Origin of the sequence: Nocardioides potassii (assembly GCF_021648885.1) — a bacterium.
GTDB lineage: Bacteria > Actinomycetota > Actinomycetes > Propionibacteriales > Nocardioidaceae > Nocardioides > Nocardioides potassii.
This window is the reverse complement of the sequence record NZ_JAKJHZ010000003.1, coordinates 339,957-397,627: the sequence shown is the minus strand read 5'-3', so window position 1 is coordinate 397,627 and position 57,671 is coordinate 339,957. Positions and strand designations below refer to the sequence as shown.

Annotated in this window: 51 protein-coding genes (2 of these 51 cut by a window edge); 22 read left to right on the top strand and 29 right to left on the bottom strand. The window is 72.1% G+C overall.

Annotation, left to right across the window (positions count from 1 at the left end; translation table 11 throughout):
• Both L2K70_RS03285 and L2K70_RS03280 read right to left on the bottom strand, forming a co-directional pair.
• Positions 1-218, bottom strand: the beginning of a protein-coding gene (locus tag L2K70_RS03285; protein ID WP_236398932.1) for a putative endonuclease domain-containing protein. The gene continues 772 nt to the left of window position 1, outside the view; only the first 218 of its 990 coding nucleotides appear in the window; its start codon is at positions 216-218; its stop codon lies off the left edge, out of view.
• 155 nt (positions 219-373) lie between these two features.
• The gene (locus L2K70_RS03280) at positions 374-1,237 is read right to left on the bottom strand and encodes a MerR family transcriptional regulator (protein ID WP_236398928.1); all 864 of its coding nucleotides are present in this window, start codon (positions 1,235-1,237) and stop codon (positions 374-376) included.
• Between the two features lie 102 nt (positions 1,238-1,339).
• Here L2K70_RS03280 and L2K70_RS03275 point away from each other — a divergent pair, with 102 nt between their 5' ends.
• Positions 1,340-1,570 (top strand): hypothetical protein, encoded by a 231-nt coding sequence (locus tag L2K70_RS03275; protein ID WP_236398925.1) that lies wholly within the window; start codon positions 1,340-1,342, stop codon positions 1,568-1,570.
• Between the two features lie 59 nt (positions 1,571-1,629).
• On the opposite strand, the gene L2K70_RS03270 is transcribed toward L2K70_RS03275, so the two are convergent.
• Positions 1,630-2,496, bottom strand: a complete 867-nt coding sequence (locus tag L2K70_RS03270; RefSeq protein ID WP_236398922.1) for a MerR family transcriptional regulator — start codon at positions 2,494-2,496, stop codon at positions 1,630-1,632.
• Between the two features lie 127 nt (positions 2,497-2,623).
• Between L2K70_RS03270 and L2K70_RS03265 the strand changes: the two genes are divergently transcribed.
• Entirely contained in the window at positions 2,624-3,319 is a 696-nt protein-coding gene (locus tag L2K70_RS03265; protein WP_236398920.1) for a spermidine synthase, read from the top strand.
• Positions 3,320-3,326: 7 nt separating this feature from the next.
• On the opposite strand, the gene L2K70_RS03260 is transcribed toward L2K70_RS03265, so the two are convergent.
• Positions 3,327-5,228: a penicillin-binding transpeptidase domain-containing protein gene (locus L2K70_RS03260; protein ID WP_236398917.1), complete on the bottom strand. Its 1,902-nt coding sequence runs from the start codon at positions 5,226-5,228 to the stop codon at positions 3,327-3,329.
• A 55-nt stretch (positions 5,229-5,283) separates the two neighbouring features.
• Here L2K70_RS03260 and L2K70_RS03255 point away from each other — a divergent pair, with 55 nt between their 5' ends.
• Positions 5,284-6,666 (top strand): class II fumarate hydratase, encoded by a 1,383-nt coding sequence (locus tag L2K70_RS03255; protein WP_236398912.1) that lies wholly within the window; start codon positions 5,284-5,286, stop codon positions 6,664-6,666.
• Positions 6,667-6,717: 51 nt separating this feature from the next.
• Positions 6,718-7,332 (top strand): GNAT family N-acetyltransferase, encoded by a 615-nt coding sequence (locus L2K70_RS03250; RefSeq protein ID WP_236398909.1) that lies wholly within the window; start codon positions 6,718-6,720, stop codon positions 7,330-7,332.
• Positions 7,333-7,544: 212 nt separating this feature from the next.
• Here L2K70_RS03250 and L2K70_RS03245 read toward each other — a convergent pair whose 3' ends face one another.
• From L2K70_RS03245 to L2K70_RS03235, 3 genes are all read right to left on the bottom strand, one after another.
• Positions 7,545-8,216 (bottom strand): aggregation-promoting factor C-terminal-like domain-containing protein, encoded by a 672-nt coding sequence (locus L2K70_RS03245; RefSeq protein ID WP_236398905.1) that lies wholly within the window; start codon positions 8,214-8,216, stop codon positions 7,545-7,547.
• Positions 8,217-8,599: 383 nt separating this feature from the next.
• Complete coding sequence (gene phoH2, locus L2K70_RS03240) at positions 8,600-9,931, bottom strand: RNA 5'-3' helicase PhoH2 (RefSeq protein WP_236398902.1); 1,332 nt, start codon at positions 9,929-9,931, stop codon at positions 8,600-8,602.
• Between the two features lie 219 nt (positions 9,932-10,150).
• On the bottom strand, positions 10,151-10,990 hold the full coding sequence (locus L2K70_RS03235) for an isoprenyl transferase (RefSeq protein ID WP_372477464.1): 840 nt from the start codon (positions 10,988-10,990) through the stop codon (positions 10,151-10,153).
• Between the two features lie 50 nt (positions 10,991-11,040).
• Between L2K70_RS03235 and trhA the strand changes: the two genes are divergently transcribed.
• Positions 11,041-11,775 carry a PAQR family membrane homeostasis protein TrhA gene (gene trhA / locus L2K70_RS03230; RefSeq protein WP_236398897.1) on the top strand — a complete coding sequence of 245 codons (735 nt, stop codon included), beginning with the start codon at positions 11,041-11,043 and terminating at the stop codon, positions 11,773-11,775.
• Between the two features lie 198 nt (positions 11,776-11,973).
• Positions 11,974-12,351: a hypothetical protein gene (locus L2K70_RS03225; protein WP_236398894.1), complete on the top strand. Its 378-nt coding sequence runs from the start codon at positions 11,974-11,976 to the stop codon at positions 12,349-12,351.
• A gap of 3 nt (positions 12,352-12,354) precedes the next feature.
• On the opposite strand, the gene L2K70_RS03220 is transcribed toward L2K70_RS03225, so the two are convergent.
• Positions 12,355-13,284: a DUF1353 domain-containing protein gene (locus L2K70_RS03220; RefSeq protein ID WP_236398891.1), complete on the bottom strand. Its 930-nt coding sequence runs from the start codon at positions 13,282-13,284 to the stop codon at positions 12,355-12,357.
• Between the two features lie 96 nt (positions 13,285-13,380).
• A complete protein-coding gene (locus tag L2K70_RS21515) occupies positions 13,381-14,700 on the bottom strand; it encodes an FAD-binding protein (protein WP_236398888.1) in 1,320 nt (439 codons plus the stop codon).
• Between the two features lie 99 nt (positions 14,701-14,799).
• On the opposite strand from L2K70_RS21515, the gene L2K70_RS03210 reads away from it, so the two are divergent.
• Together L2K70_RS03210 and L2K70_RS03205 are read left to right on the top strand one after the other, a co-directional pair.
• The gene (locus L2K70_RS03210) at positions 14,800-15,795 is read left to right on the top strand and encodes a YihY/virulence factor BrkB family protein (protein ID WP_236398886.1); all 996 of its coding nucleotides are present in this window, start codon (positions 14,800-14,802) and stop codon (positions 15,793-15,795) included.
• A 114-nt stretch (positions 15,796-15,909) separates the two neighbouring features.
• A complete protein-coding gene (locus L2K70_RS03205) occupies positions 15,910-20,730 on the top strand; it encodes an Ig-like domain repeat protein (protein WP_236398883.1) in 4,821 nt (1,606 codons plus the stop codon).
• Here L2K70_RS03205 and L2K70_RS03200 read toward each other — a convergent pair.
• The 4 genes from L2K70_RS03200 to L2K70_RS03185 all read right to left on the bottom strand — a co-directional run bounded on the left by L2K70_RS03200 (position 20,714) and on the right by L2K70_RS03185 (position 23,198).
• Entirely contained in the window at positions 20,714-21,370 is a 657-nt protein-coding gene (locus L2K70_RS03200; protein WP_236398881.1) for an HAD family hydrolase, read from the bottom strand. The genes L2K70_RS03205 and L2K70_RS03200 overlap by 17 nt on opposite strands.
• Complete coding sequence (locus L2K70_RS03195) at positions 21,367-21,837, bottom strand: PTS sugar transporter subunit IIA (protein ID WP_236398879.1); 471 nt, start codon at positions 21,835-21,837, stop codon at positions 21,367-21,369. Before L2K70_RS03195 ends, L2K70_RS03200 begins: the two co-directional genes overlap by 4 nt.
• A complete protein-coding gene (locus L2K70_RS03190) occupies positions 21,834-22,073 on the bottom strand; it encodes a PTS sugar transporter subunit IIB (protein ID WP_236398877.1) in 240 nt (79 codons plus the stop codon). Before L2K70_RS03190 ends, L2K70_RS03195 begins: the two co-directional genes overlap by 4 nt.
• Before the next feature lie 69 nt (positions 22,074-22,142).
• A complete protein-coding gene (locus L2K70_RS03185; protein ID WP_236398875.1) occupies positions 22,143-23,198 on the bottom strand; it encodes an SIS domain-containing protein in 1,056 nt (351 codons plus the stop codon).
• Between the two features lie 96 nt (positions 23,199-23,294).
• On the opposite strand from L2K70_RS03185, the gene L2K70_RS03180 reads away from it, so the two are divergent.
• From L2K70_RS03180 to nagA, 3 genes are read left to right on the top strand one after another with little or no spacing between them, the layout of a single operon-like run.
• Positions 23,295-24,077: a GntR family transcriptional regulator gene (locus L2K70_RS03180; RefSeq protein ID WP_236398872.1), complete on the top strand. Its 783-nt coding sequence runs from the start codon at positions 23,295-23,297 to the stop codon at positions 24,075-24,077.
• Positions 24,074-25,333, top strand: a complete 1,260-nt coding sequence (locus L2K70_RS03175; RefSeq protein ID WP_308195720.1) for a PTS transporter subunit EIIC — start codon at positions 24,074-24,076, stop codon at positions 25,331-25,333. Before L2K70_RS03180 ends, L2K70_RS03175 begins: the two co-directional genes overlap by 4 nt.
• Positions 25,330-26,469: an N-acetylglucosamine-6-phosphate deacetylase gene (gene nagA / locus L2K70_RS03170; protein ID WP_236398869.1), complete on the top strand. Its 1,140-nt coding sequence runs from the start codon at positions 25,330-25,332 to the stop codon at positions 26,467-26,469. Before L2K70_RS03175 ends, nagA begins: the two co-directional genes overlap by 4 nt.
• A 3-nt stretch (positions 26,470-26,472) precedes the next feature.
• Here the strand turns inward: nagA and L2K70_RS03165 are convergent, their stop codons facing one another.
• From L2K70_RS03165 to L2K70_RS03155, 3 genes are read right to left on the bottom strand one after another with little or no spacing between them, the layout of a single operon-like run.
• Entirely contained in the window at positions 26,473-27,402 is a 930-nt protein-coding gene (locus L2K70_RS03165) for a carbohydrate ABC transporter permease (protein ID WP_236398866.1), read from the bottom strand.
• Complete coding sequence (locus tag L2K70_RS03160; protein ID WP_236398863.1) at positions 27,399-28,334, bottom strand: carbohydrate ABC transporter permease; 936 nt, start codon at positions 28,332-28,334, stop codon at positions 27,399-27,401. Before L2K70_RS03160 ends, L2K70_RS03165 begins: the two co-directional genes overlap by 4 nt.
• 3 nt (positions 28,335-28,337) lie before the next feature.
• The gene (locus L2K70_RS03155) at positions 28,338-29,669 is read right to left on the bottom strand and encodes an ABC transporter substrate-binding protein (protein WP_236398860.1); all 1,332 of its coding nucleotides are present in this window, start codon (positions 29,667-29,669) and stop codon (positions 28,338-28,340) included.
• A 167-nt stretch (positions 29,670-29,836) separates the two neighbouring features.
• Here L2K70_RS03155 and L2K70_RS03150 point away from each other — a divergent pair, with 167 nt between their 5' ends.
• Genes L2K70_RS03150 through L2K70_RS03135 form a run of 4 tightly spaced genes read left to right on the top strand, consistent with a single transcriptional unit; the run spans position 29,837 to position 35,432 of the window.
• Positions 29,837-31,858: a beta-galactosidase gene (locus L2K70_RS03150; protein ID WP_236398856.1), complete on the top strand. Its 2,022-nt coding sequence runs from the start codon at positions 29,837-29,839 to the stop codon at positions 31,856-31,858.
• Positions 31,858-32,661, top strand: coding sequence for a DeoR/GlpR family DNA-binding transcription regulator (locus tag L2K70_RS03145; RefSeq protein ID WP_236398854.1), 804 nt, complete (start codon positions 31,858-31,860; stop codon positions 32,659-32,661). The genes L2K70_RS03150 and L2K70_RS03145 overlap by 1 nt, the downstream gene beginning before the upstream one ends.
• Positions 32,658-34,793, top strand: a complete 2,136-nt coding sequence (locus L2K70_RS03140) for an alpha-galactosidase (protein WP_236398851.1) — start codon at positions 32,658-32,660, stop codon at positions 34,791-34,793. Before L2K70_RS03145 ends, L2K70_RS03140 begins: the two co-directional genes overlap by 4 nt.
• 9 nt (positions 34,794-34,802) lie before the next feature.
• Entirely contained in the window at positions 34,803-35,432 is a 630-nt protein-coding gene (locus L2K70_RS03135) for a class I SAM-dependent methyltransferase (RefSeq protein WP_236398848.1), read from the top strand.
• 21 nt (positions 35,433-35,453) lie between these two features.
• Here L2K70_RS03135 and L2K70_RS03130 read toward each other — a convergent pair whose 3' ends face one another.
• Entirely contained in the window at positions 35,454-40,274 is a 4,821-nt protein-coding gene (locus L2K70_RS03130; RefSeq protein ID WP_236398846.1) for a 3-keto-alpha-glucoside-1,2-lyase-like domain-containing protein, read from the bottom strand.
• A 129-nt stretch (positions 40,275-40,403) separates the two neighbouring features.
• Here L2K70_RS03130 and L2K70_RS03125 point away from each other — a divergent pair, with 129 nt between their 5' ends.
• Positions 40,404-42,551, top strand: a complete 2,148-nt coding sequence (locus L2K70_RS03125) for an MMPL family transporter (RefSeq protein WP_236398843.1) — start codon at positions 40,404-40,406, stop codon at positions 42,549-42,551.
• A gap of 8 nt (positions 42,552-42,559) precedes the next feature.
• Here the strand turns inward: L2K70_RS03125 and L2K70_RS03120 are convergent, their stop codons facing one another.
• Entirely contained in the window at positions 42,560-42,808 is a 249-nt protein-coding gene (locus tag L2K70_RS03120) for a hypothetical protein (protein WP_236398841.1), read from the bottom strand.
• A 23-nt stretch (positions 42,809-42,831) separates the two neighbouring features.
• Positions 42,832-43,731: a mycothiol conjugate amidase Mca gene (gene mca, locus L2K70_RS03115; RefSeq protein ID WP_236398838.1), complete on the bottom strand. Its 900-nt coding sequence runs from the start codon at positions 43,729-43,731 to the stop codon at positions 42,832-42,834.
• A gap of 38 nt (positions 43,732-43,769) precedes the next feature.
• On the opposite strand from mca, the gene L2K70_RS03110 reads away from it, so the two are divergent.
• Both L2K70_RS03110 and greA read left to right on the top strand, forming a co-directional pair.
• Positions 43,770-44,159: a DUF4307 domain-containing protein gene (locus L2K70_RS03110; RefSeq protein ID WP_236398835.1), complete on the top strand. Its 390-nt coding sequence runs from the start codon at positions 43,770-43,772 to the stop codon at positions 44,157-44,159.
• A gap of 234 nt (positions 44,160-44,393) precedes the next feature.
• On the top strand, positions 44,394-44,885 hold the full coding sequence (gene greA, locus L2K70_RS03105; protein ID WP_236398831.1) for a transcription elongation factor GreA: 492 nt from the start codon (positions 44,394-44,396) through the stop codon (positions 44,883-44,885).
• Between the two features lie 125 nt (positions 44,886-45,010).
• Here greA and ilvA read toward each other — a convergent pair whose 3' ends face one another.
• The 6 genes from ilvA to L2K70_RS03075 form a co-directional block, all read right to left on the bottom strand.
• Positions 45,011-46,219: a threonine ammonia-lyase gene (gene ilvA, locus L2K70_RS03100; RefSeq protein ID WP_236398828.1), complete on the bottom strand. Its 1,209-nt coding sequence runs from the start codon at positions 46,217-46,219 to the stop codon at positions 45,011-45,013.
• Positions 46,216-47,583 (bottom strand): AI-2E family transporter, encoded by a 1,368-nt coding sequence (locus tag L2K70_RS03095; RefSeq protein WP_236398825.1) that lies wholly within the window; start codon positions 47,581-47,583, stop codon positions 46,216-46,218. The genes ilvA and L2K70_RS03095 overlap by 4 nt, the downstream gene beginning before the upstream one ends.
• A 10-nt stretch (positions 47,584-47,593) precedes the next feature.
• On the bottom strand, positions 47,594-48,994 hold the full coding sequence (locus tag L2K70_RS03090) for a glutamate mutase L (protein ID WP_236398821.1): 1,401 nt from the start codon (positions 48,992-48,994) through the stop codon (positions 47,594-47,596).
• Positions 48,991-49,308 (bottom strand): DUF202 domain-containing protein, encoded by a 318-nt coding sequence (locus L2K70_RS21510; protein ID WP_236398818.1) that lies wholly within the window; start codon positions 49,306-49,308, stop codon positions 48,991-48,993. Before L2K70_RS21510 ends, L2K70_RS03090 begins: the two co-directional genes overlap by 4 nt.
• 1 nt (position 49,309) lies before the next feature.
• Positions 49,310-50,470: a cystathionine gamma-synthase gene (locus L2K70_RS03080; RefSeq protein ID WP_236398815.1), complete on the bottom strand. Its 1,161-nt coding sequence runs from the start codon at positions 50,468-50,470 to the stop codon at positions 49,310-49,312.
• 88 nt (positions 50,471-50,558) lie between these two features.
• Positions 50,559-51,218 (bottom strand): hypothetical protein, encoded by a 660-nt coding sequence (locus L2K70_RS03075; protein WP_236398814.1) that lies wholly within the window; start codon positions 51,216-51,218, stop codon positions 50,559-50,561.
• A gap of 153 nt (positions 51,219-51,371) precedes the next feature.
• Here L2K70_RS03075 and msrA point away from each other — a divergent pair, with 153 nt between their 5' ends.
• A complete protein-coding gene (gene msrA / locus L2K70_RS03070) occupies positions 51,372-52,022 on the top strand; it encodes a peptide-methionine (S)-S-oxide reductase MsrA (RefSeq protein ID WP_236398811.1) in 651 nt (216 codons plus the stop codon).
• Between the two features lie 75 nt (positions 52,023-52,097).
• Positions 52,098-52,451: a YciI family protein gene (locus L2K70_RS03065; RefSeq protein ID WP_236398808.1), complete on the top strand. Its 354-nt coding sequence runs from the start codon at positions 52,098-52,100 to the stop codon at positions 52,449-52,451.
• Between the two features lie 53 nt (positions 52,452-52,504).
• Here L2K70_RS03065 and L2K70_RS03060 read toward each other — a convergent pair whose 3' ends face one another.
• Positions 52,505-53,047 (bottom strand): hypothetical protein, encoded by a 543-nt coding sequence (locus L2K70_RS03060; RefSeq protein ID WP_236398805.1) that lies wholly within the window; start codon positions 53,045-53,047, stop codon positions 52,505-52,507.
• 155 nt (positions 53,048-53,202) lie between these two features.
• On the opposite strand from L2K70_RS03060, the gene L2K70_RS03055 reads away from it, so the two are divergent.
• Complete coding sequence (locus L2K70_RS03055) at positions 53,203-53,934, top strand: CDP-alcohol phosphatidyltransferase family protein (protein ID WP_236398803.1); 732 nt, start codon at positions 53,203-53,205, stop codon at positions 53,932-53,934.
• Positions 53,935-53,938: 4 nt separating this feature from the next.
• Here L2K70_RS03055 and L2K70_RS03050 read toward each other — a convergent pair whose 3' ends face one another.
• The gene (locus L2K70_RS03050; protein ID WP_236398800.1) at positions 53,939-54,223 is read right to left on the bottom strand and encodes a DUF1905 domain-containing protein; all 285 of its coding nucleotides are present in this window, start codon (positions 54,221-54,223) and stop codon (positions 53,939-53,941) included.
• A 178-nt stretch (positions 54,224-54,401) separates the two neighbouring features.
• Positions 54,402-55,883: a S8 family serine peptidase gene (locus L2K70_RS03045; RefSeq protein ID WP_236398797.1), complete on the bottom strand. Its 1,482-nt coding sequence runs from the start codon at positions 55,881-55,883 to the stop codon at positions 54,402-54,404.
• 135 nt (positions 55,884-56,018) lie between these two features.
• On the opposite strand from L2K70_RS03045, the gene L2K70_RS03040 reads away from it, so the two are divergent.
• Positions 56,019-57,362: an ABC1 kinase family protein gene (locus tag L2K70_RS03040; RefSeq protein WP_236398794.1), complete on the top strand. Its 1,344-nt coding sequence runs from the start codon at positions 56,019-56,021 to the stop codon at positions 57,360-57,362.
• Positions 57,363-57,445: 83 nt separating this feature from the next.
• On the opposite strand, the gene L2K70_RS03035 is transcribed toward L2K70_RS03040, so the two are convergent.
• Positions 57,446-57,671, bottom strand: the end of a protein-coding gene (locus L2K70_RS03035) for an MFS transporter (protein WP_236398791.1). The gene runs 947 nt beyond the window's last position; the window shows 226 of its 1,173 coding nt (coding positions 948-1,173); its start codon lies off the right edge, out of view; the stop codon is at positions 57,446-57,448.

Sequence of the window (57,671 nt, the reverse complement as noted above, 5' to 3'; positions counted from 1 at the left end):
AGGCCGCTGAGCGGCCCAGTGGTCACGGCCACCACCTGCGTGTGGACTCGCTGCCACCGGCGGGCCGCCAGCTGCGCTCGTACCTGCGACCGCGTCACGCCGCAGGAGCGCAGCTGCCCCAGGCTGATCACCCCGCCCTGGGCGGTCGCCACCTCGGTGGCCACTGAGATCCGCTTCGCGCGCAGGGCAGGAGCGTCAAGACGTGGGGCGTCATCCATCCACGCACCGTCGCCCCTCGTGATGCGCCGCCGCCATCCTCTCGAGCGGATCTGTGGATCGTTCACACCACCCCTCTCAGGACGTGTTGCGATGCGGTCGCCAGAACGGCCGGATCGTCACACGTCCAGCGGGCAGACGCGGCAGGGGCGGTGGGTCAGGCGCTGAGGCGGTCGGCGAGGTCGGCGGCGGCCCGACCGGCGGTGTGGCCGAGCGGCTCGGCGCCCTCGACGCGGTGCTGGTGGGCGCCGCCGAGCAGGACCGGGGCGATGGGGGCGATGGCCTGGACGGCCTCGCGGACGGCCGGGAGGTCCTCGACCGTCGGCACACCGAGGACGACGGCGTCGGGGCGGACGGCGCGCACGGTGTCGATCCAGGCCTCGACCGGGAGGTCGGCGCCGAGGTAGGTGACCGCGACGCCGCGGCTGCGGAGCACCATCGAGAAGGCCATCACGCCGAGCTCGTGGCGCGACCCGCGCGCCAGGCCGACCATCGCGGTCGGCGCGTCACCGGCGGGGTGCGGGAGCTGGTAGAACTCCTGGGCCAGGCGACGCAGCACGGCGGCGCTGACGAAGTGCTCGCCGGCGATGCTGACCTCCCCGCGCTGCCAGGCCTCGCCGAGCCGCACGAGGGAGGGCATCAGCCACTCGTCGACGACGACCGCGAGGTCGTCCTGGGCGAACGCCTTGTCGATCAGGCTCTCCAGCCGTACGACGTCGAAGTCCCGCGCGCACGCCACGAGCTCGTCGAGGTGCGACAGCGGCGAGCCCTCCTCGGTGTCGACCGTGATCGATACGGCGGCCGTCGGCTCCTCGAGCACCTTCTTCGCCGCGATCCGTGGGGCCCACCCGGCATCGACCAGGTCGCGCATCACTGACAGGCGGCGGACCGCCTCGTCGTCGTAGAGCCGGTAGTTGCCCTCGGAGCGCACCGGCTCGACGACGCCGTAGCGCTGCTCCCACTTGCGCAGCGTCTCGCGGGGGATGCCTGTGAGCTGTGCGGTGCGGCCGGCGGTGTACACACCCGAGAGGGTAGCACCAGAGTGGACAAACCATGGACAAGCGCCTACGTTCCTCTTGTCCACAACAGTGGACAGACTGTGGACAGCAAGCCGGGAGGGCCCGTGAGCGAGATGTACGACGTGGAAGACCCGGGTCCGGGCATGTGGCTGCAGGTGGTGGGGATCTCGGCCATCGTCGCCGCCGCACTGGCGACCGTCCTGTTCACGACACCGACCATGCCCGAGCCGCCCTCGACCGACAGCACGTGCCAGCTGGACCTGGTCCGTCAGCAGTGGACGGGCAGCTCCTGCGAGGACGTCGAGGCGGAGTCCGCCGGTCTCACCACGCGCTGAGCGCGGCTCAGCGGACCCGGGCCTCGAGCACCCGACCGTCGGCGGCGTGCCGGACCGTCTCAGCCGGCCGGCGCGAGCCGGTCGGCGAGGGCGGTCGCGGCCGCACCAGCCAGGTGCCCGAGGCGTTCGGGTCCGACGACCTGGTCCTGGTGCGCACCACCCAGGAAGACCGTCGTCATCGGCATCAGGGCCTCCACCACCTCACGGACGGCCGGGAGGTCCTCGACCGTCGGCGCGGCCAGCACGACGGCCGCGGGAGCGACGAGCCGGACCGTGCCCACCCACGCCTCGAGCGGGAGGTCGCCGCCGAGGTAGGTGACGGGTACGCCGCGCGAGCGCAGCACGAGGGAGAACGCCAGCACGCCGAGCTCGTGGCGCGACCCGCGCGCCAGCCCCGCCACCACGCGTGGACCGCGGGGTGCCACGGGCAGCGCCTGGAAGGCCTGGGCCAGTCGCCGGTGGACCGCGCTGGAGACGAAGTGCTCACCGGCGACGGACACCTCGCCGCGCTGCCACGCCTTGCCGAGCTCCACCATGGACGGCATCAGCCACTCGTCGACGACCCTGGCATGGTCACCGTCGTCGAAGACGTCGGCGAGCAGCCACTCCAGGCCCGGCACGTCGAAGTCGATCGCGCACTGCACCAACTGCCGGGCACGGGGGTCCGGGGTCTGCGGCTCGGGTCGGGCGACCTCGGCCTCCGCGGCCGAGGCGTCGTCCACGACGTGCGCCGCGGCCTCGTGGGCGGACCACCCGGCGTCGACCAGCGTGCGCATCACGCTGAGCCGGCGGACGGCCTCGTCGTCGTAGAGCCGGTAGTTGCCGGCCGATCGCTGCGGCACGACCACGCCGTAGCGCTGCTCCCACTTGCGCAGGGTGGTGCTGGACACGCCCGTGAGCTCCGCGGCCCGCCCGACTGTGTACACGTGTACAAGGTACGTCCACGTCGTGCCGCTGGGCAGCCTTTCCGCGACGCCCACGACCCCTTCGGGTGGGCTGGGCTCGTCACACCTTCGACGGTGGGAGCCCGCGACGGTGGGGCAGGATGGACGGGTGAGCATCGACAGCGGGCCCCGGAGCACCGTCGAGATCGCCCGTGCCGAGACCGAGCGGGGCGAGCTCGTGCTGCGGCGGCGTCGGTCCGACAACGCACCCGACGTGCTCGAGCTGCGGGTCAACGGCGTCTTCGTGATGGACACGCTGGAGACCACCAGCGAGATCGAGCTCGCCGCCCAGGCCCTCGACCTCGTCGACGCACCGGCTGCCGTGCTGATCGGCGGGCTGGGGCTGGGCTTCACCCTCCAGCGGGTCCTGGCCGACCCCCGGGTCGAGCGCGCCGTGGTCGTCGAGATCGAGCAGCCGCTCATCGACTGGATGCGCGACGGCACCGTCCCGCACGGACCGGCGATCCTCGCCGACGAGCGGGCGTCGGTGGTCAACGCGGACATCGCGATGGCGATCGCCGAGGCGCGGTCGTCGTACGACCTCGTGCTGCTCGACGTCGACAACGGCCCGGGCTACCTCGTCCACCAGGGCAACCAGCAGGTCTACCAGGCCGAGTTCCTCGGGCGGTGCCGCGACCTGCTCAGCCCGGGCGGGGTCCTCGTGGTGTGGTCGGCCAACCCCGCGCCCGAGCTGCTCGCCGCGATGGAGGACGTGTTCGGCGCGGCCGAGGAGCAGGCGCACGACGTGCTGCTGCAGGACCGGCCGGAGCAGTACTTCCTCTACCTCGCGCGCCGAGGCGACTGACGCCGGGTCAGCCGACCGAGCGCAGGAAGGTCTCCAGCACCGGACCCGCGGTCTGCGAGCCCGACACCCCGGTCTCGACGAAGACTGCCACCGCGAGGTCGCCGCGGGTGGCGATCATCCAGGCGTGGGTGGGGAGCTCGCCGGTCGCGTCGGGCTCGCCGTACTCCGCCGTGCCGGTCTTGGCACCGGTCACGCCGGGTACGTCGAGGAGGAACCGCCCCGACCCGGTGTCCACCACGCCGCGCATGAGGCCGCGCAGGGTGATGGCCTCGCGCCGGGTCAGCGGCCGCTCGGGCGGCACCTGCTCGACCTGGTGGTCCGGCAGGAGCACCGGCAGCACGGCGCGGCCGGCCTGCACCGACGCGGCGACGGTCGCCATCGCGAACGGGCTGGCGAGGACCGTGCCCTGGCCGATCAGGTCCGCGGCGGCACCGGTCTCGGTCTCGGGCGGCGGCACCTGGCCGAAGTAGACCGGGAAGCCGAGGTCGTGGTCGGTGCCGAGGCCGAGGGCCTGCGCGGCCGCCGTGGCGTCGCCCGGCTGGAGCCGGTCGGCGTTGCCGACGAAGGCGGTGTTGCAGGACTGCGCGACGGCCTGGCCGAGGGTGATCTCGCCGATCGACGAGGCCGGGTAGTCGTCGTAGTTCTTGAAGGAGCGGCCGTCGACGACCGTGGTGGCCGGGCACGACACCCGGTCGCCCGGTCCCAGGCCGCTGCGCAGCAGCGCGAGCGAGGAGACGACCTTGAAGGTCGACCCGGGCGCGTACTGGCCCGTGTCGGCGAGGTCGGCCCCCTCTGCGCCGGCACCGTTGGCCGTCGCGAGGATCGCGCCGTCCGACGGCCGGATCGCGACGAGGGCGCTCGCGGGTGCCCGGTCGCCCAGCGTGGCCAGCGCGGCCTCGGCCTGCTCCTGGATGCGGACGTCGAGCGTGGTCGCGAGCGGCGCGCCGTCCACGGCGGGGACCTCGAAGACGGTGCGGAGCCCGTCCTGCGCGTCCCGTACGACGACCGCGCGGCCGGGCGTCCCGCGCAGCTGGTCGTCGTAGCGCGCCTGCAGGCCGGAGAGGCCGACCTCGTCGCCGGCGACGATCGCGCCGTCGGACTCCTCGACGACCTCGGCCGTCGCGTCGCCGACGCGTCCCAGCAGTGCGGCGGCGAACTCGCGGCTGGGCGCGAGCGGCAGCGTGTCGTTGACCGCGAGCGCTCCCGGCACCTTCCGGAACGCGGGCAGCACCTCGCGGGCGTCCTCCTCGCGGAGCACGACCGCTTCCACGAAGGCGTCGGGTCCCATGGCCTCCGCGCGGTCGACGTACGACGCCGGGTCGACGTCGAGGATCCGCGCGATCCTCCGCGCGCTGCGGGCCACCTGCGCGCCCTCGACCTCGGTCTTGTCGAGCCCGTAGCGCAGCACCGGGCGTTCGGTGACGAGCACCGACCCGTCGGCGCCGGTGATGTCACCGCGATCCGGGGTGATGGTGCGCAGGCCGAGGGTCTCACCCGCGACGAGCTCGGGGACCAGCGTGGCGGGCGACCACTCGACCTGCCAGCCGTCCTCGCCCTCCACGAGCGCGGCCCGGGTGTCGTAGGTCCAGAGGTCGGGGCCGCCGAGGTCCCACTGCCAGGACAGCGTGGCCGTGGCGCTGCCGCTCGACTCGTCGGTGTCGGGCTGCTCCACCCCGGCCACCTCCACGGCGACCGGCACCTCGTCGAGCGGCGTGACCAGCTCGGCGAAGGCGTCGCGCGCGGCCTCGTCGGTGAGCGGGACGTCGCCGAGGGAGTGCTCGGAGAGCGCGGCGGCGAGGTCGTCCGCGAGGTCGGCCACGGGGTCGGAGTCGTCTCCACCGCCGGTGCCGGAGCAGGCGGAGCCCACCCCCATGACCACGACGGCGATCCCGAGAGACAGTGATCGCATGGGTCCATGCAACCAGCCCGAGGGTGACATCGGTGGAGGTGGGTACGGTCGCCACATGAGCGAGACACGCACCGAGCACGACTCCATGGGCGAGGTCGAGGTGCCTCGCGACGCCCTCTGGCGGGCCCAGACCCAGCGCGCCGTCGAGAACTTCCCCATCAGCGGCCTGCGCCTCCAGCCGCGCCACGTCCAGGCGCTCGCCCACGTGAAGGCCGCGGCCGCGCTCGCCAACGACGGGCTCGGCGTGATCACCCACGAGCAGGCGCAGGCCGTCGTCGCCGCGGCTGACGCCATCGTGGCCGGCGAGCACGACGACGAGTTCCCGATCGACGTCTTCCAGACCGGGTCAGGCACCAGCTCCAACATGAACGCCAACGAGGTCATCGCCACCCTCGCCGACCGGGCCGGCGTCACGGTCCACCCCAACGACCACGTCAACGCCTCGCAGAGCAGCAACGACACCTTCCCCACCAGCATCCACGTCGCCGCGACGCTCGCCGTCGTCGACGACCTGCTTCCGGCCCTGGACCGGCTCGCGTCGTCGTTCGAGGCGAAGGCCGCGGAGTTCGCCGACACGGTCAAGGCCGGTCGCACCCACCTGATGGACGCGACGCCGGTGACGCTCGGACAGGAGATGGGGGCGTACGCCGCCACGCTGCGGCTCGGTGCCGAGCGGCTGGAGGCGGTGCTCCCCCGCGTGCGCGAGCTGCCGCTGGGCGGCACGGCCGTCGGCACCGGCATCAACACCCCGGCCGCCTTCGCCGAGCGGGCGATCGCGGCGCTCGCCGAGCGCACCGGGCAGCCCTTCACCGAGGCCCGCGACCACTTCGAGGCGCAGGGCACCCGCGACTCCCTCGTCGAGCTGTCCGGCGTGCTGCGCACGATCGCCGTGGGCCTCACCAAGATCTGCAACGACCTGCGATGGATGTCGTCGGGGCCGACGACCGGCCTCGCCGAGATCCACCTCCCCGACCTCCAGCCGGGGTCGAGCATCATGCCCGGCAAGGTCAACCCGGTGCTGCCCGAGGCCACGCTGATGGTGTGCGCGCGGGTGGTCGGCAACGACGCGACCATCGCGTGGGCCGGCGCGGCCGGCACCTTCGAGCTCAACGTGATGATGCCCGTGATGGCCCACGCGCTCCTCGAGTCGGTGCACGTCCTCTCGACGTCCACCGTCCTGCTCGCCGAGCGCTGCGTCGACGGGATCACCGCCGATGCCGAGCGGATGCGCCGCTACGCCGAGTCCTCGCCGTCGGTCGTCACGCCGCTCAACGCCCACATCGGCTACGAGGAGGCGGCGAAGGTCGCCAAGAAGGCGCTGGCCGAGGGCGCCACGATCCGCGAGACCGTGATCGCGATGGGCTACGTCGAGCGAGGCGACCTCACGGAGGAGGAGCTCGACGCCGCGCTCGACGTCGACTCGATGACGGGCCGCTGATCGGGGCCGTAGCGGCAGCCGAGCGTCCGGTAGCCGTCGTACGGTCGGGGCATGAGCGGGACGACGATCACCACCGGCACCGGGACGACGTACGACATCCGGGCGCTGACGCCCGAGACCTGGGACCTCTTCGCCGACCTCAACGAGCGGATGGGCGGGCTGTTCGGGGGGTGCTGGTGCGTCGCGTTCCACGCCGAGCGCGACGATCGTCAGCCCGGACCGGAGGGCAACAAGGCGTTCAAGAGGGCGATGGTCGACGAGGGCATCGCGCACGCGGCGCTCGTGGTCGACGGCGGACTGGCCGTCGCGTGGGCGGAGTACGGCACGCCCACCGAGCTGCCCGACATCCACCACCGCAAGCAGTACGACGCGGAGAAGCACGCCGACCCCGACTACCGGGTGACCTGCATCCGGGTCGACAAGGCGCGTCGCCGCGAGGGCCTGGCCGAGGTGGCGCTGCGCGGCGCGCTCGCGCTCATCGCCGCCGAGGGCGGCGGCACCGTCGAGGGATACCCGCACGACCTGACCGACGTGACCAAGAAGACCTCGTCGTCATGGCTCTACAACGGCACGCGCAGCATGTACGAGCGCGTCGGATTCACCTATGACCGCCCCAAGGGGATGAAGAACTGCGTGATGTCGATCGAGGTCCCGGCGTCGGCCTGACCCGCAGGGCATGACACGAGGCGCGGCCCGCTCGTCCCCGTGGAACGTGCGGGTCGCGCCCCTCCGACCCCCCTGGTCAGTCCGTGGCACGAGACGCACCTCGGTGCGCCTCGCCACCGAAGGATGACCCCTCGAGGGCCTCGGGGACGGCGGATCCGATCCTGACTAGGCCGATCGGTTGGACCAGTGGTCCGCTTCCTGCGGGTGGCCGGTCAGTACCAGCCGTGGCCGGCCTTGAAGCTCCACGCGCTGCAGGGCGAGCCGTAGGTGTCCTGGATGTACTCCAGGCCCCACCGGATCTGGGCCTCGGCCGAGGTCATGTAGTCGGCGGGCAGGTCGTGGAGCTGCGTCAGCGCCTGCGGGATGCCGTACGCCGACGAGGTGGGGTTGTCCGCGTCGATGCGCCAGCCCGACTCGCTCATGTAGAGGGAGTCGAGGCAGGAGAACTGGTCGGACGAGAAGCCGTAGACCGGCAGGAGCGCGCGGGCGATGTCACGCGGGTCGGCCTGCGAGAGGGACTGCGACTTCGTCACGACCGGGCCGGCCGACATGGTCAGCGCGGTCGCCTTGGTGGCGTCGCGGCGCGAGGAGCGCGAGGTGACCTGCCGCTCCGCGCGCCTGGCCAGCAGCTCGTCCGTGGCAACCTCGTCGCCGGAGGTCCGGGGCTGCGCGGGCGCGGCGCTCGTCGTCCGCGCGACGTCTGCGGCGGCCGGCGTGAGGCCCGGGTCGCTGCCGGCCAGGCCGCCCGTCACGCTGATGCCGGTCACGGCGGCCGCGAGGCCGGTCAGCGCGACGCCGGTGCGCAGCGCTCGGCGCGGCCCGCGCGCGGCCTTGTGCTTGCCGGGGGCGCGGTGCGTGGGGACGTACTTCGGGGAACGGGGCACGGAGGAGTCTCACGGGTGGGGAACGGGGGCTGTGCGGCTCGAGAGGCACCACGGGATCGCACGCAGCACGGTCGGGACGCGGTTCTCGGGGGTGTCCCTGGCCTGACCCTGTCCTGTGGTGGGACGACAGGTCACGAAACGATCACGACCACCATGCATGAGGTGCCGGGGGCACGCAAACCGAACGCCCGAATTGACTAGAGCCCCTGTGCCACAGGGGTTGCCTTGCGTCTCATGGGCCACATCGGCCTCAGGATTCCCGCCCACCTCTTGACCCCCGACCGTCCCGTGTGCCGCGCTGTAACGCCGGGTTACAGCCTGTACCCACCCCCGAGCACGGGGGTGGGTACAGCACCTAACCCGGCGTTACAGCGCGTGGTGGGTCAGAGGGTGACGTCCTCCAGCATCTCCGTCACGAGGGCCGCGATGGGCGAGCGCTCGGAGCGGGTGAGGGTGACGTGGGCGAAGAGCGGGTGGCCCTTGAGCTTCTCCACCACCGCGACGATGCCGTCGTGGCGCCCGACGCGCAGGTTGTCGCGCTGCGCGACGTCGTGGGTCAGGACGACCTTGGAGTTGGCGCCGATCCGGGACAGGACGGTCAGCAGCACGTTGCGCTCGAGCGACTGGGCCTCGTCGACGATGACGAAGGCGTCGTGGAGCGAACGGCCGCGGATGTGGGTCAGCGGCAGCACCTCGAGCATCCCGCGGTCCATCACCTCGTCGATGACGTCCTTGCCGGTCAGCGCGCCGAGGGTGTCGAAGACGGCCTGCGCCCACGGCGACATCTTCTCGTTCTCCGAGCCGGGCAGGTAGCCGAGCTCCTGGCCGCCGACGGCGAAGAGCGGGCGGAAGACGACGACCTTCTTGTGCTGGCGGCGCTCCATGACGGCCTCGAGGCCGGCGCACAGCGCCATCGCCGACTTGCCGGTGCCGGCGCGACCGCCGAGCGAGACGATGCCGACCTCCGGGTCGAGCAGCATCTCGAGGGCGACCCGCTGCTCGGCCGAGCGGCCGTGGACGCCGAACGCGTCCTTGTCGCCGCGCACCAGGTGCACCCGCTTGTCGGCACCCACCCGGCCCAGCGCCGTACCGCGGTCGGACAGCAGCACCAGGCCGTTGTGGCAGGGCAGGTCACGGGCCTCGGCGAGGTCGATCGTGCCGTCCTCGTAGAGCTCGTCGAGGTCGGTGGCCGGGACCTCGAGCTCGGTCATGCCGGTGTAGCCGGAGTCGCTGATCGCCTCGGCGCGGTACTCCTGCGCGTCGAGGCCGACGGCCGAGGCCTTGATGCGCAGCGGCAGGTCCTTCGAGACCAGCGTGACGCGGTGGCCCTCGTTGGCCAGGTTGCGTGCGACGGCGAGGATCCGCGTGTCGTTGTCGCCGAGCCGGAAGCCCGACGGCAGCGACTCGGCGTCGGTGTGGTTGAGCTCGACGCGCAGCGTGCCGCCGTCGGTGCCGATCGCGACGGGTTCGTCGAGGCGACCGTGCAGGACGCGCAGGTCGTCGAGGGAGCGCAGCGCCGTACGGGCGAAGAAGCCGAGCTCCGGGTGGTGCCGCTTGCCCTCGAGCTCGGTGATCACCACCACGGGCAGCACGACCTCGTGCTCGGCGAAGCGCGTGAGCGCCCCGGGATCGGCGAGGAGGACGCTGGTGTCCAGGACGTAGGTCCGGAGGTCGGAGCTGGGCGATGCGGACTCGGGTGAGGTCTTGCTGGCCACGACTAACCCCTTGCTGCGGGTCGGCGCGCGCACTCCTCGCCCGGCCCGATGTCATTCAACGGACCGGAGAGCTCCCATCTGAGTGCTCAAGGACTGCCTCCCGGTTCAGCAGGCTTCCCCACCTGCCGATGTCGCGAAAGTACGCCCGGCCGAGGGCCGATCCGGCGCGACACGCCCGAACGCGAGGTGACGAGCAGGTGACGATCCCAGCCGGGCCGCTCAGCCGCCGAAGCGGCGCTCGCGGGCGGCGTACGCCCGGATCGCGCGCAGGAAGTCCACGCGCCGGAAGTCGGGCCAGAGCGCCTCGCAGAAGTAGAACTCCGAGTTCGCCGACTGCCACAGCAGGAAGCCGCCGAGCCGCTGCTCGCCGGACGTGCGGATCACCAGGTCGGGGTCGGGCTGGCCCTTGGTGTAGAGGTGCTCGGCGATGTGCTCGACGTCGATCAGGTCGGCGAGCTCCTCCAGCGACGTGCCCCTGGTGGCGTGGTCGGCGAGCAGGGCGCGTACGGCGTCCGCGATCTCCCGGCGCCCGCCGTAGCCCACCGCCACGTTGACGAGGATCCCGTCGAGGTGGCGGGTCGACTCCTCGGCGGCCTTGAGCTTCTCGGCGGTCTCGGTCGGCAGCAGGTCGAGCGCGCCGACCGGGTGGATCCGCCAGCGCTGCGCCTCGGCGAGCGACTCGACGGCGCCCTCGATGATCGTCAGCAGGCCGGTGAGCTGCTCGGGGGGCCGGTTGGTGAGGTTGTCGCTCGAGAGCAGCCACAGCGTGACCACCCCGACGCCGACCTCCTCGCACCAGCCGAGCAGCGGGCGGATGTTGTCCGCGCCCGCCTGGTAGCCCTCCGCGGTGTTGAGGCCGACCGCCTTGGCCCACCGCCGGTTGCCGTCGAGCATGACGCCGACGTGCCGGGGGATGCGGTCGGGTGGGAGGAACTTCACCACCCGGGACTCGTAGGCCGGGTAGAGCACCCGACGCAGCGCGTCCTTCACCTTGACCACCGACCGATCGTAACGCTGCGTGTGACCGAGTCCTCGCCTCCGTCGTCGTGCGCGCGCCATGGCGTGCCCGCTACTTTGGTAGGCATGTCCCGATCACGCGAGCCTCGACGATGACCCCGCGTGACCGCGTCGACCAGGCCGTCGACCGCGTGGAGCAGGCCGTCGAGGCCATGTCCGACAAGATGGCCGAGGTCAAGCCCAGGCTGCGCGGCTGGCTGCACGCCGGTACGGCGCCGCTGGCGCTGGCCGCCGGCATCGTCCTGGTGGCCCTGTCCCCCACCGCCGAGACCCGTCTGGGGTCCGCCGCCTTCGCACTGTCGGCGCTGCTCGTCTTCACCGTGTCGGCGATCTACCACCGCGGCACGTGGTCACCCCGCACGTGGGCGTTCCTGCGCCGCTTCGACCACGCCAACATCTTCGTGCTCATCGCCGGCACCTACACGCCGTACGCCCTGCTGTTCCTCGACGGCTCCGCGCGTACGGAGCTGCTGGTGATCGTGTGGTCGGCAGCTGTCGTGGGCGTCGTCTTCCGCGTCTTCTGGACCGACGCGCCGCGCTGGCTCTACACACCGATGTACATCGCGCTCGGGTGGGCCGCGGTCTTCTTCATCCCGCAGTTCCTCGACGGAGCCGACCGGTTCAGCAGCGGCATCGCGATCGCCACGCTCGTGCTGGTCGCGGTCGGCGGGCTCCTCTACACCGTCGGCGGCGTGGTGTACGGCCTCAAGCGCCCGGACCCCTCGCCGCGCTGGTTCGGCTTCCACGAGGTCTTCCACTCGTTCACCGTGCTCGCCTTCGCGGCGCACTACGTCGGCGTCTCGCTGGCCACCTACAGCCTGCGCTGAGCGTCCTCCATCGCTGGTCGAGGAGGTCGCGCAGCGACCGTCTCGAAACCTGGTCAGTGGTCTCGTGACAGGACTTCGTCCCCCTCGACCAGCAGGAGCGACCGCGTGCAGGTCCGGTGAGCCTGCTCACGTCGGGAAACAATGCGCGGCCCGCGGTCGTCGTACTGGGGAAGCCCGTGTCCCCCACCCCTCCGCGAGATGACTGACTCACCCCAGAACGACCAGCGGCCAGACCGCCAGCCCGTCCTCGACCTCAGCCTCCCCCAGCTCGTCGCCGGTGCGACCGCCGCGGCGACCTCGGCGATCCTCATCAGCCGCCTCGACCTCCTCGGCACCGTCATCGGCGCCGCCGTCGCCAGCGTCGTCTCGGCGATCGTGACGGCGGGCCTCGTCGGCGGCTGGCACCGGGTCCGCACGGTGCCGAGCCGCTTCCCGCGCAACGTCAACGGGATGCTGGTGACCGCGGTCGCGCTCGGCCTCGTCGTCCTCGCGTTCCGCACCGGGATCGACCTGCTCACCCACGACGTCCCGGACACCGGCTTCACCGGCAGGTGGCTGGCGCAGGTCAGGGGATGACCGTCAGAGGGTGACGGCCGCGAACGTCACCAGCGCGCCCACGACGACGACCGCCGCCAGGACCCACGCCAGCACCGGCGAACGTCGGGCCAGCCGCTCGAGAGCCAGGTGAGTCGCGCCGATCACGGCGAGCCCGATGGTGACGTGCAGCAGCACGGCGAGCAGGACGCCTGCGATCGCGCCGGCCACCCGCAACCGGCCCCACAGCAGGCTCAGCGCGAGCGGTAGCACGATCGCGCCCGACAGCCCACCGGCGACCTCGGCCCACCACGGGCCGCCCATCCACGGCACGTCGACCGCAGCCACCCACGAGCGGTCGAACAGGTCGCTGGTCGAGGAGTAGCCCAGGTAGAGGATCGTCACGATCGTGACGGCTGCGGCGACCCGGTAGGACCAGTGCTTCGCGGGCGTCCACGGCACCGCCCGGCCGACGAAGATCGTCGCGACGGTCACCGCAGTCCAGACGATCCACCGCCGGACCACCCCGGTGCCGGTGTCGGCCATCGCGTCGCGGAAGATCCGGTCGGCCTCGACCCGGTCGACGACGTGCCCGCCCGTGGAGTCGTACGACGTCGGGTCGTCGCGCCCGGCGACGAGCGCGTCGTGCAGCAGGGCCGCCGGGAGGTGGGCGCCCGTCTTGGGGACCAGCCAGGTGAAGAGCGCCGGCACCGAGGTCAGGTCGGTACGGAAGCCGGGGTCGGCGCGGACCAGCAGCTCGCCGAGGTGGCGGTCGCGGTAGGCCAGGCGCCGCTCGAGGGAGAACGTCTCGACCCCCTCCTCGGCGTGCCGCTCGAGGACGATGCGCGGGTCGGCGCCCGGGTCGGGCGGCTCGCCGGGCACGCCGTCGCGGACGAGGGTGCCGCCGTCGTAGAAGCGGCGCGGCTCCTGCGCGACCTGTCGCGCCATGCCCCGCAGGCGTTCCCGAGCTCGCATGCCCCCAGTGTGGCGCTGCGCGCCGACATCCCCATCCAGGTAGTCCCCACCACATGGGTCGTGGCGAGCACCTCCGCGCGCCCCGACCGATGGGGACTAGCCGACTAGCCGGGCCGGAACGAGGTCGTTGCGGAACGTGCCACCCGGGTCGAGGCGCGCGCAGAGCTCGTGGAAGGCGGCGAGGTCGTAGGCGCCGTCGGGAGCCCGCAGCTCCTCGGTGGCGGTGAGCTTGCCCCAGTGGACACGCGGCTCCCACGGGGCGAGCGCGTCCTCCACCGCCCGGATGGCCACCATGGCGCGGGCCACGTCGGGCTTCCAGGTGAAGTGCGCGACGACGGAGTCGCGTCCGCGCATCGGGCTGAGCCAGAGGTCGTCGGCGGCGACCGCACGGATCTCGTGGACCAGCAGGGCGGGCGCGACCGTGTCGCTGATCGCGGTGAGGGTGGGCAGCAGGTGCGGGGCCGCGGCCCGCGGCAGGAACACCTCGCTCTGCAGCTCGTCGCCGACGCTCGGGACGTGGCTCGCCCGGAAGTGCGGCAGCCGCTCGTGCCACGGCCCGACCGACCCCTGCTGCGGCGTGGTCGCGGTGGGGTCGACACCGGGGACCGGGTGCACGTCGTGGTCGGCCGGTCGGTGCGAGGCCAGGCACGGCGCGAGGGTGGACGGACGGTCCACGCGGTCCTTGACCCAGACCGTCGAGACACGGGTGGGGTCGGCGAAGTCGGTGAAGACGCTCACGCTGGTGCCGCTCGTCATCACCTCCCCGAGCTGCGCGGCGACCTCGTCGGCCGGCAACCCGACCCACACCGTCTGGCGCACGTCGTAGGTCGGCTCGGTCCGCAGCCACATCCGCGTCACGACACCGAGCGCACCGAGCGAGACCACCGCCCCGCCGAAGTCGGCGTCGCCCTCCTCGATGCGTACGACGTCGCCGGCCGCGGTGACGAGCTCGACGGCGCACACCGCGGTCGCGAGCGAACCGAGGGACGGGCCCGACCCGTGGGTGCTGGTGGCGCACGCCCCGGCGACGCTGATGTGCGGCAGCGACGCGAGGTTGTGCAGCGCGAGGCCGTGCTCCTGCAGGACCGGCGCCACCTCGGCGTACGTGGCACCACCCGGGACGACGGCGACGGTGCCCCCGGGACGGTCCTCGACCTCCACGGCGAGGCCGAGCCCGCGGGTGTCGACGTGCACTCCGTCGGTGTCGGCGACCCGGGAGAACGAGTGTCGCGACCCCAGTGCCCGTACGTGCTCCCCGTCCGCCGACGCGGACGCGACGAGCCGTTGCAGCTCAGCGACGCTGCCCGGACGGACCCGTCGCCGGGCCGCGTAGGTGACGTTGCCGGCCCAGTTGACGGCCGGGTCGACGGCCGGGTCGACAGCCGGGTCTACGGAGGGCGGGTGGTCGGCGGTCACGGTGCTCCTGGGCGGTGTGGGGGGCGCGGGGCCGCGGCCCGCTCCCACCCTCTCAGACGGGACCGCGCCGTCGTCCGGACGACCGCCTAGGGTGCGGCCATGACGACCGCGCGCACCGTCCCCGTGACGACCGAGATGGACGGGGACGAGCTCGACGCGCTGGACGCCTGGCACCTCGCCCGCCGGCACGGACTGCGCACGATCGCGGTCGAGTCGTTCGTGCGCTTCCGCTACGGCGACGGCTTCACCAACTCGCGCGCACTGGCCCTGCAGGCCTGCCTGGCCGTCGTGCCGTTCCTCCTCGCCCTCACGGGACTGGCGGCCGACCTCGACGAGGAGCGACCGGCCGCCGTCGTGGCGCAGGTCGTCGACTCGATCTCCCCCGGAGCCGGCGACAGCGACGCGCTCGCCTCGGCGGTCGAGCAGCCCGACGAGGACGAGCGCGCCGGTGAGGTCGCGCTGGTGCTCGGCCTCGGGTTCGCGCTGCTGTCGATGACCACCGCGATGGCCCAGGTAGAGCGCGGGGCCAACCGCATCTACGGCATCCGGCGCGACCGCAAGGCGTTCGCCAAGTACGGCCGCGCCGCGGTGCTGACCGCGATCCTGGCGGTGCCCGTCGGCACCGGGTTCGTGATGATCGTCGGCGGCCACGCCCTCGGCGAGGCGATGGTGGACAACTACGGCTGGTCCGACACCACCGAGGACTGGTGGAACGTCCTGCGCTGGCCCCTCGGGCTCGGGCTGCTGGTGCTCACCATCGCCGTCCTCCTCGACCACGCGCCGCGGCGCCGCCAGCCCGCGTTGTCCTGGCTCGCGCTGGGCTCCGCGATCGCGGTGGTGCTGAGCGCGGTCGCGACGCTGGGGCTGGCGGCCTACGTCTCGCTCAGCGGTTCCTTCGGCAGCGTGTACGGCCCGTTGGCAGGTGTCTTCGCGCTGCTGCTGTGGGCGCTGCTGTCGTCCATCGCGTTCTTCTACGGCACCGCGGTCTGCGCCCAGCTCGAGGCGCTGCGCGCGAGCGAGCCCTCGCCCGCCCTCGACGACCCGGGGCGACCGCACGCGCGCACCGTCGGCGACCGACCGGCCGAGGACAGGTAGTCAGAACGGGTGGTCCGGCCTCGTTCCTGACCCACGCGAGGTGATCGCTCCCTAGCGTTCTGGTTCCACCACAGGAGCGAGAACTCGATGCGTCGTCCGGCCAGCCGTCTCGGCGTGCCCACCCTGTCCGTCCTGTCGATCGCCCTCACCCTGGGTGGCCTCGCCGTCGTGCCCGCCAGCGCCCAGGCGGCGCCCGTGACCGGCAGCCCGGAGGCCGCGTCGAGCCCGGGTCCGACGGGCAGCGCTTCCGACGCAGGCGTGCAGCGGGTCGGTCGCGACGTCGCTCGGGCTGCCGCCGCGGTGGAGCTGCCGCGTCCACTGCGTGGCCCACGGGCCGTGCGCGCCCTGGACGACCAGCTCGACGAGGCGGCCGCGCTCAACGACCTGACCGAGGCCGGGCTCACCGCCCTCCTGGCCGAGGACCCGACCGCGTGGATCGACCAGGACGGCCACGTCTTCTACAAGGACGAGCCCGCGATCGCGCCGCCGAACGACCCGGTGAGCGCGCAGGCGCCGCTCGACCAGACCTTCCTGCTGCACAGCAAGCCCGGCTCGACGAAGACGATCTACCTCGACTTCGACGGCGGCGCCGCGAGCGGCACGGCGTGGCACAACGCCTACCCGGCGACCCCGACCACCCAGCCCGCCTGGGACCCGTCCGGCAACGGAGCGGCGTTCAGCGACTACGAGCTCACCTCGATCCAGACGACCTGGCAGTCGGTGGCGGAGGACTACGCGCCCTTCGACGTCGACGTGACGACCGCCGACCCCGGCGCGGGCGGGATCTTCCGCACCAGCGCCGCCGACTCGTCGTACGGCTCCCACGTCCTGATCACCCCGAGCGACGCCGCGCACGACGCGATCTGCGGCGGGTGCGGCGGCGTTGCCTACCTCAACGTCTTCGCTGCCGTGAACGGCGGCGGCGGAGGCCCGGCAGGCGACGGCTACGGCTACCGGCAGCCCGCATGGGTGTTCCCGCAGAAGCTCGGGAACTCCCCCAAGAACATCGCCGAGGCCATCACCCACGAGGTCGGGCACAACCTCGGCCTCGAGCACGACGGCAACGCCACGCAGGGCTACGACCGCGGCCACGGCGCGTGGGCGCCGATCATGGGCGTCGGCTACGACCACCCGGTCAGCCAGTGGAGCAAGGGCGACTACTCCGGCGCCAACAACCAGCAGGACGACGTCGCGATCATCCGCACCGTGACCGGCTCGCGGTCCGACGAGGCCCCCACCAGTATCGCGGGCGCTCCTGCGGTCCCGACCGGGACGGCGTACGTCACCAGCCGCAGCGATGTCGACACCTTCCTCCTCGGCACCTGCTCGGGCTCGGTGGCCATCGACGCCCGCTCGCTCGGCGCCTACGCCGACCTCGACGTCGAGCTCTCGCTGCTCGATGCGACCGGTCAGCCCGTCGTCAGCGACGACCCGGCCTCCGCCCAGTCCAGCCCGACGACCGCGACCGGGATGGACGCATCGATCTCGCGCACCGTGACCGCGGGCACCTACTACGCCAGCGTGGACGGGGTGGGCAACGGGCCGTGGAGCACGGGGTACGACGACTACGGCTCGATGGGTGCCTACACCCTCGCGGCCACCGGCTGCGACGGCGCGGCCCCGACCGGTACGCCGTCGGCGCCGACCGGTGCCGCGGCGACGCCGCACGCCACCGACCCGAGCGTCACCCTGACGTGGGCGGCGCCGTCGAGCGCCGGCAGCAGCGCGGTGACGGGCTACGTCGTCACCCGCGCCGGCGACGACACCCCCGTCCAGGTCGACGCCACCGCCACCTCGTACGCCTGGAGCGGGCTCGCCTCGTCGACGTCGTACACCTTCACGATCACCGCGCTCAACGCGAAGGGCCCCGGTCCGTCTGCCACCGTCACCGCGACGACGAACGCCGCCACCGTCCAGCCCAGCGCACCCCAGAACGTCACCGGTTCGTGGGACAGCCTCAACCAGCGCGGGCTCCTCGGCTTCGCCGCGCCGGCCAGCGCCGGCACCAGCGCGGTGTCGAGCTACGACATCTTCATCGACGGCGTCTACACCTACGTCGTCAGCGCGCCGGCCACCTACATCATCCCGCTCCAACCCGGCACCCACACCATGGGCGTGGCGGCGGTCAACGCCCAGGGCCGGGGACCGGTCAGCATCGTCTCCGCGGTCGTCCCGGCCAAGGCCGGCAACGACTCCTTCGCCGCGCGATCGGCCCTGTCCGGCGTCAGCGGCTCGACCACCGGCAACAACCTCGAGTCCTCCGCCGAGGCGGGCGAGCCCGCTCCCCCTGCGCTGCGCACCGGCTCGGGCGCGGCATCCGTCTGGTACTCCTGGACCGCGCCCGGGTCCGGCCCGGCGACCCTCGGCACCACCTCGTCGGTCGCCGGTCGCGACACCATCCTCGCCGTCTACACCGGCACTTCCGTCGGCGCGCTGACCCAGGTCGCGGGCAACGACGACAACGGGACCAACGCCTTGTCCAGCGTGTCCTTCAACGCCATCGCCGGCACGACGTACGCCGTCGCGGTCAACGGCTACCGCACGACCGCCGCCGGTGTCGGGGCCTTCGGCCTCACGTGGTCGGGCACGGCGCCGGTCGCGGCCCCCACCACGACGACCCTCGGCTCCGTCGTCACCGGGCGGTCGGCCACGCTGACCGCCGGCGTCACGGCAGCCTCGGGCACCCCGGCAGGCACGGTCGAGTTCCGCGACAACGGGGTCGTCGTGGGGACCAAGCCCCTCGCCTCGGGCAGCGCCTCGATCACCCTGACCGACCTCGTCAAGGGCGACCACCCGCTGCGGGCCACCTTCGTCCCGACGGACAGCACGCAGTTCGCGACGTCGCAGTCGGCCCTCGTCACCTCGACCGTCGCCGCCACGTCCAGCACCACCACCCTCACCGCCACCGGCGGCGTCCAGCAGGTCGACCTGAACGCAGGCGTCACGGTGGCAGCGGGCGCGGTGGCCGGTACGGTGCGGTTCACGGAGGGGCCGACCACGGTCGGCACCGTCGCCGTCACGGGTGGCTCGGCATCGCTGTCGCTGACCGGCGTCACCGCCGGCTCGCACACCTACGCAGCCGTCTTCGTGCCGGCCGACACCACCCGCTACGACGGCTCGACCTCGTCCGACCGCTCGGTCACGGTGACCGACCCGGTCGTCGCCAGGCCGACCACCACCACGCTGGTCACCAGCGCGAGTGGTCGCACGGCGACGCTGACGCCCACGGTGACCGCGGCGTCGGGGACACCGCAGGGGACCGTCCAGCTGCGGGACGGCGCCGTCGTCATCGCCACCGTCACGCTGACCGGGGGCACCGCGTCGTACCAGGCCACCGACCTGCTGCGCGGCACCCACCGCTTCACCGCCGAGTTCGTGCCGACGGACTCGTCGGCGTTCGTCGCCTCGCAGTCCGCGGAGTCCGTCGTCGAGGTCGCCGCCACGCCGACCACGACCAGCCTCACCGCGACGTCGACCCCCGCCCGCGTGGTCACGCTGCAGGCCACGGTCACCGCGGGCGTTGCCGGCACGGTGCAGTTCACCGAGGGAGCGACCGCGCTCGGCACGGTCGCCGTGTCCGGCGGCTCCGCCAGCCTCACGGTGACCGGCGTACCGGCCGGCACCCACACCTGGACCGCCACCTTCACCCCGGCCGACGACACCCGCTGGGCACCGTCGTCAGGGCAGCGCGTCGCCGACATCGCCGCGACACCCACCGCGACCGCCCTCGGCTCGACGGTCGCCTTCCACCGGGTCACGCTGGTCGCGACGGTCACCAGCAGCGGCGGCAGCCCAGCGGGCGTCGTCGAGATCCGCGAGGGCACCTCGCTCGTCGCCACCCGGCCGGTGTCGGCCGGTACCGCGACCGCGGTGCTCGAGGACGTGAGCACCGGAGGCCACGACTGGACCGCCACGTTCGTGCCGAGCAGCCCGACGTCGTACGCCGGCTCGACCTCCTCGGTGCACACCGCGACCGTGCAGGCGACGCCGACCACCACGCCGCTCGTCGCCACCGCGAGCGGCCGGACGGTCACCCTCTCCGCGGCGGCGTCGACCGTGGACGGGACGCTGACCGGCGACGTGGTGTTCCGCGAGGGGACGACGGTCGTCGGCACGATGGCCGCAGGCCCCGCGTCGTCCGTCCTGACGCTGGGCTCCGTCTCGCCGGGCGCCCACTCCTACTCAGCGTCGTTCGTGCCGTCCGGCACCTCGCACGCCGGCTCGACCTCGCCCACCCGCTCGGTCACCGTCCAGGTCGGATCGACCACGTCCCTCACCGCGACCGCCACGGGGCAGGACGTGACCCTCGCCGTCCAGGTCGGTACCGAAGCCGGGTCCCCCGCGGGATCGGTCGAGCTACGCGAGAGCAGCGCGCTCGTGGGCACCGTCCCCCTCTCCGGCGGCACCGCATCGCTCACGCTGACGTCCGTGACGCCCGGTGACCACGCCTACCAGGCGACCTTCGTCCCCGCCGACCCGTCGTCGTACCTCGGCTCGGCCTCGGCGGTCCGCACGCTCACCGTCGACGAGCCGGTCGTCACACCGCCGCCCGTCACCCCGCCGCCAGTCGTCACGCCGCCCGTGGTCACGCCGCCCGTGGTCACGTCGCCGCCGACCGTGACGCCCACGGCGCCCACGACGCCCACGACGCCGCCCCTCGCCGCGAGCACGACCTCGGTCAAGGCGCCCAGGAAGGCCAGGGCGGGCACCCGGCCGACCATCGCGGTGAGGGTCATCCGCGGGTCCGCTGCCGCCACGGGGAAGGTCACCGTGACGGTCGGGAAGAAGACCACGACGCTGTCGCTGGCCTCCGGGTCGGCCAGCCTCAAGCTCCCCAGGGTGAAGAAGGGCAAGGTCACCGTGACGGTGCGCTACCTCGGCGACGCCACCACCTCGGGGTCCTCGGCGACGAGGACGATCAAGGTGACCGCCTGAGCAGGGGCACCAGCGGGCGCAGGTCGTCGTGGACCTCCGCCGCGCCGGCGTCCAGGAGCACGGAGGGGTCGTGGGACGTGGCGACGCCGACGACACGACGTACGCCGGCGGCGCGGGCGGCACGGATCCCGGCCGGCGAGTCCTCGGCCGCGACAGCGGCGGACGGATCGACGCCGAGCCGCCCGCAGGCCAGCGCGAACCCCTCGGGGTCGGGCTTGCCAGCGAGGACGTCGAGCGCGGTGACGACCAGGTCGACGTCGTCGAGTCCCAGGCCGAGCGAGGTCAGCGACCGCTCGACCCACGAGGGGCCGGCCGAGGTCACGATCGCGACCGGGGTCCGCGACGAGCAGGCGGCGAGGATGAGCTCGCGGGCGCCGGCGACGGGGGTCGGGTCCTCGTCGGGGACGTGCGCGAGCACGTCGTCGAGGACGACCTGCGGGTCCAGCCCCGACCACGGCCCCGGTTCGGTGGCGAAGACGTCGAGCGCTCTGCGGCCGGTGAAGATCCCGAGGTCGGGCACGTCCCACCCCCTCGCCGCGAAGCACAGCTCGTAGCCGCGCCGGTGCAGCGGCTCGGAGTCGACGAGCGTGCCGTCGAGGTCGAGCAGCAGCGCCGAGACGGGCTGGTCGGCAGCGCTCACGGAGCGGCGAAGAGCAGGTCACCGGCGGCGACCACGCCGCCGGTCGCGTCGCTCGTGACCGAGCCCTTCGCGCCGTCCATCAGCACGACCGGCACCACGGGCGAGACGTCCTGGCCCGCGGCCGACGCCGGCAGCGCAGCGGGGTCCCAGGTGATCATCGGGTCGCCCGCGGCCACCTCGGCACCCTGCTCCGCGTGGACCTCGAAGCCCTCTCCCTCGAGCCGCACGGTGTTGATGCCGAGGTGCACCAGGACTCCGACGCCGTCGCCCATCACGACGAACGCGTGCGGCAGGACCTTGAGGACCTTCCCGGCGATCGGCGAGACGACCGTCGTCGTACCTCCGTCGGGCTCCACTGCGGGGACGATCGCCACGCCCGGGCCGACCATCTCCTCGGCGAAGACCGGGTCGGGGACGTCCGCCATCGCGACGACCGTGCCCGGGCACGGTGACAGGATGTCGGTCACATCAGGTCCTCGATGTCGTCCGCGATGTTGTCGGCCTCGGGGCCGACGACCACCTGGACGACGGTGCCGCTGGCCATCACGCCGTGCGCCCCGGCGGCCTTGAGGGCGGCCTGGTCGACCTTGCCCGCGTCCCGCACCTCGGTGCGGAGACGGGTGATGCAGGCCTCGATCTCGACGACGTTGTCGGCGCCGCCGAGGCCGGCCAGGATCTGCTCTGCCTTGTTTGAGCCGCTCATCGGATTTCCTCTCGGGTGGGGGTGGTGGTCTCGTGACGGTTGCTGCGAAGCCTCCTCGACCAGCGAGTGCTACCGACCGGCGGTCGGCGAGAGCTCGGTGTCGGTGATCTTGTGGAGGCCGCGCGGGTTGTCCGGGTCGAGGCCCATCAGCCGGGCCATCTGCTCGATCATGACCTGCGCCGGCACGATCGAGGCGATGGGCTCGACGGTCTCGGGCAGGTCGGGGCCGGCGAGGTGCAGGTCGCAGCGCTCGGCGAACGCCGCCGTGCCACCGATCCCGAGCACCCTCGCGCCGCGGCCCTGGAGGTCGCCGACGAGGTCGACCATCGGCTCGGCCAGCGGTCCGTGCGCCGCGGCGACCAGCACGGCGAGCAGACCGTCGGACACCACGGAGATCGGGCCGTGGCGCAGGTCGGCGTACGAGTAGCCGCGCACCGGACGCAAGCAGGTCTCCTCCATCTTCAGCGCCGTCTCCAGGGCGGTGCCGAGCAGCAGCCCGCGGCCCGACACCACCACCCGGTCGGCATCGGCGAGCGCCTCGGCGGCTGCCGCCACGTCGGCGTCGAGGAGACAGGCGACCGCGTCGGGGACCCGCTCGAGGTCGGCCGTGAGGCTCCCTGCGGACAGCGCATCGACCAGCACGGCGAGGGCGACCTGCTGGGTGAGGTAGGTCTTGGTGGCCGGCACCGCGACCTCCGGGCCGGCTTGCGTCACGAGGGCGACGTCGGCCGAGCCGGCCAGCGACGACTCCGCGACGTTGGTGACGGCGACGGTCGCGGCGCCAGAGGCACGCGCCCACTCCTGGGTCTCGACGATCTCCGTGGTGGACCCGGACTGCGAGACCGACACCACGACCGTGTCGGAGAGGTCGAGCCGGGCGCGGTAGTGCGTCGCGACGCTCGGCGCGGCCAGGGCTGCCGGCATCCCCGCGACCACCTCGAGCAGGTAGCGGCCGTAGATCGCGGCGTTGTCGCTGGACCCGCGGGCCACCAGCAGCACCCGGCGCCGGCCGGCGGCGAGCCCGCGCAGCCGGTCGCGCTCGGGCAGCAGGTGGTCGAGGGTGCGCCGGGCGGCCGCGGGCTGCTCGGCGATCTCGGCGGCCATCCGGGTGGTCGTGCTGGTCATCGTGGTCCTTGACAACGTCGGGGCGGCAGAGCCATGCTCTCCAACTGGTACGTACCAGACCGTACCAATGGATCGCTCCGACGTCGAGAGGACGACATGGCCGACAAGCTCGAGCCGGGCCCGCGCCCCAAGCACGTCCAGCTCAGCGACGTCCTGGCCGACCTCGCGATGCGCGACCTCGGCCCCGGTGCGGCCATCCCGTCCGAGCGCGAGCTCATGGCGTCGTACGACGTCTCGCGGGCCACCGTCCGCAAGTCGATCGACAGCCTCGTGGCCGGCGGGCTGCTCGAGAAGATCCACGGCAAGGGCACCTTCGTCGCGCGGCCGCGGGTCGAGACCCACCTCCACCTCGCGTCGTTCTCCGACGACATGCGCCGGCGCGGCCTCGTGCCGTCGACCCGGCTGATGCGCGTCGACGAGGAGCGCCCGCCCCCGGAGGTCGTGACGTCGCTGCGGCTCGGCGCCCACGGGACCGCCTGGCGGATCGACCGCGTGCGCCTCGCCGACGGCCAGCCGATGGCGATCGAGCAGGGGTGGTACCCCCGCTCCCTCCTGCCCGACCTCGACACGGAGGACCTCACGGGCTCGCTCTACACACTGTTCGCCGAGCGCCACGGCCTCGTCATCGACGCCGCCGAGCAGACGCTCTGGGGCGAGTCGGCCGAGGGTGCCACCGCGCGCCGCCTCGAGGCAGCGGTCCACACCCCGCTCCTCGTCTTCCGCCGCGTGTCGAGCGCGGCGGGACGACCGGTCGAGCACGTCGTCTCGCGCTACCGCGGCGACCGCTACCAGGTCCACATGAGCCTCGGCGCCGCCCCGGGCGCCACCGGGAAGACCCCCAGCACCACCAGAAGGAACGGAAGGAAGCGGTCCTCATGACCACAACGGACGCCACCTCGGGCGGCACCGGCACAGACACCACCGACTCGGGCAGGCGGAGGTTGAACCTCGCGCCCGTCCAGAAGTTCGGGCGCAGCCTGATGCTCCCGATCGCAGCCCTGCCGGTCGCAGCGCTCCTGCTGCGCCTGGGGCAGCCCGACCTGCTGGGCGCGGACGGCCTCGGCTGGACCCGCGTCGCCCCAGTGGTCGGCGCCGCCGGTGGTGCCCTCTTCGACAACCTGCCGCTGCTGTTCGCGGTCGGCATCGCCATCGGCATGGCGAGGAAGTCGGACGGCTCCACGGCCCTCGCCGCCGTCGTCGGCTACCTCGTCTTCAAGTCCGTCGGCGACGCCATGTCCCCCAACGTCCTCGACGACGACAAGCTCATCAACTACGGCGTGCTCGGCGGCATCGTGTCCGGCCTCGTCGCGGCCTTCCTCTGGCAGCGCTACCACCGGATCTCGCTCCCGCCCTACCTCGCCTTCTTCGGCGGCCGCCGCTTCGTGCCGATCATCACGGCGTTCGCGATGCTGCTCATCGCGGTGCTGACGGCGTTCGTCTACCCGGCGTTCGACAAGGGACTCACCAGCCTCGGTGACTGGATCACCGACAACGCGGTCATCGGCGGCTTCGTCTACGGCACGCTCAACCGGCTGCTGATCCCGCTCGGCCTGCACCACATCCTCAACAACCCGCCGTGGTTCGTCTTCGGGTCCTACGACGGAGCGCAGGGCGTCGTGCACGGCGACATCCCGCGCTTCCTGGCGGGCGACCCGACGGCCGGTGCGTTCATGACCGGCTTCTTCCCGATCATGATGTTCGCGCTCCCGGCGGCGGCCATGGCCATCTGGCACGAGGCCAAGCCGCAGAACAGGAAGCTGGTCGGCGGCATCATGCTGTCCGCCGCGCTGACCGCGTTCCTCACCGGCGTCACCGAGCCGCTCGAGTTCGCCTTCATGTTCGTCGCCTGGCCGCTCTACGTCATCCACGCCCTGCTCACCGGCACGTCGATGGCACTGGTCAACGCGCTCGGCATCAAGGACGGCTTCGGCTTCTCCGCCGGCCTGTTCGACTACGTGCTCAACTTCAACATCGCGACCAAGCCGCTGCTGATCATCCCGATCGGGCTGGCGTACGCGGTCCTCTACTACTTCCTCTTCCGGTTCGTGATCCGCAGGTGGAACCTCAAGACCCCGGGTCGCGAGGACGACGACAGCGCTGCGAACCCGGTGCTCGAGCAGGACACCAGGGCGTGATCCTCTCCGCCTCCCAGGTGGTCACCCCGGCGCGGATCCTCGCGCCGGGGTGGCTGCTCCTCGACGGCGAGCGCATCGCCGAGGTCGGCGAAGGCGCGCCGCCGCGCCCGCCCGACGTCGACCTCGGGGACGCGACCGTCGTCCCCGGGTTCGTCGACCTGCACGTCCACGGGGGAGGCGGCGCGTCCTTCGACACCGGTACGGCGGACGCAGCCGACGTCGTCGCCGCCACCCACCTCGCCCACGGCACCACATCGATGGCCGCGAGCCTGGTCACCGACACCCAGGACCGGATGGTCGACGCCGTGCGGGAGCTCGCGCTGCTCGTCCGGGACGGCCGGCTCGCAGGCATCCACCTCGAGGGACCGTGGCTGAGCCCACAGCGCTCGGGCGCCCACCAGCCCGGATCCCTCGCCACTCCCGACCCTGCATCGGTCGACGCGCTGCTCGGAGCCGGCGACGGTGCCGTGCGCATGGTGACCCTCGCTCCCGAGCTGCCCGGCGGCCTCGACGCCGTACGACGCCTCGTCGACGCCGGCGTGCTCGCCGCCATCGGGCACACCGACGCGACGTACGACGAGGCGCGTGCCGCCCTCGACGCCGGAGCCGGGCTCGGCACCCACCTCTTCAACGCGATGCGTCCGCTCCACCACCGCGACCCCGGGCCGGTCGGCGCCCTGCTCGACTCCCCCGTCGACGTCGAGCTGATCGCCGACGGCGTCCACCTCCACCCCGCCGTGCTCCGCACGGTCTTCGCCGCCAAGCCGGGCCGCTGCCTCCTCGTCACCGATGCGATGGCGGCGGCCGGCGCACCGGACGGCGACTACGCGCTCGGCCAGATGGCCGTCGAGGTGCGCGAGGGCATCGCCCGGCTCGCGTCGGACGACGGTGACGGCGCGATCGCGGGCTCGACGCTCACGATGGACGCGGCGGTCCGGTTCGCCGTACGGACGGCGGGGCTGCCCCTCGCCGACGTCGTGCACGCCGCCAGCACGACGCCCGCGCGGATGTGGGGCCTCGACGGGCCGGACGGGGTCGGCGCGATCGAGCCCGGCCGTCGCGCCGACCTCGTCGTGCTCGACGACGACCTCGAGGTCGTCCGGGTGATGAGCGCGGGCACCTGGGTCACCCGCTGAGCATCAGCCCTTCGTCGAGCCCAGGGTGAGGCCGGAGACGAACTGCTTCTGCAGGGCGAAGAACACCACGAGGACCGGCAGCGCGACGATGATCGATCCGGCCGCGACCAGGTTGGTGTCGGTGAAGAACTGGCCCCGCAGGTTGTTGAGGGCCGAGGTGACCGGCAGCTTGTCGCCCTGCTGGATCAGCACCGTGGCCCAGAAGAACTCGTTGTAGACCCAGGTGACCTGGAGCGTCGCGAGTGCCGCGAGCGCAGGACGCACCAGCGGCATCGTCAGCTGCCAGTACTGCCGCCACACGCTCGCCCCGTCGAGCTCGGCCGACTCGTAGATCTCGTGCGGGAGCGTCTTCATGTAGTTGCTGAGCACGAACGTGCAGAAGCCCATCTGGAACGCGGTGTTGACGAGGATCAGCGCCCAGAAGCTGTTGAGCATCGATCCCGAGTCGCTCATGAAGTAGGGCAGCGGGACCTCGCGGAACATCCGGAAGACCGGGATGAGCAGGGCCTGCGGCGGCAGCAGGTTGGCGGCCAGGAAGACTCCCAGCAGCGCGAGGTTGAAGCGGTAGCTGAAGCGAGCCAGCACGAACGCGACCATCGAGGAGAGCCAGAGCGTCAGCAGCACCGCCGGCACGGTGATGAGGAACGAGTTCTTCATGTGCAGGCCGAAGTCGCCCTGCGACCAGGCCTGCCGGTAGTTGCTGGTGGTCCAGCCGCCGAAGGACAGGTAGCCGTTGACCTGGGTGTACTCGTACTCGCGGAAGGAGTTGATGAGCGCCCACACGAGCGGGAAGAGCCAGAGCAGCGCGAGCACCGCCATGATCACCGTCGCCACCGTGCCGCGACGCTGGCTGAGCACGCCACCCTCCCGGCGCACCGGCGCGGCCGCGCGGCGCTCGGGTGGCGCGACCGCGACGGGGGTCTCGTAGGTCATCGCTGTCGCTCCTCGCGGAAGACGGTCCGTAGGTAGATGGTGATGAAGACCGACGAGATCAGCATCATGATCACCGCGAGCGCGGAGCCGAAGCCGTACCGCGTCGCCTCACCGATCACGTTCTGCGCCACCAGCGCGCCGATGACCTCCAGCCCGTTGCGGCCCTTGTTGATGACCCACACCAGGTCGAAGGCACGCAGCGACTCGATCACCACGATGACGACGACGACCATGTTGATGGGCCGCATCACCGGGAAGATCACGCTGAAGAAGGTGCGCACCTCGTTGGCGCCGTCGACGGCGGCGGCCTCGCGCAGGCTGGCGTCGATGCCCTTCAGCCCGGCCAGGTAGATGAGCATGATGTAGCCGGTGTGACGCCACGCGGTGGCGACCAGCACCGCCCAGAGGTTGATGTCGGGGTCGCCGTACCAGTCGACCTCGCTGTGGAACACCTGGTTGATGAGCCCCTGGTCGCGGGAGTAGAAGAGCTGCCAGATGAAGCCGATGAGGGCCAGCGACAGCACCACCGGCATGTAGAACGCCGTCTGGTAGAACCGGCTGCCCCGCATCTCGCGGTCCAGCACCACGGCGAGCAGCATCCCCAGCACGGTCGGGAACAGGAAGAGGAATCCCAGCCAGATGAGGTTGTGCTGCACCGCCGGCCAGAACGCCGGGTAGATCGTGAAGATGTCCTTGTAGTTCTGGACGCCGACCCACTCGATGGTGTCGATGTCGCCGAACCCGTTCCACTTGCCGAACGACAGCGCGACCGACAGCAGCGCCGGCACCCACACGAGCAGGACGACGAGGACGAGCGGGATCGCCACCATCGTGATGACGGTCAACCGGTCACGGCCCGGCAGCTTCTTCTCGCGGCCCTGGGCGGGCGCCACGGCCTTCTCCGACCGTGGCGCCTCGTCGAGGTGTGTCATGACTCAGCCGAAGATGGAGTTGGCCTGCTCCTGGATGCTGGCCGTCACCCCGTCGATGTCGTCCGGGTTCTTCAGGAACGCCTGGATGGACGGGATCATGACCGTGTTGGCGAAGTCGGCGTTGGTGTCGCGGTCCATGAACTGCGCGATGTTGGCAGCCGCGCCGACGACCTCGGCCGACTTCTTCTGCAGGTCGCTGTAGGTGGAGGTGCTGGCGCCGGAGTTGGCGGCGATGAAGGGCGCGTCGGCGGCGTTGTTGCCCGCGTCGGCCGCGGCGGCGCTGCCGAGCCACTTCGCCATCGCCTTGCCCGCCTCTTGGTTCTTGCCCGCCGCGGCGACGCAGAAGCCGTCGATCGGCGCGTCGAGCGCGTCCGAGCCGATGGAGGAGTCGAGCTCGGGGAAGGTGAAGAAGTCGAGGTCCTCGCCGTTCTCGCCGAGGGCGTCGACGACGAAGGTGCCGAGCAGGTACATGCCGCACTCGCCCTTGCCCATCGCGGTGGCGGCCTCCTGCCACGTACGCCCGAGCGGGTCGGCCTGGTGGTAGGGCAGGAGCTTGCGCCACGTGTCGAAGACGCCCTTGACCTCGTCGCCGTCCCAGGCCTCGTCGCCGGCCATCAGGCTCATGTGGAAGTCGAAGCCGTTGAGGCGCATGTTGAGGATGTCGAACGTCCCCATCGCCGGCCAGCCGTCCTTGTCGCCGAACGCGAACGGCGTGATGCCCTTGCCCTGCATGTCGTCCATCAGCGCCATGAAGTCGTCGTTGGTGGTCGGCGCCTCCCAGCCGTTCTTCTCGAAGACCGACTTGCGGTAGAAGACGGCCCACGGGTAGTAGCTGATGGGCACGAAGTACTGCTTGCCGTCGGCCGCGGTGGACGCCTGCTTGAAGGAGTCGTTGAGGCCGTCGATGGGCCACTCGTCGCTGAGGTCGGTGATCAGGCCGTTCTCGGCGAACTGCGCCATCCGGAACCCGGCGAACCAGGTGAAGACGTCGTCGGGCGTGCCCTGGAGATAGGTGTTGATGCTCTCCTGGAAGGTGTTGTGGTCGACCGCGTTGACCTCGACCTTGGTCCCGGACTCCTTCTGGTAGGCCTGCGCGATCGCGGCCAGGCGGTCGTGGGCCGCGCCCGCGCCCTCCGCCTCGTTGATGCCGAACTTCACCGTCGCGCCCGACCCGCTGGCAGCACCGCCGCCGCTGTCGCCGCCACACGCCGCGAGCAGGCTGGCACCGCCGACGGCGAGCCCGCCGAGCCCCAGCCCTCGGAGCACGGAGCGGCGCGTCGCGGCCGTCGTGGCCACGGTGGAGCGGGGGATGGCGGTGGAGAGGGGACGTGACACGGGAGACCTCCGGGGGACAAAACCGAACAGGGAGCCACAGCATGTGACCGTCGGCACACCCTCGTCAAGGCCAAACCCGCCTCAATTCGGACTTGATCAAACATTTTTCGACGTAATCCACGGTTGAAACGTTGACTTCCCCACGTGAGGGTCGCCACAGTGGGCGCATGCCGACGCCCCTGCCGCCCCTCGCCTTCGGTGGCGACTACAACCCCGAGCAGTGGGACACCACGGCACATCGCGAGGACCGCGAGCTGATGCGCGCCGCCGGCGTGGACCTGGTGACCGTGGGCGTGTTCTCGTGGGCGTGGATCCAACCCCGACCGGGTGCCTGGGAGTTCGGATGGCTCGACGAGCAGATGGACGAGCTCCACGCCGCGGGCGTCCGCGTCGACCTGGCGACCGCCACCGCGTCGCCACCCCCGTGGCTGACCCAGCGCCACCCGGAGATGCTGCCCGTCACCCAGGACGGGCGGACGCTCTGGCCGGGAGGCCGGCAGTCCTTCTGCCCCAGCTCCCCGGTCTACCGCGAGCACGCGCTCGAGCTCTGCACCGCGATGGCCGAGCGCTACCGCGACCACCCCGCGCTCGCGCTGTGGCACGTGTCCAACGAGATCGGCTGCCACAACGCCCGGTGCTACTGCGACGTCAGCGCCGAGGCGTTCCGCACGTGGCTGCGCGACCGGTACGGCGACGTGGCGGGGCTCAACGAGGCCTGGGGCACCGCCTTCTGGTCGCAGCGCTACGACGACTTCGCGCAGGTGCTGCCGCCGAGGAGCGCGCCGACCCACGCCAACCCGACCCAGCAGCTCGACTTCCTGCGCTTCTCCTCCGACCAGCTGCTCGACAACTTCGTCGTCGAGCGCGACGTGCTGCACCGCGTCTCCCCCGGGGTGCCGGTGACCACGAACTTCATGGTCATGCGCCAGACGATGGAGATGGACTACCTGCGGTGGGGGCGCGAGCTCGACGTCGTCTCCAACGACCACTACCTCATCGCCGCCGATGCAGGCGGCCACCACGAGCTCGCGTTCAGCGCCGACCTGACGCGCGGCACGGCCGGCGGACGCCCGTGGTTGCTGATGGAGCACTCGACGAGCGCGGTCAACTGGCAGCCCCGCAACCGCGCCAAGCGGCCGGGCGAGATGATCCGCAACAGCCTCGCCCACGTCGCGCACGGCGCCGACGCGGTGCTCTACTTCCAGTGGCGAGCCTCGCGGGCGGGCGCCGAGAAGTTCCACTCCGGGCTGCTCCCCCACGCCGGCACCGACACCCGGCAGTGGCGCGAGGTGGTCGAGCTCTCCGGCATCCTCGACGCGATCGAGGAGGTCACGGGGAGCGAGGCCCGCAACGACACCGCGATCCTCTTCGACTACGAGGCGTGGTGGGGGTGCGAGCTCGACTCGCACCCGAGCGTCGACGTCCGCTACCGCGACCGCGCCGAGGACCTCCACCGCGCGCTGTCGGCGTACGGGGTCGGGGTCGACGTCGTCCACCCGACGGCCGACCTGTCGCCCTACACGCTCGTCGTGGTCCCGACCCTCTACCTGGTCTCCGACGAGACGGTCGCCGCGCTCGTGGCGGCAGCCGAACGGGGTACGACAGTGGTCGTGACCTACTTCAGCGGCATCGTCGACGAGTCCGACCACATCCGGCTCGGCGGCTACCCAGGCGCCTTCCGCGACCTCCTCGGGGTGCGCGTCACGGAGCTCATGCCGCTGCTCGAGGGCGAGTCGGTGCAGGTGGAGGGCCTCGGTGCGGACGCGGTGACGGCCGACGTGTGGACCGAGGACCTCGAGCTCGCCGGCGCCGAGGCGGTGGCGACCCATGCCGACGGCCCGGCAGCCGGACTGCCTGCCGTGACACGACACGACGTGGGTCGCGGGAGCGCCTGGTACGTCGCCACCCGGCTCGACGCCGCCGGTACCGACCGCCTCGTCGAGCGACTGGTGGGCGAGTCCGGTGCAGCACGGCTGCCCGGCGCCTCCCCGTCCGTCGAGGTGACCCGGAGGGCGAGGGACGACGCCAGCTGGCTCTTCGTGATCAACCACGGGGACGACGAAGCCCCGGTCCCCGTCGACGGCGTCGAGCTGGTCACCGGTCGCCCCGTCGCCGGCGACCTCCTCGTCCCGCCGGGCGGGGTCGCCGTCGTCCGCGAGACCCTCGACCTTGCCGGCCGGAGGTCCTGATGCTCGCGGCGCAGCGACGGGGCCGGATCCTCTCCGAGCTCAGCCGCGACGGGACCGTGCGCGTCACCGACCTCGTCGAGCTGCTGGGCGTGTCCGACATGACCGTGCGGCGCGACCTGGTGGCGCTGCACCGCGAGGGCCTGCTGGAGAAGGTCCACGGTGGCGCGCTCGCCGTCGCCGAGCCGTCGTCGTCGGAGCCGGGCTTCGCCGCGAAGTCGGTCCAGCACCGCCGGGAGAAGGAGGCGATCGCGACCGCTGCTGCCGACCTGGTGCGACCCGGCATGGCCATCGCGGTCTCGGCCGGCACCACCACGCACGCGCTCACCGAGCACATCGCCCGGATCCCGGACCTGACCGTCGTGACCAACTCGGTGTGGGTGGCCGATGTCCTCCACCGCCTCGGCGAGCCCACGACGTCGGTGCTGCTGACGGGTGGCCTGCGAACCCCGTCCGACGCCCTGGTGGGCCCCGTGGCGGTGTCCTCGCTCCGCAGCCTGCACGTCGACGCCTTCTTCATGGGCGTGCACGGGATGGACGTGCGCGCGGGCTACAGCACGCCCAACCTCCTCGAATCCGAGACCAACCGCGCCATGATCGAGCGGTCGCGGCGGCTCATCGTGTGCGCCGACTCCAGCAAGTGGGGCGTCGTGGGTCTCAGCAGCATGGCCGGGCTCTCGGAGGCCGACGTGCTCGTCACCGACTCCGGGCTGCCCGCCCAGGCCAGCGGCGCCCTGACCGACCACGTCGGCGAGCTGCTGGTGGTCGACCCGGTCGACGACCTCGACGAGGTGGACGACGCATGACCGTGGCGCACCTGAGCAACGGTGGCGTCAGCATCGTGCTGGGCAGCGACGACGCCGGGATCCCGTTCGTCGCGCACTGGGGCGCCGGGCTGGGCGACCTGGACGACGACGCCCTCGCCGCCCTGGTCGCGGCCCGGCGGCCGGGCGTCGCGCGGTCGTCGTACGACGTCCCGCGCGCGACGGGCCTCGTGCCCGACGGCACCCGCGGTTTCGCCGGCACCCCCGCGCTGGAGGGTCACCGGGTGGGCGGCGACTCCGCCGCGGCGGCGCCCAGCCTGGTCGAGTGGCAGACCAGCGTCGGCGACAGCGCCCTCACCTGCACCTCGAGCGACGCCGAGGCGGGCTGGGACGTCATGGTCCAGCTCGCGCTGGACGACGGCGGCCTGCTCCACACGCGGACGTCGGTCACCAACGCCGCCGACGGCGACCTCCACCTGACCTCCGTGCTGTCGGCGCTCCCGGTCGGGGCGCACGCCACCGAGCTGCTCGACCTCACCGGGAGGTGGTGCAAGGAGCGCGCTCCCCAGCGCCACCCCTGGGTGCAGGGCACGCACCGTCGGGACGCGCGGCACGGCCGCACCGGCCACGACGCCACCCTCCTCCTGGTGTCGGGCACACCGGGCTTCGACTTCGCCAGCGGTGAGGTGTGGGCCGTGCACACCGCCTGGAGCGGCAACCACACGACGTACGCCGAGCGCACGCCGGAGGGCGACTGCCTCCTCGGCGGTGGCGAGCTGCTCACGGCAGGCGAGGTCGTGCTCGCGCCGGGCGAGACCTACCGGTCCCCCTGGCTGCTCGGCTCGTGGTCGCCCGCCGGCCTCGACCCGCTCAGCCACCGTTTCCACGCCCACCTGCGCGCGGTGGCACCCCGCGAACGCACCGATCGGCCGGTCATCGCCAACACGTGGGAGGCGGTCTACTTCGACCAGTCGCTCGAGCGGCTCACCGAGCTCGCGGACGTGGCCGCGTCGGTCGGCGTCGAGCGCTTCGTCCTCGACGACGGGTGGTTCCTGGGGCGCCGCGACGACACCTCCGCGCTCGGCGACTGGCGGGTCGACCCGACGATCTGGCCCGACGGCCTCGGCCCGCTGGTGCAGCACGTCACCGGCCGCGGCATGGAGTTCGGCCTCTGGGTGGAACCCGAGATGGTCAACCTCGACTCCGAGGTCGCCCGCGAGCACCCGGAGCGGGTGCTGCGGGGGCGGGCAGGACTGCCACCCGAGTGGCGCCACCAGCAGGTCCTCGACCTGCAGGACGACGACGCCTTCGCGGACGTGCGCGACGCGCTCCTCGCCCTCCTCGACGGGCTGGACATCTCCTACCTCAAGTGGGACCACAACCGCGACCTCACCGACGCGACGCACGCGGGCCGGCCGGCGGTGCACGGCCAGACGCTGGCGGCCTACCGGCTGCTCGACGAGCTGCGCGACGCCCACCCCGCGCTCGAGATCGAGTCGTGCTCGTCCGGAGGCGCACGGGTGGATGCCGAGGTCCTGACGCGCACCGACCGCATCTGGCCGAGTGACACGATCGACCCCCTCGAGCGGCAGCACCTCCAGAGGTGGACGTCGTTGCTGGTCCCACCCGAGCTGATGGGCTCGCACGTGGGCGGGCCGACCTCGCACACCACGGGTCGGACGCACGCGTTGCGCTACCGCGCCGCGACCGCGCTGCTCTACTCGTTCGGTATCGAGTGGGACATGACGCAGCTCGACGAGGCGGGTCTCGCCGAGCTCCGCTCGTGGATCGACCTGCACAAGCGCGTGCGCCCTCTCATCGCCTCCGGGAGCCTCGTGCACCCCGACCACCCGGACCCCGCCGTCGTCGTGACCGGCGTCGTGGCCGACGACAGGTCCGAGGCGTGGTACGTCGTGGCCAGCGTCGCGCAGACGGAGACCCAGCACCCTGCTCCGCTGCGGCTCACCGGGCTCGACCCCGCTCTCACCTACGACCTGACCGAGGAGCTTCCGCCGTCCGGGGGCGGGGCCGACCTCACCGGCTCCTGGTCCGCGTCCGGGGTCGGGCTCGCCGGGCACGTCCTGGCCCGGGTCGGGGTGGCGCTGCCCGTGCTCGCGCCCGAGGAGGCACGGGTCCTGCGTGCGGTCGCCCGACCGGCGGCGTCTCGACCCTAGGCTGGCCGCATGGACGCACGCGCCTGGGACGAGCGGTACGCCGCCAGCGACCTCGTCTGGTCGGCCGAGCCCAACCAGTTCGTGGCCGCCGAGCTCTCCGACCTCGCGCCCGGCACGGCCGTCGACCTCGCCGCGGGCGAGGGGCGCAACGCGATCTGGCTCGCGTCGCGCGGCTGGAGGGCGACCGCGGTCGACTTCTCTCAGGTCGCGCTCGACAAGGGTGCCCGGCTCGCAGGAGACCTCGACGTCACCTGGGTCCGTGCCGACGCGACGACGTGGATGCCACCCGAGCCGGCCGACCTCGTGGTGGTCGCCTACCTCCAGCTACCGGCTGACGAGCGACGGTCAGCGGTGCGCAACGCGTTCGCGATGCTGCGGCCGGGCAGGACCCTCTTCCTCGTCGCCCACGACTCGACCAACCTCACCGAGGGCACCGGCGGGCCGCAGGACCCGTCGGTGCTGATGACGGCCGACGACGTGCTCGCCGACCTCGACGGGCTCGACGGGCTCGAGCTCGAGGTGGTCCACGCCGGGCGGGTCGCGCGCGAGGTCACGACCGCCTCCGCGGACCACCACGAGCACGGCGGCGAGGAACGGCGTACGGCCTGGGACTGCCTGGTCCGGGTGGTCAGGCGCTGAGCCTGACCACCCGGAGGCACGTCACCGGGTGAGTCGGACCCTCACCTTCTGGGTCGGGCCGTCCTCGAACCGGACGACGAGGACGGCCTTCACCGTCTTGCTCGCTCCGAGGAGGGTGCGCGCCCGCTTGGTGAGGGTGAGCGTGATCCTGCCCTTGTCGCGTGCGCCGAGGTCGAAGGTCGCCGCACCGAGGCGCTTCGCCTTCTTCCCGGTGGTGCGGAGCACCACCTTGCCCGCGCAGTCGTCCGAGCCGCAGCGGAGCGTGAGCTTCGCCTTGCGCCGGTTCGGCGTCGCGTCCGCTGTCCCGCGCCCGAGCACCTTCACCGTCGGCTCAGCCGTGCCGCCCTGCGGGGTGGTCGGCGGGGTGGGCGTGGTCGTCGGCGGGGTCGTGGGCGGGGCGGTCGGCGAGACCACCTTCATCGTGGCGCTGCCCTGTCCCGCGTCGTGCGCCAGGTCGCCGGCGTACGACGCCTCCAGCTCCACCGTGCCGGCCTGCGCGAACGGACCGACGTCGAACGTCGCCGTGCCGTCCTCGAGCTCGACGCCCGGCAGGTCGTTGCCGTCGACCGACAGCACCACCTCGCCGGTCGCGACCTCCTCGGCCGCCGAGGTGACCTCGACCTCGACCTGCGCGGTCTTCCCGGTCTCCACCTGCTCCGGAGCCGTGACCGTCACTGTCGAGGCGACGTTCTCCGGGTCGGCGAGGTCCTTGACCTGGATGTCGCGGTAGTAGACCTCGTCGCCGCCGCCGTGGTTCTGGATCCCGATGTGGCTGGGCCAGGTCAACCGCTTCGACTCGCTCGCCGGGCTGGTGTAGTCGTTGACGAGCACGTCGTTGAGGTAGACGCGGATCCGCTTGCCCTCGACCTTGATCTCGTAGTGGTTCCACTGCCCGACCGGCTCGAGCGCCGCATCGCGCTGGTCGTTGGCGCCCTGGAACGTGTAGACGGCGCCGGTCGTGCGGTCGGGCAGGTCCGTGGCGTCGATCTGGATCTCGTAGCCGCGGTCGACCGCCACCCAGGGGTCACCGGCCGGGTTGGGAGCGTCACCGTCGTAGCGGGGCGTCGTCTCCGGGTTCGGGAACCCGACGAAGACGCCGCCGTTGTCGTCGCCGGCGAGCTTCCAGTCCAGCTGGAGCGAGTAGTCGTCGTCCAGCGGGTCGGAGTGCCACAGCAGGCCCAGGCCGCCGTTGGTCTTCAGCGAGCAGTCGGCCTCACGGGTGAACAGGCCGGGACCGGCCATCTTCCAGCCCTCGAGGCTCTCGGCCGTGCCGTCGAACAGCATGCGGTAGCCGGGATCGGCCGCGGTCGCCTGACAGGTGTCCGGCTCGACGACGGGATCGCCGTCGAGGCGGAACCAGTCGAACGCGCCGGTCTGGGTGCCGGTGCCGTTGTAGGCGGCAACGCCGATCTTGGGCGCGACGAGCCCCGTGCTCGGGTAGCCCGAACCCATCGAGCTCCACGTCTGGCCCTGGTCGACCGACCAGCGTCCCTGGATGGCGGTGCCGGTCGAGACCATCTGCAGCTGCAGCTGGTCGGGCGCAGCCCCGTCGGGCAGGTCGGCGTTGGTGTAGAGCATCTCGCCGTTGACCCGGCGACCCAGCTCGAGGACCCAGTCGCCGTCCGGCTTCTCCATCGCGACGAGCTTGGCGTAGTTCATCGCGTCGGTCCACGCGACCACACCACCCTGGAGGTAGTCGTCGGTGCCCGTCATGGTCACCTGCGTGGTGGCGGCCCAGGGACCGTCGGCCGGCGAGTCCTGGAGGATCATGTTCTTCGCGTCGACCGCGCCGCCGGACAGGTCGCCCGACTGGGCCTTGATCACCAGCTGGCCGCCGGTCACGCTGACTCCGGTCGCCGTCTTGTTGACGATGGTGCTCCAACGGCAGGTGTCCAGCGTGTCTCCGTCGAACTCGTCATCGGGCCCCGGGGTCTCACCCGGTGCGCACGCCTGGCGCTCGCCGAGGTCGAGGTAGTCCAGGTTGAGGTTGCCGTTGTCACCGGGATCGCGAGCGATCTTGATGACGTTGGTGCCCGCGGTGAGCTCGACCTGGTCCGTGATGGTCCCCCAGGTCTTCCAGGAGCCGGTGGGAGGGAAGGAGAGCTTCTTGACGAACGCACCGTTGACGTAGAGCGACATCGCCTTGGTCTGGTCGGGCTGCGGGTTGGGCCCGTTGGCGTAGCCGATCGTGACGTCGTGGAAGCCGGCCGACGCAGCAGTGACGTCGAAGGTCACCGCCGTGCCGTCGTTCTCGAAGCCACCGACGTAGCCCGTGCCGCTGTAGCCGGCGTGCTCGGTCTGGACACGGTTGTCCTGACCGGTGATGGTGCCGGCCTCGGCCTCCACCCGCCCGGCGTCGGGGTCGATGACCTTGAGGTGGTCGAGGTTGACGTTGCCGTCGTCGCCCTGCTCGTAGACGATCTCCACACGGGTCCTCCCGGCAGGGAGCGTGGCCCGCACGGTGAACGTGCCCCACGTCTTCCAGTCCGCGAACGGCGGGAGGACGATCGTCTGCTTCTCCTCACCGATGTAGAGCGACATCTTCTTCGCCTGGTTCGGCTGGGGGTTGGGGCCGTTGGCGTAGCGGATCTGCAGGTCGTACGCCCCCGCCGTCGGCGCGACCACCTCGACCGAGGTGCCCGAGCCGATGGACTGGATGCCGTCGACGAAGCCCGAGCCGGTGTAGCCGGCGTGCTCGGTGTCGATGCCGGCGGTGCCGGTGAGCTGGCCGTCCTCGAGCTCGTAGATGCCGTCGGCAGGCGCCTGCGGCTCCGGCTCGACGTACCCGGGGTAGGTGTTGAGGGTGTACCAGGCCTCGGTGCTCCACAGCGTCTCGCCGGACTCGGCGGCGAAGGGACGCGGGGAGCGCAGGTGCACGACGCGGTCGGGCTTCATGCCGTCGACCTTCAGCGTGACGGTCTTGTGGTCCGCGCTGGCCACGGCCTCGGTGACCTCGAGGGTCTCCTCGTCGAGCTTCGGTCCGCCGTACTGCGAGGTGGCCCGGTAGTGCCACTGCTCGAGACGGTACTTCGAGGCGAGGTCGGCGAGCGTCTCGGCCGACAGGGGCTTGGTGTACTCGATCTCGAAGCCGCCCTCGACGACGTCCATCGAGGCCATGTCGAACGGGGTGTCGCCGCTGAGGTCGAGCTTCTGCAGGCCGTAGCGGAGCTTCCCGGTCTGGCCCCAGTTGCCGCCGGCGCCGAGGCCTCCGACGATCAGCGAGCCGTCGGGCCCGGCGAGGACCCGGCTGACGCCGGCCTCGAGGCCCTGGGTCATGCGGAACACCGCGCCCTGCTTGGCCCCGCCGACCTCCTCGAGGTCGGCGCGCTGCAGGCCGCCGTAGGTCACGTCGCCGATGAACAGCTGGCCTGCGTAGGGGCCCTCCTCGACCACGATCGGGGTGCTCGGGGAGTTGGCGATCTCGTTCTGCGGCATCCACAGCACCGGCTTGGTGACCGGCTGGTCGTCGAAGCGACCGGGCGTGCCGTCGGGCTCGGTGGTGTAGTGGTTGTAGAACTCGCCGGGCTTGATCTCGATGAGCTTGTTGGCCGGCAGCCAGCCGCCCTGGTTGTCGGTCACGAAGATCTCGCCGTCGGGACCCCAGCCCATCCCGTGCGGGGTGCGGAGACCGCCCGCGACGTAGTCGATGGTGCCGTCCTGGCGGTCGACGGTGATGTGGGTGCCGCGGTTGTAGGAGCCCTGCGGCACGGTCGTCGCGCCGCCGAGGTTGATCGACACCGACAGGTTGAGGTGGAACTGGTCGGTGGCCTCGTCGTAGAGCATGCCGAAGCCGAACTCGTGGAAGTTGCCGTCGAAGGGATAGGTCGCGATGTCGTCGTGGCCCTCGTAGACCCCGTCGCTGTCAGCGTCGAGCAGCTCGATCAGCCCGGTCTTCTCGGAGACGTAGATCCTGCCGTCGACGACCTTGATGCCCTGCGGCTCCTTGAGTCCGCTGGCGATCCTGGTGCGGGTCACGTCGGCGGGCGAGGTCGCGGCCTTCACGCCCTCGAGCCGGTAGAGCTCACCGAGGGAGACGTTGCCCTGGTCGTTGCCGTTGCCGCCCCAGGTCAGCACCAGCAGGTCGTCGCCGTCCCACTCCAGCCCGGTCACCTGCGGCTCGAAGCCGTCGGGGCGCAGGTTCACGAGGTCGTAGGCGGGGTTGACGCCGTCGAGCTGCAGGCCGTCGCCGGCCGAGTCGTCCTGGCCCTCGCACTGCTTGAACCCCGGGGTGGTCACGCGGGTGACGTTGGCCTCGGTGCTCAGCGCCGACGTCGGCACCACGGAGAAGGTGGTCGCACCCGGCGGCATCCACTCCAGCAGCAGCCGCTCGCCGCCGCCGGCCTCGAAGTAGTCGACCCGCAGGCGGTGGATCGTGCCGGCGGTCAGGGTGACGCTGCCCTCCACTGCCTCGGTGCCGTGCAGCCCGTCGTTGTCGACGACCACCTGGTCGTCCACGGTGAGGCGCGAGCCGTCGTCGCTGGTGAGGCGGAGCTTGTAGGTGCCGGTGGTCGGCACGCTGAGGTTGGCCAGCGCCTCGACGACGAAGTCGTCCTGGAGCCCGCCGAAGTCGTCGGGGGCGTCCCAGTCGATGACCTGCTTGAGCAGGTCGACGTTGGGCGTCTGCCCGGACTTGAGCTGGCAGAGCTCAGAGATGCCCGCGCCGAGCTGGTAGGCCCGCATGGTCAGCCCGGGCTCGTCGCCCGCCGGGACGGCCGAGGCGCTGGGCGCCACCGCGGCGAGGCTGGCGGCGACGGCGCCGACCAGCAGCGCCGCACCCCACCGGGTGCGGGGGCGTGGCCGCGACGCGTCACGAGCTCGGACGGGTAGCAAGGGATTCGACACCGTTTCCTCCTGAGATCCCGCGCGGTCGCCCGGGATGTGATCGACCTCACCGTAAACGGGTTATTGCGAAATGAGAACAACTTTTGACTGATTTTCGTCAAAAGGGGTGACCCCGGTTACAGTCGGCCCGTGCTGGACGACCTGGGGCGGGTGCTCCACCGCGGGCGCCACTGGGTCGGCGGGGCGTGGCTGGTCCTGGTCCTGCTGGGCGCCACCGTGGGCGGTGGCGTCTTCGACCTGGCGCAGACGCCGGATCCCCTGCGCGAGTCGGCGGAGTCGGCGCAGGTCGCGCAGCGACTCGAGTCGGTCGACCCCGAGGGGGAGCTCGTCGTCGCCGTGCTCACCGGCACGGACGTCTTCGCCGTCGACCTCGTCGACCAGGCCTCCCGCGTGCTGCACGAGGTGCGTGAGCTCCCCGGCGTCGTCGAGGTGCGCGACCCGTGGACGACGGGTGCCCAGGACCTGGTCGCCCCGGATCGGCTCGGCACGGTGGTGGTGGTGGAGCTCGACCCGGCGCTGGACCGCGACGGCGCTGTGACCACCGCCGGGCAGGTGGCCGAGACGCTTCGTCGAGTCGCGATGCCGGAGGTACTCGTCGGCGGACCGCTGCTCGCGGAGGAGGCGTTCGGTGACCAGGCCGTCCGCGACGCCGCGCGCGGGGAAGGCGTCGCCGTCGTCCTGCTGCTCGGCGTCCTGGCCCTCACGCTCGGAGGCGTCGTCGCCGGCGCCCTTCCTGTGCTCACCGCGCTCGGGGCCGTCTGCGCGGCGCTGCTGGCGCTCGCCGGACTCGCGCGCGTGACGTCCGTGAGCGAGTACGCCGTCAACGTGGTGACCCTGCTCGGCCTCGGGCTGGGTGTCGACTACGCCCTGCTGCTCCTCGGCCGGTTCCGCGAGGAGCGGGCGGCGGCCCCGCGGTCGACGGACCTCGCCACGGTCCTCGGCCGCACGCTGGCGACCGCCGGGCGCACCGTGCTCGTCTCGGGGCTCACGGTCGCCACCGCACTGACCGGCCTGCTGCTGGTCGGCGACCCGGTCCTCTCCCCGATGGCCGTCGGCGGGCTGGTCGCGGTGGGTGCGGCCACCCTTGCCGGACTGACCCTCGCACCCGTGCTGATCGCGTGGGGCCACGCACGGGTGCCCGCCCCGGGTGCCGGCCGGTTCCTCGGCGGGACGCCCAGCGCCCACTCCCTCCTGGCCCGCTTGGCCGGCCTCGCCCAGCGACGGCCGTGGCTGGTGCTCGTGGGATGCACCGCCCTCCTGGTCGTGCTCGCCTCTCCGCTGCTCGGACTCGACCTGCGCAACTCCGACACCCGGTCGCTCCCGCGGGACAGCGAGCCACGGCTGGCGCTGGCCGCCATCGACGCGGGCTTCCCCGACGAGACCGCGACCCAGGTCACGGTGCTCCTCGAGGCGCCGTACACCTCTCCCGAGACCGCGGCGGCGATGGCCACGCTGGACGCCATGCCCGGCGTGGCCGACGTGATGCTGCTCGACCCTGGCCCGGACGACAGCAGCCACATCCTCGTCGAACCGCTCCCCGACGCCGCCGGGGACTACGACGGACCCCAGGCCCAGGACCTCGTGCGCCGGCTGCGGGCCGCCGACCTCGGCCCGGCGGCGACGGTCGGCGGGCCCACCGCCGAGCTGGTCGACACTCGGGACGCTCTTGCTGAGCGGGCGCCGCTCGCGGTGCTGGTCGTCGCCCTTCTGACGGCCCTGCTGCTCGGCGTGCTCACCCGCTCGATCGTCGTACCCCTCAAGGCGATCGTCCTCAACCTGCTCTCGCTGGGCGCGACGCTCGGTGTCGTGGTGGCCGTCTTCCAGTGGGGGTGGGGCTCCTCACTCCTCGGCTTCGACCCGTGGGGTGCGATCGACGTGACCACTCCCCTGCTGCTCTTCATGTTCGCGTTCGGGCTGTCGATGGACTACCACGTGTTCCTCGTGGCCAGGATCCGCGAGGCCTGGGACGCGGCCCGCTCCGCCCGCCCGCCGCGCCGACGTGCGGGCGAGGTCGAGCCCCGCGCGATCAACGACCGGGCCGTGCTCACCGGCATCACCGCCTCGGGACCGGTAGTGACCCTCGCCGCCGTCGCGATCGTGATCGTGTTCCTCGGCTTCGCGCTCGGCGAGCTCGTCGCCGTCAAGGAGATCGGAGTGGGCATGACGGTCGCCGTGCTCATCGACGTCACGATCGTGCGCGGCCTGCTGCTGCCGGCGTCGATGACGCTGCTGGGCGCGTGGAACTGGTGGCTGCCCGCGCGCTGGTCACGCGACTGAGCGCGCGATCACCGCTCCTCGGTCGTCGAGGGCGTCTCGGCCGCGTCATCCCTGGTGACCGGCTCGTCGCCGTAGACCCCGGCGTCCTTGGCGGCCTGCGCCTTGCGCAGCTGCTTGACGAGGCTGAACCCGATGACCACGACCGCGACGATCATGAACATCCACACCGCGAAGCCCAGCGGACCGGCCTTCACCTCGGTGGGGTCGGGAGTCGTGTCCATCAGGATGGACAGCGGGACGATCAGCTGGTCGAGCATGCCCCCAGTCTCCCACTTCCCCGTCAGGGTGCGGGGATCGGGATGCCCGCGAAGAGGTCGTCCTCCGGCAGCGTGCTCTCGACCGTCGACGACACCAGCTCGTAGTCCTCGGTGGGCCAGGTCTTCTGCTGGATCTCGCGCGGGATCGCGAACCACATGCCGTCGGGGTCGATCTGAGTCGCGTGGGCCAGCAGCGCCTGGTCGCGGACCCCGAAGTACTCGCCGCACGGGACCTTCGTGGTGATCCGGTCGTCCCAGTCGGGCTCGCGCTCCCAGGTGGCGAGCCGCTCCGTGTAGGGCGACTCCAGGCCGTGGGCGAGCATCGCCTCGTGCAGGGCGTTGGTCTTCGCCCAGCTCCAGCCGTGGTGGTAGTAGAGCTTCATCGGCTGCCACGGCTCACCGGCGTCGGGGTACTTCTCCGGGTCGCCGGCCGCCTCGAAGGCCGCGACGGAGACCTCGTGGCAGCGGATGTGGTCGGGGTGCGGGTACCCCCCGCGCTCGTCGTACGTCGTCACGACGTGCGGGCGGAACTCGCGGATCAGCCGCACCAGGCGCTCGGCCGACTCCTCCAGCGGGACCAGCGCGAAGCAGCCCTCCGGCAGCGGCGGCTTGGGGTCGCCCTCGGGCCAGCCGGAGTCGACGAAGCCAAGCCAGTCCTGGCTGATGCCGAGGATGTCGCGGGCGCGGTGCATCTCCTCGCGGCGGATCTCCGTGATGTTCTCCCACACCTCGGGGCGGTCCATCTTCTCGTTCAGGACCGAGCCGCGCTCCCCACCCGTGCAGGTGACGACGTGGACGTCGACGCCCTCGGCGACGTACTTGGCGGTGGAGGCGGCGCCCTTGCTCGACTCATCGTCGGGGTGGGCGTGGACGTGCATCAGTCGGAGCCCGGTCTTCGACCGGTCCGCGGGGGGTCGGGCCATGGTCTCCATCCTAGGAGCCCTCTCTTACCCTCTTCACCGTGACCACCGACCTCGCCGACCGCTACGGCACCGCGCCCGGGTGGCGACGCCCCGTGGCCATGTCGCTGGCCGCCGTCCTCGCGGTCGTCGGTCTCGGGTGGCTCGGCTGGACGATGTGGTTCCACGCCACCCCGGCCGTCCGCTCCGAGCTCGTGTCGTTCCAGGTCACGAGCGACCACGAGACCGAGGCGCGCCTCGACGTCCGCGTCGGCGGGGGCGTGGACGCGACGTGCCGGCTGCGCGCGTTCGCCGAGGACCACACACCGGTCGGCGAGCTGGCCTTCACACCGACCAACGGCACCAACGAGGTCGTGATCCGCACCGAGCGGCGCGCCACGACGGTCGAGAAGCTCGGCTGCACGAGCGACGGGCAGCCCCGCCCCCGCTGACCTTTCTGCTGACCTGCTTTTTGGCGCGGGTGTTGCTAATCTGGACGTTCTGCCCGTCCCCGGGTGCGCTGGTCCATGCCGAGCCTGAGCTCCGTGACCGCGCCGACGCCGATCGGACGGACGAAGAACCACCGACCCCCTCCGGGTGCGCTGGGGCACACCCAGAACGTCCAGTCACACCCAGTCGCATCCCCGGAGCACACCCCGTACCAACCGCGAAGCAGGAGCAACGACATGACCGACCAGGGCACCATCTGGCTGACCCAGGAGGCCTACGACAAGCTGCAGGCCGAGCTCGACGACCTGAAGGGCCCCAAGCGCCAGGAGATCATCGAGAAGATCGCCGCCGCGCGCGACGAGGGCGACCTCAAGGAGAACAGCGGCTACCACGCGGCCAAGGACGACCAGGGCAAGCAGGAGGCCCGGATCCGCCAGCTCGAGGACATGCTCCGGCGCGCCGAGGTGGGCGAGACGCCTCCCGACGACGGCGTCGTCGAGCCCGGCATGGTCGTGACCGTCGACTTCGGTGACGGCGACCACGAGAAGTTCCTGCTCGGCGCCCGCGAGAACCTGAGCGAGGGCGACACGCTCGACGTCTACTCCCCCGAGTCGGCCATGGGCGCCGCGATCAACGGCAAGTCCAAGGGCGACACGGTCACCTACTCCACGCCTACCGGCAAGGAGCTCAGCGTGACGATCGTCGACGCCGAGCCCTACCGCGCCTGACGTCTCACCCGATCACCGCCCTTCGGCGTGTCGGGGTCGTGTCGGCTCCTCGGCGGTGGTGGAGCCACATTCCTCGCGCCCGAATGTGGTTGGGCCACCGCTCGAGGAGACCGGCGTACGACGGCTCAGCCGGCGACGCGGTAGCCCCGCTGGCGCAGCCGCTCCACCAGGTGCTCGGCGTGCGCCTCGCCGCGGGTCTCGAGCTGGATGCGGACCTCGACCTCGTTGAGGGTCAGCGACGGCGAGATCCGCTCGTGCGCGACCTCCAGGACGTTGGCGCCCTCGTCGCCGATCTCGGCCAGCAGCGAGGAGAGCCCGCCGGGCACGTCGGGGATGCAGACCAGCAGGTAGAGGTAGCGACCGGCCGCGGCGAGACCGTGCCGGATCACCTTGCTCAGCAGCAACGGGTCGATGTTGCCGCCGGACAGCACGGCGACGGCGGGCGTCTCGAACCCGCCGGGGTTGTCGAGCAGCGCGGCGACGGCGGCGGCTCCCGCGGGCTCGACGACCTGCTTGGCGCGTTCCACCAGGGCGAGCAACGCCTGTGACAACGACTCCTCGGAGACGGTGATGATGTCGTCCACGTGGTCGCGCACGGCGGCGAAGGTGATGTCGCCGGGCCGTCCGACCGCGATGCCGTCGGCCATCGTGCTCATCGACTCGAGCGGCACCGGCTGGCCCGCTGCGAGCGATCCGGGGAACGCCGCCGCACCCTCGGCCTGCACGCCCACCACACGCACGTCCGGGCGCAGCGCCTTGATGGCGATCGCGACCCCGGCCAGCAGCCCGCCGCCGCCGGCCGGCACCAGCACCGTCCGTACGTCCGGCACCTGCTCAAGCACCTCCAGGCCGAGCGTGCCCTGCCCGGCGACGACGTCGACGTGGTCGAAGGGGTGGATCAGGACCGCACCGGTCTCCTCGGCGAACGCGCGGGCCGCGGCCAGCGAGTCCTCGAGGTAGCGGCCGTGGAAGACGACGTCGGCGCCGTAGCCGCGGGTCGCCTTCTCCTTCGGGATCGGCGCGCCCTCGGGCATGAACACGGTGGAACGGATGCCGAGCGTGGTCGCGGCGAGCGCGACGCCCTGCGCGTGGTTGCCGGCCGAGGCGGCGACGACGCCGTGGGCGCGCTCCTCCTCCGACAGCCGCGAGATCCGGACGAAGGCGCCCCGGGCCTTGAAGGAGCCGGTGCGCTGGAGGTTCTCGCACTTGAGCAGCACCGGCCCGCCGACGAGCGAGGACAGCCAGCGCGACTCCTCCATCGGGGTCGTCACGGTCACGCCCTCAAGGACCTCGCGCGCGGCGGCGATGTCCGCAAGGCCCACCTGCTCGGTCATCGGTCCTCGTCCTTCCGGGTGTGGTCGTCGGGAGCGTCCGGCCCGGACAGCGGCCCGTCGTCCGGCGGGGTGCTCGACGGCGGTGAGCCGTCGGGCGCGAGATCGTCGTCGAGGGCGTCGTCGGGCTCGTCCTCGCCGATGTCGGTGTAGGAGGCCAGGTGCTGGGCGACGGCGTTGCCGGCCGCCGCCAGCGGTACGGCGATGAGCGCGCCGGCGACGCCGGCCACGAGGACGCCGCACCCGATGGCGACGATGACGCCGAGCGGGTGCAGCGAGACGAAGCGGCCCATGAGGAAGGGCTGCAGGACGTGGCCCTCGAGCTGCTGGACGATGATCACGCCGACCAGCATCAGCAGGGCGGTCCACGGGCCCTGGTCGACGAGCGCGACCAGGATGGCCACCGAGCCGGCGATCGTCGCGCCGATCATCGGGACGAACGCGCCGAGGAACACCAGCACCCCGATCGCGACGACGAACGGCACGTCGAGGAAAAAGGCCACCAGCATGATGCCGATCGCGTCCGCCAGGGCGACGAGCACGGTCGCGCGGACGAACTGGGTCAGCGACACCCACGCCACCCGGCCCGAGGCGTCGACCCGCTCCCGGGCCGCGCGCGGCGCGAGCCGCACCATCCAGGCCCAGATCCGGTCACCGTCGGCGAGGAAGAAGTAGGTCGAGAAGAGCACGATGAAGAAGCCCGCCACGACGTGGCCGACAGCGGTGCCGACCTCGGTCACCCGGGTGACCATGCCGTCGGTCCCGGTGCTGTCGGTCACGGTCTTCTGCACGCTCTCGATGTAGCCGTCGAGCTGCGAGTCGGAGACGTGGAACGGTCCGGTGCGCAGCCACTCGCGCACCTGCTGCAGGCCCTCGACCACGGAGTCGGCGAGGTCGCTGGCCCCGGCTGCGACCTGCTGCCCGACGAACGTCAGCAGCAGTGCGACGGTGCCGATCCCGAGCACCATCACGATGCCGGTCGACGGGCCGCGGGGCATGCCGATCCGGCGCAGGAGGTTGACCAGGGGCACCGCCAGGGCGGCGATCAGGAGCGAGATGGCCAGTGGCAGCGTGATGACCGCGAAGTAGCGCAGCGTCCACAGCAGGCCGAGCATCGCGACGGTGATCACGATCAGCCGCCACGACCACGCGGCCGCGAGGTCGAGGCCCCACGGCACCTGGGCCCGGCTGAAGTTGGAGGGGCCGGCCGCGATCACCGGCTCGGCACGCCGCTCGGCGCGCGCCTGGGCCCACTGGCTCACGATCCGCTCGGCGAGCCCGTCGTCGTCCTCACCGCGGCCGAGGGCCGCGAAGAACCGGCGACGACCGGTCTCCTCCTCGTCCGCCCGGTCCCGATCGTCGCTCACGCCTCCCACGCTACCGACGCCCCGCCGTGCGCAGCCGCTCGACCAGCCGGTGCGCCGCCACCGGGTGCTCGGCAGCCAGGAGGCCGGCAGCTGCCAGGACGTAGTCGTGGTCCACGACGACCGCCGGGTCGCGCGGCAGCTGCCACCCGCCCTCGAAGGCATCACCCGTCGCGGGCTCGAGCACACGTCGTACGGCGTCCGGGCCGCCGTGGCGCAGCACCCCGCCCGAGCCGACCAGCAGGTCGACCTCGCGGAGGTCCTTGCCGCTGCGCTCGACCACCCGACCCTCGGGACTCACCACCACCTTCGACCGGCCCGCGTGGCGCTCGAGCGCGATCCGCACCGCGGCGGCGGCGATCTCGAGGTCGGTGTCCCGCTCCTCGTCGGAGTCGGGCAGGAGGTCGGGCTGCCCGCGACGCCGTACGGCGGCCGCGCGCAGGTCCTCGCGACCGGCGGCCTCGACGGTCGACACCGCCGACCACCGCATGCCGAGGTCGCCCTCGACGGTGCGCGTGACGGGCGTGGTGGCGACGACCTCGCGGGCCAGGCCACTGTCCTCGGGGTCGAGCTCGACGACGCTGTGCACGTCGGTCGTGGCGCCGCCGACGTCCACGACGACCACATCGCCGGCACCGGGGTGCTCGTCGTCGAGGCCGCGCGCGAGCAGCTCGACCCCGGTGAGGACCACGTCGGGGGTGGCGCCGCGGACGAGGTCGGTGAAGCTCCGGCCGCGGGCGTCGGTGCGGCTGCTGAGGTGCTTGCCGCCGATGACGTGGGACAGGAACATCTCGCGGATGGCCGCGCGGGCACTGTCGGGAGCGAGCACCCCGATCCGCGGCACGACGTTGTCGGCGAGCACGTAGGGCGTCCCGGACCGGTCGAGCAGGTCGGACACCCTCGCCTGGGACTCGACGTTGCCGGCGACGACCACGGGGCCGGGCCACGGCGTGCGCGACAGGAGGTCGGCATCGCCCTCGAGCACCTCGGAGTTGCCGCCGTCGGTGCCGCCGACGAGGAGGACCACGTCGGGCTGGGAGCTCCGCAGGTCCGCCAGCTTCGCGTCGTCGAGCCCCCCGGAGAGCACCAGCACGACCTTGCCGCCGCTGGACAGCGCGACCCGGCGGCCGGCCTCGGCGGTCACCAGCTCCTCGTTGCCGACCACCGCGATCCGCAGCCCGCCGCCGGCGCTCGAGCACGCGAGCACGTCGGCTTCCGCGGCGGCAGGTTCCTGCTCGGCCAGCGCGTGCATGCAGGCGTCGTACCCGTCGAGCACGTCACCATCCCCCGCGGCGTCAGGCAGGGTGGTCGGGTGGCTGGCCGTGGCCAGGAGCTCGCCGGTGCGGAGGTCGACCAGTGCGGCCTTGGTGAAGGTGGAGCCGAAGTCGACGCAGGCCGTCACGGTGGCGCTCACAGGACCACCGAGATCCCGGCCGCGACGATCACCACGACCACGGCTGCCGCGAGGAGGGGCACGGTGACGCCGGCGGCGAGGTCCTGGCCGGCCCGGATCGCCCGGTCCGCCTGGCGGTAGCGCAGCCACCCGCCGATCGCCGCGAGGAGGGCGGACGCCACGAGCAGGATGCCGAGCAGCCGCTGCGGCCAGGACGGGTCGAGCAGGTGGAAGACCGCGAGAGCAGCGGCGACCAGTCCGACCGCGGTGCGCTCGTAGGCCAGGAAGGTGCGCTCGTTGGCGAGCGAGAACCGGACGTCGGGCTGGTCGGCCACGTCAGCCGAGCGCCCGGTCGAGGTCGGCGACGAGGTCGTCGATGCTCTCGATGCCGACGCTCAGTCGGATCAGGTCGGCCGGCACCTCGAGGTCGGTGCCGGCGACGCTCGCGTGGGTCATCCGGCCCGGGTGCTCGATCAGCGACTCGACGCCGCCGAGCGACTCGCCCAGGGTGAAGACGTCGGCGCGCTCGCACACGGCCAGCGCCTGCTGCTCGCCGCCCGCGACGCGGAACGAGATCATGCCGCCGAAGCGCTTCATCTGCCGGGCCGCCACCTCGTGCCCGGGGTGCGCCGCGAGCCCGGGGTAGATGACCTCGCTGACCCGCGGGTCGCCGTCGAGGAACTCGACGACCTTCTCGGCGTTGTCGCAGTGGCGATCCATCCGTACGCCGAGCGTCTTGAGGCCGCGGTGGGTGAGGAACGCGTCGAACGGGCCGGCGACCGCTCCCATGGCGTTCTGGTGGAAGCCGATCCTCTCGGCGAGGTCCAGGTCGCGTACGACGACCGCTCCCCCGACGACGTCGCTGTGACCGCCGACGTACTTGGTCGTCGAGTGCACCACGACGTCCGCGCCGAGCGTCAGCGGCTGCTGGAGGTAGGGCGAGGCGAAGGTGTTGTCGACGACGAGCAGCGCGCCCGCGTCGTGGGCGACGGCGGCGAGGGCCTCGATGTCGCCGATGGTCAGCATCGGGTTGGTCGGCGTCTCGACCCAGACGAGCTTGGTGCGACCGGGCTCGACCGCGGCCGCCACGGCCTCCGTGTCGGCCACCGGCGCGGCGCTGTAGGCGGTGCCCCAGAGCTTCGCGACCTTGTCGAACAGGCGGAACGTGCCGCCATAGGCGTCGTCGGGGATGACCACGTGGTCACCGGGTGCGGTGAGCGCCCGGATGATCGCGTCCTCGGCGGCCAGGCCGGAGGCGAAGGCGAACCCCTTCTCACCGTCCTCGACGGCCGCGAGCGCGCCCTCGAGCGCCGTACGCGTGGGGTTGGCGGAGCGGCTGTACTCGTAGCCGCCGCGCAGGCCGCCGACGCCGTCCTGCTTGTAGGTGCTGCTGGCGTAGATGGGCGGGTTGACCGCCCCGGTCATCGCGTCGGGCTCGTAGCCGGCGTGGATCGCACGCGTCTCGAACCCGGTCTTGTTGGCACGTTCCTGGGTCACCGCTCGAGCGTAGACCCAGCCTCTCCCGGGCAGCCGAACGGCCGCCACCTCTCCCCAAGGAGGTGACGGCCGTCGGTCACGGCAAACGTCAGTTGATGATGACGTTGAACGGCCGGTCGGCGGCGGCGCCCGCAGCGTCGTAGGTGCGCAGGTCGAAACCGCTGGTCTCGCATCCGGTGAACTGCTGACCGAAGCCCGTCGCGCTGCCGTTGAGCGTCACGTTGGCGACGTAGTCGTAGCCGGCGGACGACACGTAGGGCTGGTAGTCAGGAGCGAAGATCGTCCCGACGTTCTTCTCGACGTGCAGGCAGTAGCGACCTGTCCCGAGCTTGGAGACGCGGACCCGCCGGGAGGGCGCGAGGCAGAACCCCGAGCACGCCAGGTCGACGCCGTCGACCTTGGACATCAGCTTGGTGCCGTCGGCGGCGTAGCTGGCCACGGCGATCGCCGCGCCCGGCGCGCCCTGCGGTCCGGCCGGGCCGGCAGCGCCCGCGGGGCCGGCAGGTCCGGCCGGGCCGGCAGGACCGGCAGGACCCTGCGCGCCGGCGGTCAGCTCGCCTGACTTGAAGTCGATGGCCTGGAGCGAGCCGTTCTTCACGTCGGCGCTCTTGATGGAGGAGTTGATGATCTGCGGCGAGCCGACGGAGTTCTTGGCGACTGCCACGGCGGCGTAGCTCGTGCCCCCGAGGGCGACGACGAGCGCCAGCGTCGAGGCGACGTTGGCGTAGGTGCTGGAACGGAACAGCATGTGGTGCCTTTCGATCAGGATCCGAGCGGATCGGTTGGCAGCACACTTCTCTGCCGCCTCGGTCAGCACATCGGTGGCAGCACGACGTCTAGACCACGTAATTCCACGTAGGCCACGCTCGGGACGCCTTGCGTGAGGAGGGAGAATGGAGCCATGTTCGGATTCGGCAAGCCCAGCACCCTGCCCACGCCCGACCAGGCCCTGCCCGGCCGTGAGCAGCAGATGTGGACCCTCGGCGAGCACGTCGTCCTCCACACGCCCGTCGTCACCGACGAGGTCCCGGCCGGCCACGAGGTCGCGATCCTCGGCCTCGGCTGCTTCTGGGGCGCCGAGGAGATCTACTGGCAGGTGCCCGGCGTCTGGTCGACCTCGGTCGGCTACGCGGGCGGCATCACCCCGAACCCCACCTACGACGAGGTCTGCAGCGGCCGCACCGGCCACACCGAGGCCGTCCGCATCGTGTTCGACCCCGCCGTGGTGTCCTACGCCGACCTGGTCAAGCGGTTCTTCGAGATCCACGACCCGACCCAGGGCATGCGCCAGGGCAACGACGTCGGCACCCAGTACCGCTCCGCGATCTACTGGACCACGCCGGAGCAGGAGCAGACCGCGCGCGAGCTGACCAAGGCCTACGGCGAGGAGCTCGCCCGCCGCGGCCTCGGCGACATCACCACCGAGATCCGCCCCGCCAGCGAGACGCCGTACTACTACGCCGAGGACGCCCACCAGCAGTACCTCGCCAAGAACCCCTTCGGCTACCGCTGCCACGCCAACACGGGCGTGAAGTTCCCCGAGTCCGCCTGACCTGTCGATTCCGGGCCGCTTCGTCCGTCAGAGTGTCGGAGGGCCGCACGAGGCGGCCCCGGGATGAGGAGTGACATGACCCAGCCGACGACCAGGTACGCCATCTACTTCATGCAGCAGTGGGTCGGGGACCACCCGGCGGAGTGGTACCTGACCCGCGTCGAGCCCTCGCGGGCCGTCGTCCAGGAGATGCGGGACGCCGGCGTCCTGGTGTTCGCCGGCGGCCTCGTCGAGGACATGGAGCTGGCCTTCAGCGCCGACGGCACCAGCGGCGAGATGCTGGTGACCGACGGCCCCTACACCGAGGTGACCGAGTACCTCGGCGGCATCACGATCATCGAGGTCGAGACGATCGAGGAGGCGCGGCACTGGGCGGCCAAGGTGGCCGAGGGGTGCGGGTGGCCGCAAGAGGTCCGCGAGATCAAGTAGGCGGCCGAGGGTGGTGTCGAGTCTCGCTGCGCTCGCGCATCAACCACCGAGCCTCACTGGGCGACCCAGTCGGTGAAGGACCTCGGGGCGCCGAGCCAGTCGCGCCTGGTGCTGCTGCCGTCCGGGCGCGAGCCTGCGACCCGTACGGCGACCCGGACCTCGTCGGGGTTGCCCAGGGCCGCGCGCGAGATCCGCATCCGGACCTGATCCCGCTCGTAGTCGACCGTCATCCGGTACGAGCCCTCGACGGGCTCCCCGACGGCGGAGCTGGCGAAGCCGTCGGTGGTCAGCAGGGCGTAGTCGGTGCCGACGAAGTAGCCGCCCTGGAGGACGAACTCGGGGCCGGGGTCGCTCGGGTCGGTGTCGATGAAGACCGAGCCGGACGAGCCGGACCGGAAGGACTCCACCAGGTCGGTGTGGGTCGTGGTCACGACCACGTTCTTCCCACCGTGCCGGACCTCCACGGAGCGCAGGTCGACGCCGTGGCCGAGGTCCTGCGGGTCGGAGACGCCGATGCCGTCGGCGCTGGCCGGGAGCTGGGTGAGGGCGAGGGCCGCGACCGTGAGGGTCGCGGCGCTCAGGATGGTCGTACGCATGGTGCTGGTGTCCGTTTCTGTGTCGTGCTCCCGGTCGTCCGGGGCACACGGAGGACGCGGGACCCGCACCCGAGGTTGCATGAAGGTTGGATGTGGTCCGGACCGGTCTGACATGATCCACCTCTCGACGCATCCACCGACGACCGAGGAGGGACGTGGCCTCCCCCCGGCGCACCTTCCCGGCCCTCGCCTCCTGGCTCGTGCACGCCTACACGGCCTCCGGGCTCGTGCTGGCGTTCCTCGCCGTCGTCGCGGTCATGGAGGGCGACACCACGCAGTGCCTCTGGCTGTTCCTGGCGGCGATGGTCGTCGACGGCACGGACGGCATGCTCGCGCGCTGGGTGCAGGTCAAGCGCCACGTGCCGTGGTTCGACGGGGCGCTGCTCGACAACATCGTCGACTACATCACCTACGCCTTCATCCCGATGGTGCTGCTCTGGAGCGCCGGCCTCCTCGGTGACGGGGCCTCGGCGAAGGTGCTCGCAGTCGTGCCGCTGCTGGCCTCGGCGTACCAGTTCTGCCGTGTCGACGCGAAGACCGACGACCACCTCTTCCTCGGCTTCCCGAGCTACTGGAACATCGCGGCGTTCTACATCGTCGTGCTCGACCTGACGCCGGCGGCCGCCGCCGGCGTCCTGCTGGTGTGCTCGGTGCTGGTGTTCGTGCCGATCGGCTACGTCTACCCCTCTCGCACGACCACCCTGCAGGCGCCCACGCTCGCGCTGACCTGCCTCTGGCTGGTCAGCTACGCGGTGCTGCTCGTGCAGGCGCCCGACCCGAGCGCCGTCTGGCTCGCCGTCTCGCTGGCCTACGTCGCCTACTACGTGGGGCTGAGCCTCTACCTGACGGCCCGCCGCGGTCGCCGCACCGCTCCCGCCGCCGGCTGAGCCGCTACCGCCCGACCTGCAGGCGTACGTCGACCACGTCGCCGAGGGCGATCCCCTCGGCCCTCCGCACCGCGTCCTTCACCGGCAGGAACCAGGTCTGCTCGCGCGGGAACATCGAGGTCGTGAACTCCGTCGCGCCGATCCACGCGCGCACGGGCACCACGCCCCAGTAGACGACCTCGGCCTTCACCTCGTCGACGAGGTCGGCGGCGTCGAGGGGCAGCGGCACGAAGTGGTAGGGCGCGGGCCCGCGCCACTCCACGAGATCACCGCTGAATTCGAGCTCCATCCCCGATCACCTTCCCGGTCCCATGGCCCCAAGTCTGCCCGTGGACCCGGACGAGGGGCTGCCGGAACAGGAAAGCGGGCGGGAGCTCTCGCTCCCGCCCGCTACGTCCACCGCGCCCCTGTCGCGCGGCGGCTCCCCCCTGGAGGGTCTGTGTCAGCGCTGGTGTGACCCGGGTCGGTCAGCCCAGCGCCGCGACGGCGGCGACCACGTCGACGAGGCCGTAGCCCTTGTCGTACGACGTGGTGCCGAGCGGGCCGGACACGTAGCCGGCCCCGTCGGTGTACTTGTGGGCCGAGACCTTCAGCGCCCGCTCGATGTCGGCGGGGGTCGCGGACGGCTTGGCCTGGAACAGCTGGGCGACGATCCCCGCGATGTGCGGAGCAGCCATCGACGTGCCGCTGATCGTGTTGAACGTGCCGATGTCCAGCGCGCCGGGACCGTTCTGCGGGTCGAGGCCGGTCGCGCAGATCGCCAAGTAGAGGCGGCACGACGAGGTGATGTTCTCGCCGGGCGCCGAGATGTCGGGCCAAGTCGAGGCGTCAGCCGACGCGCCGCGTGAGCTGTACTCCGAGACCGTGCCGTCACGGGTGCCGGTGTCCTGGTCGTAGAACGAGGCGACGGACAGGATGCCGCCGGTCGGGTCCTGCCCGGGCGGGTTGGTGAGGCTCGTCGAGCCGTCCCCGCCGTCGTTGCCGGCCGCCCAGACGGTGACCACGCCCTGGGCCGCGAGCGCCCGCTGGAGCTTGACGGTCGCCGACTCCGGGTCGAACTCGCCCCCGCCGGTCGGGCCGTAGGAGTTGTTGGTGACCTTGATCGGCGGGCAGGTCGAGGCCGGGACGCCCGCGCCGCACGGAGCGGCGTGGTTCTCCAGCACCCAGTTGAGCGCCGAGTCGGCGCCGAGGATCACGATGCCGGCACCGGTCGAGATCGACACCAGCTTGGCGCCGGGAGCAGCGCCTTGGAGCTGGCCGCCGTCGCTCAGCGTCGTCGGGCGACCCGCCACGATGCCGTTGACGTGCGTGCCGTGTCCGCCGACCGAGAGCGTGTCGGTGTCGACGAACGCGGGGACGCGCTGGACCGAGCAGGTCTCGGTCAGCGGCTCGCACAGCGCCTTGAGGTTGGCCACCACGGCCGACGAGCCGTCGGCCTCCTTGAAGTAGGGGTGGGTCGGGTCGACACCGGAGTCGATGACCGCGACGCTGACGCCCTTGCCCGTCAGCGGGCTGCCGTCGGCGCCGGTGAGCGTCGAGGCCGCCTCGGCCCCGCGGGTCGCGGTGTTGGACGTCTCGGCCTGGTCGGCGAAGAACTCGATCGGCTGGGCGCCGCCCTCGACGTAGGTCACGCCGCTCTGGGTGCGGACCGCGGCGATCTGCGACTTCGTGGCGTTGGCGATCACGACACCGATCTGCCGGTACTCGCCCTTCTTGGCCATCCCGGTCGCGGCGACCGCCTGGCGGGCCGCGGTGATGTCGGTGCCGTGCACGAGCACGGTGGTCTTGCCGGTGAGCCCGGTCAGCTGCGTGGCGAGGAAGTCCGAGACGTTGGCCTGCTGCAGCGGCGCGGCGCCCTGCACGGCCGCGGTGGCGGTGCCACCGGCGGTGAAGGCGGCCGAGGCCGCGAGGATGCTCGCCGTGCAGGCGAGGGTCGTCCTGAGTCGCACGGTGATCCCTCCCGAGGGGGTGTGGGGTGTGTTGCCCCCTCAACGACGCAGGACGCGACGGGTCACGGAACCTGCGGACAGCGGTGGTTCGGCGCCCTGCCACGGGCGGATTGCGCGGCAGGGGACAATGGCCCCATGACCGAGCTCCCGCGCAAGGCAGCCGCCCGCACGGCCCGCCTCGCCGCGCTCCCCCTGGGGTACGCCGGCAGGCAGGCGATCGGGTTCGGCAAGCGCCTGGGCGGGCGCAACGCCGACGTGGTGATGAGCGAGGTCCAGCAGCGCACCGCCGAGCAGCTGTTCCGCACGCTCGGCGAGCTGAAGGGCGGTGCGATGAAGTTCGGCCAGGCCCTCAGCGTGCTCGAGTCGGCGCTGCCGGAGGACCTGGCCGCTCCCTACCGCGAGCACCTCACCGCGCTCCAGGACTCCGCTCCCCCGATGCCGACCGCGACGGTCCGCCAGCAGCTCACCACCTACCTGGGCGCGGACTGGAAGGAGCGGCTGGTCTGGCTCGACGGCGCCCCGACCGCCGCCGCCTCGATCGGCCAGGTCCACCGCGGCCGCTGGCTGGTGGACGGCGAGGAGCGCGACGTCGCGGTCAAGGTCCAGTACCCCGGCGCCGGCGAGGCGCTGATGGCCGACCTGCGCCAGATCGCGCGCGTCGCCCGCGGGATGGCGCCGGTCTTCCCGGGCCTCGACATCAAGCCGCTCGTCGCCGAGCTCCAGGCGCGCGCCGCCGACGAGCTCGACTACCACCTGGAGGCCGAGGCGCAGGCGGCCTACGCCGACGCCTTCGCCGACCACCCCGACATCAAGGTGCCGGGTGTCGTCGCCGTCGGCGAGCAGGTGCTGGTCACCGAGTGGCTCGACTCGCCCCACTCGCTGGCGCACGTCATCCGCGAGGGCACGCAGGAGGAGCGCGACCACTACGGTGAGTTGTTCGTCCGCTTCCTCTTCGAGGGTCCTCGGCTCACCGGGATGCTGCACGCCGACCCCCACCCCGGCAACTTCCGCATCCTGCCCGCGGCCGACGGCGGCCTCGGCCGCATCGGAGTGCTGGACTTCGGCGCGGTCGCCCGTCTCGAGGGCGGGTCGATGCCGCCCGCCACCGGACGGCTGCTGCGCATCGCGCTCGAGGCCGACCCGGAGTCGCTGGTGGCCGGGCTGCGCGAGGAGGGCTTCATCCGGGACAGGATCGAGGTGGACCCCGAGATGGTGCTGTCCTACCTCGCCCCGTTCGTCGAGCCGGCGGCGGTCGAGCGCTTCACCTTCACCCGCGAGTGGATGCGCGGCCAGTTCGAACGGGTCAACGACCCCCGCTCGGAGGAGTTCGCGCTCGCCCTCAAGCTCAACCTGCCGACGTCGTACCTCCTCATCCACCGCACCTGGGTCGGCGCCATCGGCATGCTCAGCCAGCTCAACGCCACCGCGCCCTTCCGCGAGATCCTCGAGGAGTCGCTGCCCGGCTTCGCCGAGGCCTGATCCTGCCGGCCGGCCCTCCATGTGCGCTGTAACGCCGGGTTAGCAGCTGTACCGACTGCAGTGCATGGGGGGGGGTACACCTCCTAACCCGGCGTTACAGGGGTGCCGGCGACCCGGCGGGCGAGCAGGACGAACGCCGCCGCGGCGAGTGCCAGGGCGGCCATGAGCGGCCAGAGCAGGCCGGGGGCGGCGGCATAGACGGCCGTGCCGACGGGCGCGGAGATCAGCGTCCCGCTGGTGGCCGCGCCGGTGTAGAGCCGCTGGTACTGGCCGACGAGGTGGTCGGGCGCCTGGTCGAGCACGTGGGCC

Bases quoted from the DNA above. Each gene is read 5' to 3' on its own strand.
- L2K70_RS03260 (WP_236398917.1), bottom strand. From the start codon at position 5,228: ATGCGATCACTGTCTCTCGGGATCGCCGTCGTGGTCATGGGGGTGGGC.
- L2K70_RS03255 (WP_236398912.1), top strand. From the start codon at position 5,284: ATGAGCGAGACACGCACCGAGCACGACTCCATGGGCGAGGTCGAGGTG.
- L2K70_RS03250 (WP_236398909.1), top strand. From the start codon at position 6,718: ATGAGCGGGACGACGATCACCACCGGCACCGGGACGACGTACGACATC.
- L2K70_RS03235 (WP_372477464.1), bottom strand. From the start codon at position 10,990: ATGGCGCGCGCACGACGACGGAGGCGAGGACTCGGTCACACGCAGCGT.
- trhA (WP_236398897.1), top strand. From the start codon at position 11,041: ATGACCCCGCGTGACCGCGTCGACCAGGCCGTCGACCGCGTGGAGCAG.
- L2K70_RS03225 (WP_236398894.1), top strand. From the start codon at position 11,974: ATGACTGACTCACCCCAGAACGACCAGCGGCCAGACCGCCAGCCCGTC.
- L2K70_RS03220 (WP_236398891.1), bottom strand. From the start codon at position 13,284: ATGCGAGCTCGGGAACGCCTGCGGGGCATGGCGCGACAGGTCGCGCAG.
- L2K70_RS03210 (WP_236398886.1), top strand. From the start codon at position 14,800: ATGACGACCGCGCGCACCGTCCCCGTGACGACCGAGATGGACGGGGAC.
- L2K70_RS03190 (WP_236398877.1), bottom strand. From the start codon at position 22,073: ATGAGCGGCTCAAACAAGGCAGAGCAGATCCTGGCCGGCCTCGGCGGC.
- L2K70_RS03185 (WP_236398875.1), bottom strand. From the start codon at position 23,198: ATGACCAGCACGACCACCCGGATGGCCGCCGAGATCGCCGAGCAGCCC.
- L2K70_RS03180 (WP_236398872.1), top strand. From the start codon at position 23,295: ATGGCCGACAAGCTCGAGCCGGGCCCGCGCCCCAAGCACGTCCAGCTC.
- L2K70_RS03175 (WP_308195720.1), top strand. From the start codon at position 24,074: ATGACCACAACGGACGCCACCTCGGGCGGCACCGGCACAGACACCACC.
- L2K70_RS03165 (WP_236398866.1), bottom strand. From the start codon at position 27,402: ATGACCTACGAGACCCCCGTCGCGGTCGCGCCACCCGAGCGCCGCGCG.
- L2K70_RS03160 (WP_236398863.1), bottom strand. From the start codon at position 28,334: ATGACACACCTCGACGAGGCGCCACGGTCGGAGAAGGCCGTGGCGCCC.
- L2K70_RS03150 (WP_236398856.1), top strand. From the start codon at position 29,837: ATGCCGACGCCCCTGCCGCCCCTCGCCTTCGGTGGCGACTACAACCCC.
- L2K70_RS03145 (WP_236398854.1), top strand. From the start codon at position 31,858: ATGCTCGCGGCGCAGCGACGGGGCCGGATCCTCTCCGAGCTCAGCCGC.
- L2K70_RS03140 (WP_236398851.1), top strand. From the start codon at position 32,658: ATGACCGTGGCGCACCTGAGCAACGGTGGCGTCAGCATCGTGCTGGGC.
- L2K70_RS03135 (WP_236398848.1), top strand. From the start codon at position 34,803: ATGGACGCACGCGCCTGGGACGAGCGGTACGCCGCCAGCGACCTCGTC.
- L2K70_RS03120 (WP_236398841.1), bottom strand. From the start codon at position 42,808: ATGCTCGACCAGCTGATCGTCCCGCTGTCCATCCTGATGGACACGACT.
- mca (WP_236398838.1), bottom strand. From the start codon at position 43,731: ATGGCCCGACCCCCCGCGGACCGGTCGAAGACCGGGCTCCGACTGATG.
- greA (WP_236398831.1), top strand. From the start codon at position 44,394: ATGACCGACCAGGGCACCATCTGGCTGACCCAGGAGGCCTACGACAAG.
- ilvA (WP_236398828.1), bottom strand. From the start codon at position 46,219: ATGACCGAGCAGGTGGGCCTTGCGGACATCGCCGCCGCGCGCGAGGTC.
- L2K70_RS03075 (WP_236398814.1), bottom strand. From the start codon at position 51,218: ATGCTGTTCCGTTCCAGCACCTACGCCAACGTCGCCTCGACGCTGGCG.
- msrA (WP_236398811.1), top strand. From the start codon at position 51,372: ATGTTCGGATTCGGCAAGCCCAGCACCCTGCCCACGCCCGACCAGGCC.
- L2K70_RS03065 (WP_236398808.1), top strand. From the start codon at position 52,098: ATGACCCAGCCGACGACCAGGTACGCCATCTACTTCATGCAGCAGTGG.
- L2K70_RS03060 (WP_236398805.1), bottom strand. From the start codon at position 53,047: ATGCGTACGACCATCCTGAGCGCCGCGACCCTCACGGTCGCGGCCCTC.
- L2K70_RS03050 (WP_236398800.1), bottom strand. From the start codon at position 54,223: ATGGAGCTCGAATTCAGCGGTGATCTCGTGGAGTGGCGCGGGCCCGCG.
- L2K70_RS03040 (WP_236398794.1), top strand. From the start codon at position 56,019: ATGACCGAGCTCCCGCGCAAGGCAGCCGCCCGCACGGCCCGCCTCGCC.